At 72.1% G+C, this 42427-nt stretch carries 31 protein-coding genes (2 of these 31 only partly in view); 17 read left to right on the forward strand and 14 right to left on the reverse strand.

Translation table 11 applies throughout. The features are described 5' to 3' along the window. The 3 genes from OG538_RS30805 to fxsA all read left to right on the forward strand — a co-directional run. Window positions 1–1545: the 3' portion of an amidohydrolase gene (locus tag OG538_RS30805; RefSeq protein ID WP_406098706.1), read on the forward strand. It extends 96 nt beyond the left edge of the window; the window shows 1545 of its 1641 coding nt (coding positions 97–1641); the start codon falls outside the window, past its left edge; it ends in the stop codon at window positions 1543–1545. A gap of 527 nt (window positions 1546–2072) precedes the next feature. After that, entirely contained in the window at window positions 2073–2840 is a 768-nt protein-coding gene (locus OG538_RS30810; RefSeq protein ID WP_406098707.1) for a polyprenol monophosphomannose synthase, read from the forward strand. Between the two features lie 68 nt (window positions 2841–2908). Then, a complete protein-coding gene (gene fxsA, locus OG538_RS30815) occupies window positions 2909–3484 on the forward strand; it encodes an FxsA family membrane protein (RefSeq protein ID WP_406098708.1) in 576 nt (191 codons plus the stop codon). 361 nt (window positions 3485–3845) lie between these two features. Here fxsA and OG538_RS30820 read toward each other — a convergent pair whose 3' ends face one another. From OG538_RS30820 to OG538_RS30835, 4 genes are all read right to left on the reverse strand, one after another. After that, entirely contained in the window at window positions 3846–4220 is a 375-nt protein-coding gene (locus tag OG538_RS30820) for an RNA polymerase-binding protein RbpA (protein WP_003959706.1), read from the reverse strand. A gap of 274 nt (window positions 4221–4494) precedes the next feature. Then, complete coding sequence (locus OG538_RS30825) at window positions 4495–5862, reverse strand: MFS transporter (protein WP_406098709.1); 1368 nt, start codon at window positions 5860–5862, stop codon at window positions 4495–4497. Between the two features lie 47 nt (window positions 5863–5909). Continuing rightward, window positions 5910–6674 (reverse strand): glycerophosphodiester phosphodiesterase, encoded by a 765-nt coding sequence (locus OG538_RS30830; protein WP_406098710.1) that lies wholly within the window; start codon window positions 6672–6674, stop codon window positions 5910–5912. Next, window positions 6671–7333 (reverse strand): YitT family protein, encoded by a 663-nt coding sequence (locus OG538_RS30835; RefSeq protein ID WP_406098711.1) that lies wholly within the window; start codon window positions 7331–7333, stop codon window positions 6671–6673. The genes OG538_RS30830 and OG538_RS30835 overlap by 4 nt, the downstream gene beginning before the upstream one ends. A 102-nt stretch (window positions 7334–7435) precedes the next feature. Here OG538_RS30835 and OG538_RS30840 point away from each other — a divergent pair, with 102 nt between their 5' ends. Beyond that, window positions 7436–8935, forward strand: a complete 1500-nt coding sequence (locus tag OG538_RS30840) for a PLP-dependent aminotransferase family protein (RefSeq protein WP_406098712.1) — start codon at window positions 7436–7438, stop codon at window positions 8933–8935. 68 nt (window positions 8936–9003) lie between these two features. Here OG538_RS30840 and OG538_RS30845 read toward each other — a convergent pair whose 3' ends face one another. Beyond that, window positions 9004–10596 carry a hypothetical protein gene (locus OG538_RS30845; RefSeq protein ID WP_406098713.1) on the reverse strand — a complete coding sequence of 531 codons (1593 nt, stop codon included), beginning with the start codon at window positions 10594–10596 and terminating at the stop codon, window positions 9004–9006. Between the two features lie 37 nt (window positions 10597–10633). Beyond that, on the reverse strand, window positions 10634–10828 hold the full coding sequence (locus tag OG538_RS30850; RefSeq protein WP_018103962.1) for a hypothetical protein: 195 nt from the start codon (window positions 10826–10828) through the stop codon (window positions 10634–10636). Window positions 10829–11140: 312 nt separating this feature from the next. Between OG538_RS30850 and OG538_RS30855 the strand changes: the two genes are divergently transcribed. From OG538_RS30855 to OG538_RS30880, 6 genes are all read left to right on the forward strand, one after another. After that, window positions 11141–11533, forward strand: coding sequence for an ankyrin repeat domain-containing protein (locus OG538_RS30855; protein WP_406098714.1), 393 nt, complete (start codon window positions 11141–11143; stop codon window positions 11531–11533). Between the two features lie 382 nt (window positions 11534–11915). Then, complete coding sequence (locus OG538_RS30860; RefSeq protein WP_406098715.1) at window positions 11916–13337, forward strand: HEAT repeat domain-containing protein; 1422 nt, start codon at window positions 11916–11918, stop codon at window positions 13335–13337. Window positions 13338–13437: 100 nt separating this feature from the next. Continuing rightward, window positions 13438–17106, forward strand: coding sequence for a hydantoinase B/oxoprolinase family protein (locus OG538_RS30865; protein ID WP_406098716.1), 3669 nt, complete (start codon window positions 13438–13440; stop codon window positions 17104–17106). 72 nt (window positions 17107–17178) lie between these two features. Then, on the forward strand, window positions 17179–18705 hold the full coding sequence (locus OG538_RS30870) for a hypothetical protein (protein ID WP_406098717.1): 1527 nt from the start codon (window positions 17179–17181) through the stop codon (window positions 18703–18705). Window positions 18706–18880: 175 nt separating this feature from the next. After that, on the forward strand, window positions 18881–19786 hold the full coding sequence (locus OG538_RS30875) for a hypothetical protein (protein ID WP_406098718.1): 906 nt from the start codon (window positions 18881–18883) through the stop codon (window positions 19784–19786). An 83-nt stretch (window positions 19787–19869) separates the two neighbouring features. Next, window positions 19870–24687 (forward strand): hypothetical protein, encoded by a 4818-nt coding sequence (locus OG538_RS30880; protein ID WP_406098719.1) that lies wholly within the window; start codon window positions 19870–19872, stop codon window positions 24685–24687. A 27-nt stretch (window positions 24688–24714) separates the two neighbouring features. Here the strand turns inward: OG538_RS30880 and OG538_RS30885 are convergent, their stop codons facing one another. Further along, a complete protein-coding gene (locus OG538_RS30885) occupies window positions 24715–25158 on the reverse strand; it encodes a hypothetical protein (protein WP_406100374.1) in 444 nt (147 codons plus the stop codon). A gap of 456 nt (window positions 25159–25614) precedes the next feature. Here OG538_RS30885 and OG538_RS30890 point away from each other — a divergent pair, with 456 nt between their 5' ends. The 4 genes from OG538_RS30890 to OG538_RS30905 are packed head-to-tail and all read left to right on the forward strand — an operon-like array spanning window position 25615 to window position 29946. Continuing rightward, a complete protein-coding gene (locus tag OG538_RS30890) occupies window positions 25615–28488 on the forward strand; it encodes a nitrate- and nitrite sensing domain-containing protein (protein ID WP_406098720.1) in 2874 nt (957 codons plus the stop codon). After that, window positions 28485–28928 carry a roadblock/LC7 domain-containing protein gene (locus OG538_RS30895; protein WP_406098721.1) on the forward strand — a complete coding sequence of 148 codons (444 nt, stop codon included), beginning with the start codon at window positions 28485–28487 and terminating at the stop codon, window positions 28926–28928. The genes OG538_RS30890 and OG538_RS30895 overlap by 4 nt, the downstream gene beginning before the upstream one ends. Before the next feature lie 9 nt (window positions 28929–28937). Next, a complete protein-coding gene (locus tag OG538_RS30900) occupies window positions 28938–29360 on the forward strand; it encodes a DUF742 domain-containing protein (protein WP_406098722.1) in 423 nt (140 codons plus the stop codon). Beyond that, entirely contained in the window at window positions 29341–29946 is a 606-nt protein-coding gene (locus tag OG538_RS30905; RefSeq protein WP_406098723.1) for a GTP-binding protein, read from the forward strand. Before OG538_RS30900 ends, OG538_RS30905 begins: the two co-directional genes overlap by 20 nt. Window positions 29947–30035: 89 nt before the next feature. Here OG538_RS30905 and glpK read toward each other — a convergent pair whose 3' ends face one another. From glpK to OG538_RS30925, 4 genes are all read right to left on the reverse strand, one after another. After that, a complete protein-coding gene (gene glpK / locus OG538_RS30910) occupies window positions 30036–31556 on the reverse strand; it encodes a glycerol kinase GlpK (RefSeq protein WP_406098724.1) in 1521 nt (506 codons plus the stop codon). Between the two features lie 37 nt (window positions 31557–31593). Further along, window positions 31594–32355 (reverse strand): MIP/aquaporin family protein, encoded by a 762-nt coding sequence (locus tag OG538_RS30915; RefSeq protein ID WP_406098725.1) that lies wholly within the window; start codon window positions 32353–32355, stop codon window positions 31594–31596. A gap of 599 nt (window positions 32356–32954) precedes the next feature. Next, complete coding sequence (locus tag OG538_RS30920) at window positions 32955–33302, reverse strand: Mpo1-like protein (protein WP_406098726.1); 348 nt, start codon at window positions 33300–33302, stop codon at window positions 32955–32957. A 123-nt stretch (window positions 33303–33425) separates the two neighbouring features. Continuing rightward, window positions 33426–34232 carry a M15 family metallopeptidase gene (locus OG538_RS30925; RefSeq protein WP_406098727.1) on the reverse strand — a complete coding sequence of 269 codons (807 nt, stop codon included), beginning with the start codon at window positions 34230–34232 and terminating at the stop codon, window positions 33426–33428. Window positions 34233–34299: 67 nt separating this feature from the next. On the opposite strand from OG538_RS30925, the gene OG538_RS30930 reads away from it, so the two are divergent. Continuing rightward, complete coding sequence (locus tag OG538_RS30930) at window positions 34300–34866, forward strand: NUDIX domain-containing protein (protein WP_406098728.1); 567 nt, start codon at window positions 34300–34302, stop codon at window positions 34864–34866. Window positions 34867–34884: 18 nt separating this feature from the next. Here OG538_RS30930 and OG538_RS30935 read toward each other — a convergent pair whose 3' ends face one another. Next, complete coding sequence (locus tag OG538_RS30935) at window positions 34885–37236, reverse strand: glycoside hydrolase family 31 protein (protein ID WP_406098729.1); 2352 nt, start codon at window positions 37234–37236, stop codon at window positions 34885–34887. Window positions 37237–37476: 240 nt separating this feature from the next. On the opposite strand from OG538_RS30935, the gene OG538_RS30940 reads away from it, so the two are divergent. Both OG538_RS30940 and OG538_RS30945 read left to right on the forward strand, forming a co-directional pair. Then, window positions 37477–39453: an acetoacetate--CoA ligase gene (locus OG538_RS30940; protein WP_406098730.1), complete on the forward strand. Its 1977-nt coding sequence runs from the start codon at window positions 37477–37479 to the stop codon at window positions 39451–39453. A gap of 67 nt (window positions 39454–39520) precedes the next feature. Continuing rightward, window positions 39521–40438 carry a hypothetical protein gene (locus OG538_RS30945; RefSeq protein ID WP_406098731.1) on the forward strand — a complete coding sequence of 306 codons (918 nt, stop codon included), beginning with the start codon at window positions 39521–39523 and terminating at the stop codon, window positions 40436–40438. 78 nt (window positions 40439–40516) lie between these two features. On the opposite strand, the gene ptsP is transcribed toward OG538_RS30945, so the two are convergent. Both ptsP and OG538_RS30955 read right to left on the reverse strand, forming a co-directional pair. Beyond that, window positions 40517–42187 carry a phosphoenolpyruvate--protein phosphotransferase gene (ptsP, locus tag OG538_RS30950; RefSeq protein ID WP_406098732.1) on the reverse strand — a complete coding sequence of 557 codons (1671 nt, stop codon included), beginning with the start codon at window positions 42185–42187 and terminating at the stop codon, window positions 40517–40519. Between the two features lie 75 nt (window positions 42188–42262). Next, window positions 42263–42427 carry the final stretch of a PTS glucose transporter subunit IIA gene (locus tag OG538_RS30955; RefSeq protein ID WP_406098733.1) on the reverse strand. It continues 285 nt past the right edge of the window, so only the last 165 of its 450 coding nucleotides appear in the window; its start codon lies beyond the right edge, outside the window — the gene reads right to left on this strand; its stop codon occupies window positions 42263–42265.

Genomic DNA, 42427 nt, shown 5'->3' on the forward strand with positions numbered 1-42427 from the left:
GTGGTCGAACGGGGGCATGTCGCCTGGGTGGGCTCCGAAGGGGCGGCGGACGCCTTCGCGAGCGGCGTCGACGACGTGATCGACCTCGACGGAGCCCTGGTCACCCCCGCGTTCACCGACGCTCACGTCCACACCACATCCACCGGTCTGGCACTCACCGGCCTCGACCTCTCCGGCGCCCGCACCCTCGATGAGGCCCTCGGCCTCGTACGGACGTACGTGGCGGCGCACCCCGCCGACCGGGTGGTTCTGGGGCACGGCTGGGACGCCACTCGCTGGCCCGAGCAGCGCCCGCCCACGCGCGGCGAGCTCGATGAGGCGGCCGGCGGCCGGCCGGTCTATCTGCCCCGGATCGACGTTCACTCGGCGGTCGTCACCACGGCGCTGCTCGACCTCGTCCCCCAGGCCACCTCGATGGCCGGCTACCGGCCCGACGCGCCGCTCACGGGTGCCGCCCACCACGCGGTGCGCGCGGCCGCCCACGGTGCCGTCTCGCCGCGTCAGCGCGCCGACGCCCAGCGTGCCGCGCTGACCCACGCGGCGTCCCTCGGAATCGGTACCGTCCACGAATGCGGTGGCCCCGACATCTCCGACGAGGAGGACTTCACCTCGCTGCTGAAACTGGCGGCCGGGGAGCCGGGCCCGCGGGTCTTCGGCTACTGGGCACAACAGGTCCGTGACGAGAAGGACGCACGCCGTGTCCGGGAGCTCGGCGCGGTGGGGGCGGCGGGGGACCTCTTCGTCGACGGATCGCTCGGTTCGCACACCGCCTGTCTCCACGAGCCGTACACCGACGCGGCCGTCTCGGGCACCGCCCATCTGGACGCCGCGCAGATCGCCGCCCATGTCGCCGCCTGTACCGAGGCCGGGCTCCAGGCGGGCTTCCATGCCATCGGCGACGCGGCGCTGACCGCCGTCGTCGACGGCATCAGGGCGGCGGCCGAGAAGGTCGGCCTCGGCCGGGTGCGGGCCGCCAGGCACCGCGTCGAGCACGCGGAGATGCTCACGCCCGAGACGGTGGCCGCTTTCGCCGAACTCGGTCTCACCGCCTCGGTCCAGCCCGCCTTCGACGCCGCCTGGGGCGGTGAGGGGGGCATGTACGCCCGCAGGCTGGGAGCCGGGCGGGCGAGGACCCTCAACCCGTACGCGGCGCTTCTGCGGGCCGGTGTGCCCCTCGCGTTCGGCTCCGACAGCCCGGTGACCCCGCTGGACCCGTGGGGGACCGTGCGGGCCGCCGCGTTCCACCGGACGCCCGAGCACCGGATCTCGGTGCGGGCGGGCTTCACCGCCCACACCAGGGGCGGCTGGCGGGCCGTCGGCCGCGACGACGCGGGCACTCTGGTGCCCGGTGCCCCGGCCGACTACGCGGTCTGGCGCACCCGCGAACTGGTCGTCCAGGCCCCTGACGACCGGGTGGCGCGCTGGTCGACGGACCCCAGGTCGGGGACGCCCGGCCTGCCCGATCTCAGCCCTGGTGGTGAACTCCCGGTCTGCTTGCGCACGGTGGTCTTCGGACAAACTGTCTACGTGCGACCGAACGAGTGACGTGGGGAAATTTCGTACCGCCGATCGAAGCTGTCCTCTTTCTGCCGCGACCTGGGGATCTTCGGGACTGACCAGGCAAGTTCGGTAAACGATGCAGGTCAGGCGACTATTGACAGAATGCGCCCACCGGCCGGTAGGTTCGGCCGAGTCCACCACAGGACGTCCGACCGGTTAAACCTCCACGCAGTCGTCGAACGCCGCTGGGTCATGAGGTGGTGTGCCGCACCGGCGCACCACCACTGACAGCCAGGTTCAGCGCCCGCGCCTCGGGGGCGAGGGAAGGTTTCAGCCGGGCGGAGGGTGCGACCCGGGTGGGGCCCGGACGTTCAGTAGACAACGGCTCTAGGTCGATCCGCAGCCGGCGGGTCCCAGGTCGGCCCGAAGGGCGCCGGGCCCCGATCCGCAGTTCTGTCCGTACTTCCGCGCTTCTGTCCCTCGCCGCATCCCACGCCGCCCGACCGGGTCGGTCGGCGTTCCCGCCGCGCTCGATATGGTGTGCACCTGCGTACGGACTTAAGGGGCAGTAAGTGAACGACGGCGGTCAGAGGCGATACGGCCCGCTCGGCAGAGCACTGGTGATCATTCCGACCTACAACGAGGCCGAGAACATCAAGCCGATCGTCAACCGGGTGCGCGCCGCCGTGCCGGAGGCCGACATCCTGGTCGCCGACGACAACAGCCCGGACGGCACCGGCAAGCTCGCCGATGAACTCGCCGCGACCGACGACCAGGTCCACGTGCTGCACCGCAAGGGCAAGGAAGGGCTCGGCGCCGCCTACCTCGCCGGCTTCCGCTGGGGCATGGACCACGACTACGGCGTCCTGGTCGAGATGGACGCCGACGGCTCCCACCAGCCGGAGGAGCTTCCCCGCCTGCTCACTGCCCTCAAGGGTGCGGACCTGGTGCTCGGCTCCCGCTGGGTCCCGGGCGGACGGGTGGTCAACTGGCCCAAGTCCCGCGAAATGATCTCCCGTGGCGGCAGCACGTACTCCCGGCTGCTGCTCGGCCTGCAGACGAGGGACGTCACCGGCGGCTACCGGGCCTTCCGCACTGAGACGCTGCAGGGCATCGGCCTCGACAACGTCGCCTCGCAGGGGTACTGCTTCCAGGTCGACCTGGCCCGCCGCGCCATCGATGCGGGCTTCCACGTCGTCGAGGTCCCGATCACCTTCGTGGACCGGGAGGTCGGCGACTCCAAGATGAGCCGCGACATCCTGGTCGAGGCGCTCTGGCGCGTGACGGCCTGGGGTGTCACCACGCGTACGAACCGGGTGCTCGGCCGCCGGACGACCTGACCCGGAGCGGGACCGGCCACCGCCAGCCCCTTACCCCGTTCGGACGCCGGCCCAGGCACACTGGGGACATGACGACCGGCACACCGCCCCCGACCGCCCGCAAGCGCTCGCGCGCCCGGACCTTCGTACCTCTCGCCATCGCCGCCTGGGCGGTGCTGGAGATCTGGCTGCTCACCGTGGTGGCGGACGTGGCAGGCGGGTTCACCGTGCTGCTGCTCCTGGCCGCGGGGGTCGTCCTCGGTGCCGTGGTGATGAAGCGGGCCGGCCGTCGCGCCTTTCGCAATCTCACCGAGACGCTCCAGCAGATGCCGGGACAGCCGGGTGCCGGCGGGTCCTCGCCCGCCCCGCAGAGCACTCGGGGCAACGGCTTCCTGATGCTTGCCGGTCTCCTGATCATGATTCCGGGGATGATCTCGGACGTGGCGGGACTCCTGCTCCTGGTACCGCCGGTCCGGTCGGCCCTCAGCAGGTATGCGGAGCACTCCCTGGAGCGGCGGATGCGGGCGGCAGGCCCCGGCAGTCTGTCGGACGCCTTCCAGCAGGCCCGTATGCACCAGCCGGACGGAAAGGTCGTCCAGGGTGAGGTGATCCGGGAGCGGCCCGCCCGGCCCGACGACACCCCGCGCCCGCCCCTCACGCCGTAAGGCCCGGCCCATCAGGCCCGGCCCATCAGACCCGAAGCCCTTCCGGCCGAGCGCGCCGGACCTGCAAGGCCAGCACCGAGCGGCGTCTGCCACGCCGGACCTGGCAAGGCGAACCAGGACCGGCGTCTGTCGCGCCGGACCTGGCGAAGGCCAACACCGACCGGCGTCCGGGGGTCCTCGACCGTGCCCGGCTGCCGGGGGCCGAGCACGCCGGAGGGGCCGGCTCCAGCCCCCCGGCAGCCCACACCGAGCCCACGCCGCACCCCCGCAGTCGGCCGCCCGAGGCCCACGCACAGAGCCGCGGGCCGCGACACACAAGGTGTCGCGGCCCGCGGCTCTGTCTCAATGCGGTGCTACGCGGTCAGGCAGACTTCCTGCTGTCCCGCGGATGCACGGCGATATTCATGGCGCCGGAGCGCAGAACCGCCAGCCTCTCGGCCAGCACCTCTTCCAGCTCCTCGCGTGTGCGCCGCTCCATGAGCATGTCCCAGTGCGTGCGCGCAGGCTTGCCCTTCTTCTCCTCGGGGCCATCCCCGTCCACCAGGAGTGCCTGGGCGCCACACGCCTTGCACTCCCACTCCGGCGGAATTTCCGCCTCTACCGAGAACGGCATCTCAAATCGATGTCCGTTCTGGCATGCGTACTCCACCGCCTGGCGCGGGGCCAGATCGATGCCGCGGTCCGTCTCGTAGCTGGTAACCACGAGTCGCGTGCCGCGGAGAGCTCGCTCACTCATGAATCGTGCCTCCCGGGCTTGTCGCCCACAGGACAGGTGTCGCTGTCGTCGTCATCCGGTCAACGTCCGGTCGACGGCAAAGATTCCCGTTGCCGGTCATGCGTCGCCCGTCGCGCCCGTTGCTTTTCAGGTTTGCGAGTGTTCACGTACCCACCAATGCCCGGCTTGTCACATCTGGCGGAAGTTGTCACCCAACGGTTTGGATTCTTCCACTCGCAGTAACGGTCCTCCGGGCAGGCCAAAGGCGTACACTACCGGCCTTTTACTTCAACGTCTAAATCCGTTCGGGAACAGGATTCCCGGCCGCCGCCACCGCCTGCCGTACCGGCACCCTCGCGAGCAGCACGGAACCGACCACGAAGAAGACCACCAGCGAGATGATCGCATCCCGATAACTGCCGGTCAGCTGATACGCGAGCCCGAACACCAGGGGCCCCAGCCAGCTCAGCCCGCGGTCGCTCATCTCATAGGCGGAGAAGTACTCGGCCTCCTTTCCGCGGGGCACCAGGTGCGAGTAGAGCGAGCGGGAAAGCGCCTGGCTGCCGCCGAGGACGAGGCCGATCGCCGCGGCCAGCGCGTAGAAGAAGACCGGTGACCCGGACGGCAGGAAGTAGCCGGCGACGAGGATCAGCGTCCAGACCACGAGTGACCCGAGAATCGTGTGTTTCGCACCGTAGGCCCGGGCCATCCGTCCCATCCCGAGCGCCCCGGCGACCGCCAGCACCTGGACCAGCAGCACCGCCGTGATCAGCGTCGTCTGACTCAGGCCCAGTTCCTCGGAGCCGTACACGGACGCCTGGGAGATGACGGTCTGCACACCGTCATTGTAGACGAGGTACGCCAGCAGGAAGGAGAGGGTGAGAGGGTGGCGGCGCATGTCGCGCAGCGTGGCCCTCAGCTGCCGCCATCCGGAGCCGACCGGCTCGCCGCCGCCCGCCTTGATGCTGCGGTCGCGCAGCCGCCGCAACGGTATGACGGTGAAGGCGCCCCACCAGACGCCGGCCGAGGCGAGACAGATCCGTACGGCGTCCGACTCGGAGAGACCGAAGGAGTCGTGGCCGGTGTAGAGGATCAGGTTGAGGACGAGTACCAGCGCCCCCGACGTGTAGCCGAAGGCCCAGCCCCGGGACGAGACGGCGTCGCGTTCCTCGGGCCCAGCGATCTGCGGCAGGTAGGCGTTGTAGAGCACCATCGACACCGAGATCGAGGCGTTCGCCACGATGAGCAGGAACACGCCGAGCAGGTAGCGGTGCCCGTCCAGGAAGAACATCGCGGCCGTCGCGGTCGCGCCCGTGTAGGCCGCTGCCGCGAGAAGGGGCTTCTTGCGGCCCGTACGGTCGGCCGCCGCGCCCACGATCGGCATGAGGATCACCGCGACGACGAGTGAGGCCGAGACCGCGTACGCGAACAGGGACCCGGCGCGGACCGGGATGCCCAGCGGATGGACGTAGCCGTCGGAGTCGGCGGCGGCCTTGGCGACCGACGTCAGATACGGCCCGAGGAACACCGTGACGACGCTCGTCGAGTAGACGGAACAGGCGAAGTCGTAGAAGTACCAGCCGCGTTGCTCGCGGCGTCGCTCGGCGGGGTCTGCTGCCCCGGCAGCCGTAAGGTCCGCCGGCTCGGCGGTCTCGGCGCTCATGGCGCACCCCTCGTCTCTCCCCGTGGAGACGTCACCGGCAGCCGGCGTCAGGCCCAGGCCCCCCGCTCGCTCAGCACCGTGCGCAGCGTCTCGATGTGATCGGTCATGATGCCATCCACCCCGAGGTCCAGGAGCGCGGCCATCCGCTCCGGTTCGTTCACCGTCCAGACGTGCACCTGGAGTCCGCGCGCGTGAGCCTCGCGTACGAAGCGCCGGTCGACGACCCGGACGCCGCCCTGGCTCTCCGGGACCTGCGCGCAGACCGCGCCGGCGCGCAGCGCCGCCGGGATGCCGTACGAGCGCAGCCGCAGCCCGAGGACGCCGCGGACGCCGTAGGAAGTGGCGAGCCGCGGGCCCGCCAGGCGGTGCGCCCTGGCCACCCGCGCCTCGGAGAACGAGCCGACGCACACCCGGTCCCAGGAGTTCGTCCGGCGGATCAGCTCCACGAGTGGCACGAGCGCGCGCCCGGCCTTGATGTCCACGTTCCAGCGGGCGTCGGGGAACGACTCCAGCAACTCCTCGAACAGCGGCAGCGGCTCGCGCCCTGCCACCCGGGCCCGCCGTATGGCGCTCCACGGCAGCTCCGCTATCCGCCCGCGGGCGTCCGTGACCCGGTCCAGGGTGGAGTCGTGGAAGGCGACCAGCCGGCCGTCCGCCGAGGCGTGCACATCGGTCTCGAAGTAGCGGTAGCCCGCGTCGGCGGCGCGGCGGAACGCGGCTGCCGTGTTCTCGATCCCGTCCGCCGCACCACCGCGGTGGGCGAACGCGAGCGGTCCGGGGTGGTCCAGATAGGGGTGGTGTACAGAAGTCACTGCGGCAGTATGGCCTGCCCGGATGTCCGCACGGCGACCGTGGTGTCACCGCTGTCCGTGATCGCGAAGAAGCGCAGGAAGAACTGGGCGAGCGGGCCGATGGCCAGGGCGTAGAGGACCGTGCCGGCGCCGAGGGAGCCGCCGAGCAGGAACCCGGTGACCACGACCGCGACCTCGATCGCCGTGCGGACGAGGCGGATGGACCGGCCGGTGCGCCGGTGGAGCCCGGTCATCAGTCCGTCCCGGGGCCCGGGACCGAACCGGGCGGCTATGTAGAGCCCCGTCGCCACGCCGTTGAGCACGATCCCCGCGACCATCACTCCGGCCTGCGCGGCGAGCCCGTGCACGTCCGGGACGAGGGCGAGCGTGCCGTCCATCGCGAGACCGACGACGAAGACGTTCGAGACGGTGCCCAGGCCCGGCCGCTGCCGCAAGGGGATCCAGAGCAGCAGCACGATCGCACCGATGATGATCGAGACGACCCCGATGCTGATCCCGGTGCGCTCGGCGAGGCCCTGGTGCAGCACCCCCCAGGGCTCCAGGCCGAGGCCGGCGACGACCAGCAGCGCCGAACTCGCCCCGTACAGCGCCAGGCCCGCGTACAGCTGGATCAGGCGCCGGGTGAGGTGAGCCCCGCGCGGCGCGGCGGTGATGGACAAGTGGTGCCCCCTGGTGTGGTGGTCGTGGACTGCTGCATGTCACTCTGTGGCAGGGGATTGGCTGCCAACTATGGCCAATCCGAGGAAGGTGGACTGATTCTCATGGCGCAGTGGACTTCGGCCGTCGGTGCGGCGCAGCTCGCCCGGCAGCTCCACGCCCAGCAGCCCCGGCCCGCGGGCCCCGGCACCCGCAGGCCGCCCGCATACCGTGCGCTCGCCGACGGTATCCGGCTGCTCGTCCTCGAAGGCCGCGTCCCCGTCGCGGCCCGGCTGCCCGCCGAGCGGGAGCTGGCACTCGCCCTCTCCGTCAGCCGTACGACCGTCGCCGCGGCCTACGAGGCGCTGCGGGCCGAGGGCTTCCTGGAGTCCCGGCGCGGAGCCGGCAGCTGGACCGCGGTTCCGGCGGGCAACCCGCTGCCCGCCCGCGGACTGGAACCCCTGCCGCCCGAGGCGCTCGGATCGATGATCGACCTGGGCTGCGCCTCGCTGCCCGCCCCCGAGCCGTGGCTGACCCGGGCCGTCCAGGGCGCCCTGGAGGAGCTGGCCCCCTATGCGCACACCCACGGCGACTACCCGGCAGGCCTCCCCGCGCTGCGGCAGATGATCGCCGACCGGTACACCGCCGGCGGCATCCCGACGATGCCCGAACAGATCATGGTCACCACGGGGGCGATGGGTGCGATCGATGCGATCTGTCACCTCTTCGCCGGCCGCGGCGAACGGATCGCGGTGGAGTCCCCGAGCTACGCCAACATCCTCCAGCTGATGCGGGAGGCGGGGGCACGGCTCGTGCCGGTGGCCATGGAGGAGGGGCTCGGCGGCTGGGACATGAACCGGTGGCGCCAGGTGCTGAGGGACGCGGCCCCCCGGCTCGCGTACGTCGTCGCGGACTTCCACAACCCCACCGGCGCCCTCGCCGACGAGGACCGCCGCCGCGCGCTGGTGGACGCCGCCCGCTCGGCCGGCACGGTCCTGGTGGTCGACGAGACGATGAACGAGCTGTACCTGGACGGCGATGTGGACATGCCGCGCCGGGTCTGTGCCTTCGACCCGGCCGGCAGTACGGTCCTCACCGTCGGATCGGCCAGCAAGGCCTTCTGGGCCGGCATGCGCATCGGCTGGGTCCGGGCCGCGCCGGACGTGATCCGCAGCCTGGTGGCAGCCCGCGCCTACGCGGACATGGGGACCCCGGTCCTCGAACAGCTGGCCGTCAACTGGCTGATGCGCACCGGCGGCTGGGAGCAGGCCGTGCAGATCCGCCGGGAGCAGGCGCGGGACAACCGGGACGCTCTCGTCGCGGCGGTACGCCGGGAGCTGCCGGACTGGGAGTTCGCCGTGCCGCGGGGCGGACTGACCCTCTGGGTGCGCACCGGCGGGCTCTCCGGCTCGCGGCTCGCGGTGGCCGGGGAGCGGGTCGGGGTGCGGGTTCCTTCCGGACCCCGGTTCGGGGTCGACGGGGCCTTCGAGGGCTACGTACGGCTGCCGTTCACGGTCGGCGGGCCGGTGGCCGACGAGGCCGCCCAGCGGCTCGCGGCCGCCGCCCGGCTGGTCGGTTCGGGGGCGGGCGCGGGAGCGGAGACGCCCCGCACGTTCGTGGCCTGAGCGCCTGACGCACATGGCGCGGGGCCCGGGGACCCATGGGTCCCCGGGCCCCGCGCCACAGGTCCGGGTCAGTCGCTGAGAGCCAGGCCCTCGACGGCGACGGAAGCGGTCACGGTCTCCGCCATCACCGGATCGGGCATGCTCGCCTCGACCGCCGTCCGCCGCTCGGGCAGCAGGTCGAGCACGGCCCGGCGCTGCGCCTCGCTCGTCGCGTCGTCGTACGGATCGGGCGTGGCGGGCACCTGGATGCGCAGCACCTGGCCGGTCCCGAGCCGCGCGTACCCGCGGCCGGGCGGGACGTCCGGGGTGGGAGTGGTGTGCGGTTCCAGTCCGAGGACGGACTCGATCTGGCCGGGCGAGCAGGGCCCGAGTACGACCCGGGCCCTGGTGTGGGACCGGACGGTGTCGCTCAGGCCGTCCAGGCTGTCGAGCTGTTCGGTCATCACCACGGTGACGCCTGCGGCGCGGCCGTGGCGCAGGGGCACCTGGAGCAGCTCCTGCGGATCGCGTCCGCCGTCCGCGGCGGCGAGGTGGCCGAGGGCGCTCGGCCGGTCCAGCAGGATCCATAGGGGGCGACGGGAGTCCTCGGGGACGGTGTGACCGCCCTGGCGGGCCCGGTTGGCCTCGATCAGCCTTCGCTCCGTCTCGTTGGCCGCCCATTCGAGGGTGGACAGTGCCCCGTCCAGTCCGCATTCGACCGCCAGGACGCCTTCGCGGCCGGTGAAGCACGCGTACTCGCCGGTGCCGCTGCCTTCGATGATCAGGATGTCGCCCTGCTGGAGCGCCTGGAGAGCGACGGAGCGCAGCAGCGTGGTGGTGCCGCTGCCGGGCTGTCCGGCGATCAGCAGGTGCGGTTCGGTGGAGCGTGCGCCGGTCCGCCAGACGACCCCGGGGGCGTCCCGGGTCCCGTCGCCGTCGCTCACCGGCACCGTGCGCTGGACCGCGTCGTCGTCGGTGAACCCGAGGACGGTCTCGCCGGGAGCGGTGACGAAGCGCTGGGCGGTGAGAGAGGTGGGCAGGGGGGCGAGCACGTTCATGACGAGTTGGTTGCCCTCCTCGTCCCAGCTGAAGCGGTACTCCCGGCCGCGGCCCGACTTGGCGTGCAGCAGCTGCTCGATCCGGGCCCGGGACGCGGCCTCGCTGTCGGTGAAGTAGGCGGGGTACGTCACGCGGAGACTGCTGACGCGACCGTCGCCGTCGAACTCGTACCCGCTGAAGACCTTGTCCCAGTCGCCGCCGTGGGCGAACAGCGGGCTGGGGTCGTCGGCCGTCGAGAAGTACGGCACGAGCGCCTCGTACAGAGCCTGCAGGCGCCCCGCCTCCGCCTCGTCGGGGCCGGTTTTGACGGGTGTGCGTTCCCGCCCCTTCCATGCGGCGGCGCCCATCACCATGACGAGGGCCAGCAGGGGCCCGTAGGGGATGAGCGCGACCACGAGCACGCAGGCCGCGACGAGGAACAGCGTGGGACCACGCCGGTCCTTGGGCGTCGCGGCCCACTTCTGCCGTCCTGCACCGGCCAGCAGCCGCAGACCACGAGTGATCGTGATCAGCGGATGGAGCACGTCGGTGGCACTGTCGGCGGCCGTGCGCGCGAACTCGCGACTGCGAGTGATCGAAGCGCTGCCGCTGCTCAGAATGCGGGGGAGTGGTCGCCGGGCCACGTCGGTCTCCTGAAGGGGGTGGGAGCGGTAGCGGAGGTCAGAACTTGATCCCGCCCAAGAGACCGGCGAGGCTCGCTCCGCCCGCGGTGATGCTCGGTGCGATGGCGGTGCCGGCCAGGTAGAAGCCGAACAGGGCGGTGACGAGGGCGTGTGATGCCTTGAGGCCGTCCTTCCTGAAGAACAGGAAGACGATGATGCCGAGGATGACGACGCCTGACATGGAAAGGATCATGAGTGGTTCTCCTGGTTGGGGGGACAGTCACCATGAGTCCTTCCAAGCTCACCGGAAGTATCTATATGATAAAAGCTGCAATTGGGTGAAAAGTCGTTTTTTTCACTGAACTGGCGGACAAGCGGGCGTGGGCGGAAGGGGTTTGCGGAGTCGAACCCCGCCCGTCGTCACTCGACGTGATCATTTGCCATGGGCGGGCCGCCTCATGTGCACGCTCGGGCAGTACCCTGTCGATTCACTCGTACGGCCCACGCGGCGCACGCCGCGGCTGGCCGGCCTCAGCACCAACGGTTAAAGGAAGGCGGTCCCCCGATGAGCGAAACCCCTGATCCCGAGGTGGTCGAGCTGGCGACCAAGGTCTTCGACCTGGCCCGTCACGGCGACGCCGACGCCCTCGCGGCCTATGTCGACGCCGGCGTCCCGGTGAACCTGACCAACGACCGGGGTGACTCGCTGCTGATGCTCGCCGCCTACCACGGGCACGCCCCCTCGGTCATCGCCCTGGCCGGTCGTGGCGCCGACCCGGACCGCGCCAACGACCGTGGGCAGACACCCCTCGCCGGAGCCGTCTTCAAGGGGGAGGACGCGGTGATCAAGGCGCTGCTCGAAGCGGGGGCCGATCCGGCGGCCGGAACGCCGTCCGCGCTGGACACGGCGCGCATGTTCGGCAAGGCCGACCTGCTGGAACTCTTCGGAGCCCGTTGAAGGGGCTTCGCCGTAAATGTGGTCGCGGTGGCGAAATGGCTGGGTCATCATGACGTCGCGGGCCCGATTCGGGCCACCGACGAGAGGCGGGAAGATGGTCTGCACCAGGCAGAAGACGGCGGTCGGCCGATCATGTTGCTGCGCGGTCTAGGGGGCGTCTCGTCCCTCAGAGCCGGGGCTGCGACGCCTGGCACGGCGCCTCGCTGCGTTGCCGAACCGCCCGAATCGCTCCGCGATGAGGGCGTCCCGGCGCCTTGCGACGCACCGCACCGGACGCCGCGGCCTGTCCGGCCCTGATCGACGAGACGCCCCCGGTGCCCACCCGGCACGTGGAACTGCACAGTCCCCGGTTGCGTCGACAGCTTGATGTGAGGCTTTTCCCATGTTTGATCCGTTCATAGCGCCGAGCGGCACCCTGCTCGGCCTGCTGCAGAGGGGTCGCGGCGACGGCACGCTCCACGCGCTCGCCGCACCACGCCCCGAGGCCCTGGCGGCTCTCAACCACTGCGTCCTGAGCGACCCCCGTCACGACTGGCAGGTCGAGAACCGCTCCCTCTACTACGCCCGCCTCTACCTCGACCTCGACGGCGGGGTCGAGGAGATCGAGCGGCACCTGTACGACGCCGACGATCACCTCGACACGGACGATTCACGCACCGGCCTGGCCTTGGCGGTCCTCGGACACCTCGCCTCCTACGGCCGCGACGACGCCCTGGCCCTGCTGCGGAGCTACGCGGCGACCGGCTCCAACTGGGCCTGGGCCCTGGACGAACTGGCGCTGCGTGACGACGACGCCGGGCTCCGGTCCCTCGCCGTTCCCGTGCTCGCCCGGTTCCCGGAGAACGCCGAGGGCCGCGCCGAGCTGGCCTCCACCGTGCGGGACGCCTACGAGCCGCGCCCCTGGCGGCTCTGGGCCGACGATCCGCGTGAATCGGTCGGCGGCCGGGTGCGAGCCGCCTCCGAGCAGGGCTCGTTCGACCGCTGGCAGCGGCAGATGCGACCCGGCGGACCTCGCCCGGGATGGAGCGTCCAGGCGGTCTTCGACTGGGCCCAGGAAGGGCTCGACCGCGGCAGCGTCCTTCACGTGCCGGCCGCCCGTTGCCTCTCCGCGGTGGCGGGGCCCGAGGACCGGCCCATGATCGTCGAGGCCGCCCGCAACGGTTCCGAAGGCGCTCGCTGCGCTGCGTTGCACTACCTCGCCGCCGAGGTCCGCGACCCGGCCGTGCTCGACCTGATCGAGGCCGCGACGGTCGGCGCCTCGCGCACCGTCGCCGAAGCGGCCGTCGCCGCCTTCGAGCGGATGTGCGGCGAACCTGCCGTGGAACGTGCGCGCCGCTGGGCCCGGCGGCCCGACGCGCTGGGGACATCGGCGGCCGGTGTGCTGGCCGGTCGCGGTGGTGTGCAGGACGCTCCGCTGGTCCTCGGCGCCCTGCGTGACGCCGTACGGGGCGAGGGTCCGGACGCGCCTCGCCTGTGGTCCCTGGTCGACGGTGCCGGCCGGCTCGGCATCGCCTGCGCCGCACCCGTGCTGCGCCACGTCTACCGGGAGACGTCCTCCTCCCATCTGCGGGGCAGGGCCGCCCGGGCCCTCGCCGCCACCGACCCCTCCTTCGCCACCGGCTTCGCCGTCGAATGCCTGTGGGACTGCGAGGAGACGACCCGCGAGGTCGCCGCACGCCACGCCGAGACCGGAGACATCAGGGTGGCCGAGCGCCTGCGCCGGCTGGCCGCCGATCCGGCCGAGGAGGCCGAGGTGCAGTCGGCCGTACGCAGCAGGATCGGACCGGACGCACCGGCGGTCTGACGGCGCGGGAGCACGGCGTCCCGGCCGCGCCGGGGCACTGCCCCACCGGATCCCTCGCGTTCCGCACCCCTCACGACGGGCCGCGCGCCACTATGGAGGGATGAGTGGACGCTGGGAGTTCTGGATCGACCGAGGCGGTACGTTCACGGATGTGGTGGGCCGCGCCCCCGATGGACGGCTGGTCACCCGCAAGCTCCTCTCGCACGACCCGGACCGCTACCGGGACGCGGCCGTGGCCGGGATCCGGCTGCTGCTGGGGCTCGGCCCGGACGAACCGGTGCCCGCCGAGCGGGTCTCCGTAGTCAAGATGGGCACCACCGTCGCCACCAACGCCCTGCTGGAGCGGCGCGGCGAACCCACCGTCCTCGTCATCACCGAAGGCTTCCGGGACGCCCTGCGCATCGCGTACCAGAACAGGCCCCGGCTCTTCGACCGCCGCATCCTGCTTCCGGAGGCCGTGTACGAGCGGGTGATCGAGGTTCCCGAGCGGATCGACGCCCGGGGGCGGACCGTCAGGCCCCTGGACCGGGCCGCGGTCGCGGAGCGGCTGCGAGCCGCGCGCGAGGACGGCCTGAGCAGCGCGGCCGTCGTCCTCATGCACGGCTACCGCCACCCGGACCACGAGAAGGCGGTCGCAGCCGAGGCCCGGGCGGCAGGTTTCACCCAGATCAGCTGTTCCCACGAGGTCAGTCCCCTGATCAAACTGGTGCCGCGGGGCGACACCACCGTCGTCGACGCCTACCTCTCGCCGATCCTGCGCCGGTACGTCGACACGATCGCCGCCGAGCTCGACGGCATCCGGCTGATGTTCATGCAGTCCAACGGGGGCCTGCGCGAGGCCGCCCACTTCCGCGGCAAGGACGCCGTGCTGTCCGGGCCGGCCGGCGGTGTCGTCGGCATGGCCCGCACCTCCGCGCAGGCCGGATACGACCGGGTGATCGGCTTCGACATGGGAGGCACCTCCACCGACGTCTCGCACTACGCGGGCGAGTTCGAACGCGAACTCGGCACCGAGGTGGCTGGCGTGCGGATGCGCGCTCCCATGATGAACATCCACACCGTCGCTGCCGGAGGCGGCTCGGTCCTGCACTTCGACGGCCGGCGCTACCGGGTCGGCCCCGACTCGGCCGGAGCGGTACCGGGCCCGGCCTGCTACCGCAGAGGCGGGCCGCTGACCGTCACCGACGCCCAGGTGATGCTCGGGCGGATCCGGCCGGCCCACTTCCCCGCCGTCTTCGGCCCGGACGGCGACCTGCCCCTGGACGCGGACATCGTGCAAACCCGCTTCGAGGCCCTCGCCGACGAGGTCGCACGGGCCACCGGAACAAGGCACACGGCTGCCGCGACGGCAGCCGGGTTCCTGGAGATCGCCGTCCTCGGCATGGCGAACGCGGTCAAGAAGATCTCCGTGCAGCGCGGGCACGACATCACCCGCTACGCCCTCACCGGCTTCGGCGGCGCCGGCGGGCAGCACGTCTGCGCCGTCGCCGACGCCCTCGGCATCGACACGGTCCTCGTACCCCCGCTGGCCGGTGTGCTGTCCGCCTACGGCATCGGGCTGGCCGACGCGACCGCCATGCGCGAACAGTCCGTCGAGGCGCCCCTCGGCGCCTCCTCCCGGGAACGCCTGGGCGAGGTCTGCGACGCGCTGGCCGACCGTACCCGGGCCGAACTGCGAGCCGACGGCGTCCCGGACCGGGCGATCAGCACCCGGGCGCGCGTGCTCCTGCGGTACGAGGGAACCGACGCGAGCCTCTCCGCGGACCTCGGCACGGTGGCCGCCATGACCGAGGCGTTCACGGACGGGCACCGTGCGCGCTACGGCTTCACGATGGAACGGCCCCTCGTCGTCGAGGCCGTCTCGGTCGAGGCAACCGGCACGGCGGGGGAGCAGGCGGCAGCGCCGCCTCCCCGGGCGGAGCGGGGCGAGGCCACCTCGCCGCAACCCCATGACACGGCACGTATGTTCGCGGAGGACCGCTGGCAGGACGCCGCCCTCCACCGCAGGGCGGACCTGCGGCCGACGGACACCGTGCCCGGTCCGGCCGTCATCGCCGAGGACAGTGCGACCACCGTCGTCGACCCCGGCTGGCAGGCCGCCCTCACCGCCACCGGCCATCTGCTCCTGACCCGCGCACGCCCGCGCCCCGCGAGGCAGGCCGTCGGCACCCGGGTCGACCCCGTCATGCTGGAGGTCTTCAACAACCTCTTCATGTCCATCGCCGAACAGATGGGCGTGCGCCTGGAGAACACCGCCCATTCCGTCAACATCAAGGAGCGGCTCGACTTCTCCTGCGCTCTCTTCGACGCGGACGGCAACCTGATCGCCAACGCACCGCACATCCCGGTGCACCTGGGCTCGATGGGGGAGTCGATCAAGGAAGTGCTGCGCCGCGACGACGGCACGATGCGGCCCGGCGACGTGTACGCCATCAACGATCCGTACCACGGAGGGACGCACCTGCCCGACGTGACCGTCGTGACACCGGTGTTCGACCAGGCGGCCGGAGTTCCCCCCACCCTGAGGTTCCTGGTGGCCTCGCGCGGACACCACGCCGAGATCGGCGGCATCACGCCCGGCTCGATGCCGGCCTTCAGCCGGACCGTCGACGAGGAGGGGGTGCTCTTCGACAACTGGCTCCTGGTGCGGGACGGCACCTTCCGCGAGGCCGCGACCCGCGAACTGCTCGAATCCGCCGCGTACCCCTCCCGGGATCCGGACACCAACCTCGCCGACCTGCGCGCCCAGATCGCCGCCAACGAGAAGGGCATCGCCGAACTGCGCCGCATGGTCGAGCAGTTCGGCCCCGACGTCGTCGACGCCTACATGGGCCACGTGCAGGACAACGCCGAGGAGTCCGTGCGCCGCATCATCGCCGGGCTCCACGACGGTCACTGCCGGTACGAGACCGACAACGGAGCCGTGATCGAGGTGACGCTGACCGTGGACCGGGACGCCCGCAGCGCTGTCGTCGACTTCACCGGAACCTCACCGCAGCAGCCGGGCAACTTCAACGCCCCGAAGTCGGTCGTCATGGCCGCCGTTCTGTACGTCTTCCGGACCCTGGTGGCCGACGACATCCCGCTCAACAGCGGCTGCCTCACCCCGTTGGAGATCAGGGTCCCGGAGGGCTCGATGCTGGCACCCGTCCACCCCGCGGCCACGGTCGCCGGGAACGTGGAGACGTCGCAGGCCGTCACGGGAGCGCTGTACGCCGCCCTGGGCGTCCAGGCCGAGGGCTCGGGCACCATGAACAACCTCACCTTCGGCAACGAACGGGTGCAGTACTACGAGACCGTGGCGAGCGGCTCGGGCGCGGGCGAGGACTTCGACGGCACGGACGCCGTACAGACCCACATGACCAACTCGCGGCTCACCGATCCCGAGATCCTCGAATGGCGCTACCCGGTGCTGCTGGAGAGTTTCCGGGTGCGTGAAGGGAGCGGGGGGACGGGCCGCCGTCACGGCGGGCGTGGAGTGGAACGCCGGATCCGTTTCCTCGAACCCGTCACGGTCGCCCTCCTCACAGGGCACCGCCGCGTTCCGCCGTACGGCATGGCGGGCGGCGGCCCGGGCGCCCTGGGCAGCCAGCACATCGAGCGCGCCGACGGGGGGCGCATCCTGCTCAAGGGCTGCGACACAGCGGATCTCGGCGCCGAGGACGTATTGGTCATGCGCACGCCGGGCGGCGGGGGGTACGGAACCCCGCCCGCAGAGCCCGGGATCGGCTCGCGGCAGGGCCGTCCGGACCCGCACGGCGGGGCATGACCGACTCCGGGGCAAGCGGCCGCTTCTGCGCCGTTTCGACCGTTGTCAGTCCGAGGACCTAATCTGTGCAGCGTGACTTCGCCTGCCTACACGGAAAACGCTGCGCCCCAGCTCAGCGCGGGGCCGCGGCCCGCACCGGGCCCGGCCGCCGACGAGGGGCTCTCGCGGCGGCTGCGCGCGCTCGCGTGCACGGCGCCGCTGCACGACCTCGACGTGCGCAAGGCGAACCTGGCCGGGGAGTACACGGTGTACGCGATGGCGGAGGTCGCGCTGGCGGCCATCGACCATGTCACCCTCAACATGGACTTCGACACCGGAGCCGACCACGACCAGATAGTGGCCAGGCTGCTCCCGCGCGTCGCCGCGCAGGCCCCGCGCCGCCCCGTCGCCGAGCACGAACGGGTCGCCCGCTGGGTCCTGGAGAACCTGATCAACGTCGGGAGTGTGGACCGAGGCTTCCGGGCGGTCTACGGCACCTTCGGACCCGACGGCGTCTACGTCCGCCGGGACTACGACTTCAAGCTGATCGAGGAAGTCCCGGGATACGGCGGCAGCGTCTACCTGCGGGCCACCGACGAAGCGGTCAACGTCCTGGTGGGTGCGCTCGACACGGACGTCACCAGCGCCCAGATCGCCGCCGAGGTGAAACTGGAGGTCCTGATCAGCCGGGGCCGCCTCGCCGACGCCCAGCTCGCCGCGGAGCAGGCCCGCTACCGGACCGTGCAGTACGCGGAGACGCTCCGCAAGACGCTCGACGCGACCCGGCGCAACGTCCGCGCGGTCGACTGGCTCAACGCCGTGCCCGACATGATCGCCGAGGCACTCGACCACGTCGCCGACCGCTACCGCCACGAGAACGCGATCCTCACCAACATCCGCAAGGCCAGGGACGAGGCCGAGGAGCCCGAGCACAAGAGGCGCGCCGCCGAGCTCGTCGACATCGTCAAGGACTGCATCCGCCGCCACACGCAGCTGCAGTCCCGACTCCTGGAGGCCGGACCGCTGTTCCGCGCCGAGCAGGACCGCCAGGCCTTCGCCGCACCGGCCGCCCGCACGGGACTCGACCTGTACGGACAGCTCCTGGCCCCGCTGCTGCCGCTCCCCGTCGAACAGGCCATCCGGGCCACCGACGCGTTCTTCGCCCACGGCACAGGGCTGCGCACCCCCACCTCGGTCCGGGTGGGCGACCTGGTCGACATGCTGCTCACCCCGCCGGTCGAACGGGAGCACCTGGGCGCCGAGATGCCCGAACCGGACCTGATCGCCACCCCGGACGACAGCCGGTTCAGCGAGGAGCAGCTGGCGTCCGCGATGGAACTGCTCGACCTGGAGCACGACGCTCCGCGCCGCCTCTCCGGACTGCTGGCCGAGGCCCGTCGGCGCGACGGGGAACTGCCCTACCTGGTCGCCCTGCTCGCGGTGCACGCCGCCAGTCCTCCGGTCGGCACCGCCTACCGCCAGGGTGAGCGCCGGCTGCTGTTCTCGGTGGACGACGGCACCCAGCTCGACGACCCGGAGTTCGGCGGCGCCGACCTGATCGTGGGCACGGCCCTGCTGGACGCCGTCGGCATGGCGGCGGACCGCTCGGAGGCGACATGAGGACGCTCCGCCGCGCGCCCGTGCACCGGACTCCCGAGAGATCGGGCGCCGCCCCGCACGGCGCAGCCACCGGGAGCCGGACCGGTCACCCCGCGGCCGCCCCGCACGGCGCGACCACAGGTACCCGGACCGGACACCCCGTACCGAAGACTTACCGCAATGAGGAGCAACCGTCGTGAGCGACCACCGCGCAGAGCACACCGACGCGTGGAGCGACCCGGCCGCCGCGCACCCCGCCGAGCGCCCGGCGGCCCCCGCCACGATCACCCCGGCCGATGCGGCGGACGCCTCCCGGCTCGTCGCCTTCGGGCTCCAGCCCAAACTGCTGCCCGCCCGCGACGCCGAGTACGCCGAGCTGCTCCGCCGCTACCGGGAGGAGCCGGCCTTCGCCCGGCTCGCCGACGCCGTGGCCACCGGGCTCGGTCTCGTCGTGCTGGAGGTCTCCACCCGGGCCGGCATGGCCGTCACGGCGGGCGAGGACTCGGTCTTCGCCGTACGCATGGGCGACTACGCCCGACGGGCCTCCTCGGACGCCGCAGACCGCTTCCTCCACGGACTCGCGCACCTGGCCGTCGCCGCGATGGCCTTCCCGCGCCCCGAGGACCTCGCCGACGACGCGTACATCGGCCGGATCACGGTCAACGGCGTCGACGCCTTCGTACGCCAGGCCTGCCACCGCCTGGAGGAGCGCGCGGAGGAACACGGCGACAACACCGACCCTGCCAGCGAGGCCCCCGGCCTGGAGGCGGGCTGGCGGATCTACGCCCGCCGCAGCGCCACCGGCGCGACGAAGGACGCCAGGCGGCTGGCCGGATCCACCACCGGCATCGTCGGCAAGGCCGTGGCCTTCCTCACCGACTCCGGCTTTCTCCAGCGCACCGGGGACGACGCCGGAGGCGCCTTCCGCACCACCGCCCGCTACCAGCTCCAGGTCCGCGACATGGCAGGAAGCGCCGCCATGGCCGAACTGCTGGAACTGGGCGTGGTGCCGGTCACCGACGGATCGGCCACGCTGCTGCCGCCGCCCGACCCCGACGACCTGGAGCTGGCGGCCGACGCCGGCCTGCCGTTCCACAGCTGACCGGCCCCACGACCGGGGCCGCCACCGACCGCCCCGCCACCGACGTCTCCCTCCCGCTGCCTGAACGACGAGAGTCCGCCGCCATGTACGAGCTGTCCCGGGTCCGCCTCTATTCCATCGGACCTGCCGGCGCGCGCTACGCCGACACCGTGCTCGACCTGCGCGGGGTCGGCGAGCCCGTGCCCCACCCCGCCCCGGCCCAGGCGGAGTTCTTCGAGGAGGAACCGGTCGGGCCGCCGCGCCGGCCTGCCCCGGCGGGGGTGCTCTTCCTGGAGAACGGCGGCGGCAAGTCCGTACTGCTCAAGCTGATCTTCTCGGTGATGCTCCCCGGTCATCGCAACACCCTGGGCGGCGCCAGCTCCGGCGTCCTGCGCAAGTTCCTGCTCGCGGAGGACTGCGGTCACGTCGCGCTGGAGTGGCAGCACACGCTGACCGGCGAGTGCGTGGTCGTCGGCAAGGTCAGCGAGTGGCGCGGCCGCCAGGTCTCCAACGACCCCAGGAAGTTCGCCGAGGCCTGGTACTCCTTCCGCCCCGGCCCCGGACTCAGTCTCGACTCGCTGCCCGTCGCCGAGGCCACGTCGGTCGGCCGCCCCGCCGAAGGCGTCTCCGGCGCCCGCGGCAGGCGTCGCACCATGAAGGGCTTCCGTGACGCGCTCACCGAGGCGGGCAAGTTCTACCAGCACCTCGACGTGCACTGGGAGGAGATCCACGACCGCTGGAACGAGCACCTCGGCGAGGTGGGTCTTGACCCCGAACTCTTCCGCTACCAGCGCGAGATGAACGCCGACGAGGGCGAGGCGGCCGGACTCTTCGCGGTGAAGAAGGACTCCGACTTCACCGACCTGCTGCTGCGCGCCGTCACCGACACCCGCGACACCGACGGACTCGCCGACCTGGTCAGCGGTTTCGGCAACAAGCTCGGCCGCCGCGCCGAACTCACCGCCGAGCGCGACTTCACCGCCGGCTCCGTGGACCTCCTCGGCCGCATCGTGGAAGCCGCCGAGGCGCGTTCCAGGACCCGCGACATCCACGCCGGTGCCGAGCGTCGCACCCGTACCCTGGCCCGCCGGCTCTCCACCCGCGCCGGCCTGGAACGCGGCCGGACCGCGGAGCTCGCCCAGGAGGTCACCGGCGCCGCCCACACCGTCACCGGCGCCGAGGAGACCCGCAGCCGCCGTGCCCTGATCGCCGCCGAACTCGCCTACCGGCACGCCTCCCTGGCTCTCACCGCCGCCGAGAAGGGTGCAGCCGCCCAGCGCCGCGAACTCGGCGACGCCCGCACCCTGCACTCCGCCTGGCAGGCCGCCGAGGCCGTGCTCCGCCACCGTGCCGCAGCCGACCGCTCCGCGCGCGTCGCCGTCGCCATCCGTGAGGCCGAGCGCGATGCCGCCCCCGCCCTGGCCGCACGCGCCACCGCCGCGGCCGATCTCGTACGGGCCCTGCACACCGCCGCCGAAGCGGGCGAGCGTGTGGCCAACGAGGAGGAGGAACGCTCCGACACCCTCCAGACCGCGGGTGAGGCCGCCCACCGGGACGCCACCACCGCAGCCACCGAGGCCCAGCGCGCCCGCAGCGAGGCGGGCCACCTGCGTCAGCGCCTGGCCGAGGTGGAGCAGGAGACCGCCGAGGCCGTCCGGGCGGGCTGGCTCGACGACACCGCGCCCAACGCGGACCCGGCCCGCGCCGCCCTTGCTGCGAACGATGCCGAGCACTCCGCGGTCGCCGCCTGGGACACCGCTCGCGAGGCTGCCGGGGCCGCGGCGGACCGGTCCCGGCAGGCCGCCGCCGCCGAGAGCCGGGCCGAACTCGCCGCGGCGCGGGCCGCCGACGGCGCACGCGCCGCGGAAGGGGCCTACGAGGCCGAGCTGAGGGCCGCCGAGTCCATCGCCGCCGAGCACCGCCTCGCCGACCTCCTGGGCCTGCCCACCGCCGGAGGCGTTCCCCGGCCGCGGCAGGGCGCGCCGGGCGCACAGGACGGTGCCCAGGACCAGCAGCAGTACGACGAGGGCGCGGCTCCGGAGCACGGCGACGCCGCGGACGGGACCGAACCCTCCGTCCACGGAGCCCTCACCGCCACTGCCGCACAGCCCAGGTCCGTCGAGCAGCCCCTCACCGCCGACGAGTTCGACCGCACGGCCGAGGAGCTGCGGGACCTCCTGGACCAGGGGGTGGCGGCAGCCGAGCGGCGTCTCTTCGAGCTGCGCACCGCGGCCGCCGACGACTCCCGCATCCTGGGCGCGCTCGGCGACGGCGGACTGCTGCCGCCGGGACCCGACGTGCTCGCCACCGTGGAGTATCTCGGCGAACACGGCATTCCGGCGCTGCCCGGATGGCGCTACCTCGCCCAGGCCGTCGACCCCGCTGACCACGCGGCCGTCCTGGCGGCCCGCCCCGAGCTCGTCGACGGCGTCGTCATCACCGACCCGGACGCGCACGCGCGCGCCCGTGAGGTGCTCGGCGCCGCCGCCCTGCTGCCGCGCTCCGCCGTGGCCGTGGGCACCGCCGCCGCGCTCCTGGCCCCCGTGCCGGACCCTGCCGCGGGCTCCGCCGCGAGCAACGACGGGGTGTTCCTCGTCCCGCCGAACCCGGCGATGCACGACGAGCACGCCGCCGACGAGGAACGGCAGGCGCTCAGGAGCCGGGCCGCGGCACGCGACGAGGACATCCGCACGCTCGCGGCCCGCCTCGCCGGGGACCGTTCCCTCGCCGCCCGGATCGGCTCCTGGCGCGCGGACTGCCCGCCCGGCATGCTCACCGAGCTCGCCGAAGCCGCCCGCACCGCCCGCGCGGCCGCCGGGACGGCCGAGGCCGTCCTCGCCGAGGCCCGCACCGTGCGGGCCGAGGCCGACGAGGCGGCTGCGGACACCGCCCGCGTCCGCGACGAACGCCAGGAGGCCGCCCAGCGTGCCCGCCGCGCCGCCGACGCACTCGCGGGACTCGCCTTCCGGCTCCGCGAACGCGCGGGCTGGCAGGTGAAGCTGCGCGAACTGGTCGACGAGGCAGCCGAGTCCGAGGCCCGGGCCACCGTCTGTCTCGAACGTGCCCGCGCCGCCGACGAGGACCGCAGGGCCGCCCAGCGCGCCGCCGACGACGCCCGCCGCACCGCCCGCGCCCTGCGCGCCGAGCGGGCCGAGATCGCGGGCGCTCCCGAACACCTCCCGGAGCCCGAAGCGGGAGCCACGCGGCACACGCTGCCCGCCCTGCGCGAGGCCTACCGGGCGGCTTCCCAGCTGTACGAGAAGGTCGGAGTCGGCGCCGACCTACGTGCCGAGCAGGCGCGCGCGGAGAGCGACGAGAGCGCCGCCCTGGCCGAACTGGACCGGCTCACCAACAAGGTCCGCACCCGGGCCGCCCAGCTCCTGGAAGGCACGGACGGCGCCGACGGGCCCTCCCGGCAGGCCGCCGCCGCCCGCGCCGAGTCCCTGGTCCAGCTCCTGGAGACGCGCGCATCGGCCGCCAGCGAGCAGCTGGGCCGGCTGCGCGGCGAGGCCGAGCGGCTCGCCCCTGCCGACGGGGAGAGCCTGCACACCGAGCTCCCCGACGACCAGGTTCCCGCCGACGCCGAACAGGCCCAGGCGTTGCTGCGCACCGCGACGTCCGAGCTCGCCGCGGCGACCGCCGCACTGGACACCGCCCGCGCCGCCCACGCCGAGCTCCTCCATGCCCACCGCACCGCCGAGGACTCGGCAGGCGGCTTCGACGAGACCGCCGCCCTGCTGCGCGACCTGCTGCGAGACCACGGCGCCGAGGACGACCCGGAGACCCCCGAGCCCTATCCCGGCAGCCTGGAGGAGGCCAGGCAGTCCGCAGCCGAGGCCCGTCGTTCGCTGCGAGGCTGCGCCGCCGACCTCTCCGCCGCGGAAGCGGCCGTCCGGGAGGCGAGCGACGTACTGGTCCGCCACGCCAACTCCACCCGCTACGAACAGGTCCGCACGCCGGCCCGCCAGCAGATCCGCGAACTCCCGGCCGCGGCGCTGCCCGAGCACGCGCAGAAGTGGGCGACGGCCTTCGCGCCCCGGCTGCGGGTCCTCACCGACGAACTCGCCCAGCTGGAGCGCAACCGCGACTCCATCGTCGACCGGCTGCGCGGCCTGGTGGACTCCGCGCTCACCACGCTCCGCTCCGCCCAGCGGCTCTCCCGGCTCCCCGAGGGCCTGGGGGAGTGGTCCGGCCAGGAATTCCTCCGGATCCGCTTCGAGGAGCCCGACCAGGCCACTCTCACCGAACGCCTCGGCGACGTCGTCGACGAGGCGACCAAGGCGGCCCTGAAGAAGAACTCCGACCTGCGCCGGGACGGGATGTCCCTGCTCCTGCGCGGCGTGCAGGCCGCGCTGGAGCCCCGTGGCATCGCCGTGGAGATCCTCAAGCCGGACGCGGTGCTGCGCGCGGAGCGGGTGCCGGTCGGGCAGATGGGCGACGTCTTCTCCGGCGGTCAGCTGCTCACGGCCGCCATCGCCCTGTACTGCACCATGGCCGCCCTGCGCAGCAACGACCGCGGCCGCGACCGGCACCAGCACCGCCATGCGGGGACGCTGTTCCTCGACAACCCCATCGGCCGCGCCAACGCCACCTATCTGCTGGAGCTCCAGCGCGCGGTCGCGAATGCGCTGGGCGTCCAGCTGCTCTACACCACGGGTCTTTTCGACACGACCGCGCTTGCCGAATTCCCGCTGGTGATCAGGCTGCGCAATGACGCCGACCTGAGGGCCGGGCTGAAGTACATCAGTGTCGAGGAGCATCTGCGTCCGGGCCTGCCCCAGCAGGACCCTGGTGGCGAGACGGTGCACGGAGAGATCACCGCCACCCGCATGTTCAAGCGGTCCGTGCCGACGCCGGATGTCCCCGCGGCCCGGACCGGGGGCGAACCCCGCAGCACGCCGGAACGCGGCACCGCCCCGTAGGCCGAGGGGCGGGGGCAGGGGCGCGGGTCAGGCCCGGGAGAGGCGGCGGCCCGCGTCCCGCCGCCGTATCCGCGCTCCGTCCCGCTCGGCGGTCCGCGCCGCCCGCCTGGCCCTGCGCCGCTCGCGGCGCAGTTGCCGGGCCGAACTGCTGGGCACCGACACCACGCCGTTGCGCTGGTTCCACACCTGCCGGGTCACCCATACGTCCAGTACCGACCACGTGGCGACGACCGTGCTGCCGACACTGCTCAGCACCATCGGGAAGGCCAGCCAGGAACCCGCCAGCGAGGCCAGGAACGCGACCGTGGCCTGGATGAGTGTCAGCGACATGATCAGTACGGCCCGCACGGCGGCCGTGCGTACGGGATCCGGCATCCGCCGGCGCGTGGCCGGCTCCTCGACCCAGAGCGGCTGCCGAGGCAACTCCTGCCGTTCTCCGCCCCCCTTGACCGGGGTGCTCTTCTCCTCCATCGCCGTCCGGGCCGGTGGTACCTCCACCGCGCCATAACGCTCCTGCGTGTCCAACGACCTTCAACTCCCCACCGCTGTCCGACTTCAGGGTTGCTGCCCCGGATGCACCCTTTCTACGCGGACGGGTCGCCCCGTCCTGCCCAGTGCACTCCTCAAGCTCTCCTGCCCCCGTACGGACAGACGAGTGCCGGACGGCGAAGATTCCCCCGGATCGGCACGGAAGGGAGAGTTCCAGCCAACCGGCAAGGGGAGGAATATGCCGCTCTGATAGGCGCCTTCTGTCGCATTCGCGAATTTCATCTCCCGAAATACCTGGACAACTCATGGTCAACTCTCGGTAGGGCGGCCGAAAATCGTCCGGACGCGCCTTCGAGTTGTCTGTGTGTCGGTAGTAGGCTCGCGCCGTTTGTTGACGGAACACCATCCCCGCCCCGCGGGGCCGAGCTGGGGGAGGCCATGCGCTTTCGCGGGAAGTCCATCCGCAGGAAGATCGTGGCGTTGCTTCTGGTGCCGCTCGTCTCCCTGACCGCACTCTGGGGCTTCGCCACCTACCTGACAGGGCGCGAGGCCGGCCAGCTGCTGAGTGCGAGCACCGTCGTGGAGAAGGTCGGCCACCCCCTGGAGGAGACCGTCAGGGCCGTCCAGAACGAGCGCCGCCAGACCCTCGTCTTCCTCGCCGACCCGAGGGCCTCCGATGCCCTGCCGATCCTGCGCACGCAGCGCGCGGTCACCGACCGGGTCGTGGCGCGCGTGACATCGAGTGCGCAGCAGAAGGACATCCGCGACGCACTGCGCCCCGACGCCGAGACCCAGCTCGGCGCGATCCTCGGGGCGGTCGACGAACTCGACGCCCTCCGTGACTCCGTCGACCGGCGCACCATCGGCCGCGCCAAGGCGATGGACTACTACAACCGCCTCATCGACCCCTGCTACCGGTTCCTGAACGGACTCCACACGATGGAGAACGTGTCCATGGACAAGCAGGTCCGCGCACTGACCGGCGTCTCGCGCGCCCGCGAGATGCTCTCCAGGGAAGACGCCCTGGTCGCCTCCGGACTCCTGGCCGGGCGGTTCACCGCCCCCGAACTCCGGCAGGTCTCCGACCTCGTGGCCAACCGGAAACTGCTCTACGAGATCAACCTCCAGGTGCTCCCCGCGTCCGAGCGCCGCCGCGTGGAGCAGTACTGGTCGGGTCCCGACAGCGAACCGCTGCGCACCGCCGAGGACAAGCTCATCGCCCAGGGGCCCACCCGCGACTCCCGGTCCGTGGACACCGCCCGGTGGCAGGAGGTGGCGCCGCCGGTCCTGGACCGGCTGGCCAACGACTCGACCGAGATGAACAACCGCTTCCAGGACCGCGGCAGGCCTGCCGGTTACGGCGTCCTGATCAAGGCGGGCGTCGCCGGCGTGCTCGGGTTCCTGGCCCTGCTCGTCTCCGTCTTCGTGTCCGTACGCATCGGCCGCGAACTCGTCCGCGACCTCTCCCGGCTGCGCAAGGACGCCCACGAGGTCTCCGGAGTGCGGCTGCCGAGCGTGATGCGCCGCCTCGCAGCGGGCGAACACGTCGACGTCGAGACCGAGTCCCCGCACCTCCAGTACGAACGGGACGAGATCGGCCAGGTCGGGCAGGCGCTCAACACACTGCAACGGGCAGCGGTCGAGGCCGCCGTCAAGCAGGCCGACATGCGCCGCGGCGTCTCCGAGGTCTTCGTCAACCTCGCCCGCCGCAACCAGGTCCTGCTGCACCGCCAGCTGACGCTCCTCGACACGATGGAGCGCCGCACCGAGAACACCGACGAACTCGCCGACCTGTTCCGCCTCGACCACCTCACCACCCGAATGCGCCGCCACGCCGAAGGGCTGGTGATCCTCTCCGGAGCCGCCCCCTCCCGGCAGTGGCGCAAGCCCATCCAGCTCATGGACGTGGTGCGCGCGGCCGTCGCCGAGGTGGAGGACTACGAACGGATCGAGGTCCGCCGGCTCCCGCGTATCGGCGTGGGCGGCCCCGCCGTCGCCGACCTCACCCATCTCATCGCCGAACTCCTGGAGAACGCCTCGGTGTTCTCACCCCCGCACACCGCGGTTCAGGTGCACGGCGAACAGGTGGCCAACGGCTTCACCCTCGAAATCCACGACCGAGGCCTCGGGATGCCCCCCGAAGTACTCCTGGACGCCAACCTCCGGCTTGCCGAGACCCCCGAGTTCGAACTGTCCGACACCGACCGGCTCGGCCTCTTCGTCGTCAGCCGGCTGGCCCAGCGCCAGAACGTCCGCGTGTCCCTCCAGACCTCTCCGTACGGAGGCACCACAGCCGTCGTCTTCATCCCGGCGGCCCTGCTCACTGACGCCCCCGACTCGCACGGCACCGGATTCCGCCTCGACCGCAGGTCGGAGAAGGCGATCGCCAGCAGCAGGCCGGGCAGCGACCAGGGGCAGGACCGGGGACACGGCACGCCGGACCGCGGCCTCGGCGCCGGCCGCACGCAGGACCGGGGCAGCCTGTCGCCGGTCCCCAGCGGGCTGGTGGACCCGGCCCTGCTGGACGGTCCGGTCGAGCTCGAAGGGCCGGTCCCGGCCGTGGACTTCGACCGTGACCCGCTCCTGGAAGCCGTCGCCGGCCGGGGGGCGGACCCCGTGCTCGACCCCATCGCCGACCTGGACGACACCGAGAGCGAACGCGGCGGCATCTTCCGCTCCCGCGAGCTCCGGCGCGACGGCGACCGCGAGCAGCACCAGCAGGCCGCCGACCGGGCGGCGGAGCCGAACGGCGTACGAGCCCTGCGCCCGGACGGAACGCGCCCGCTGCCCCGCCGCAATCCGCCCACCCTCGTCACCGACCGCGGCCGCCGCGTCGACGAAAGCGGCCGCGCGCACCCCACGACCGCCGAGCCGGAGCCCGCCTCCTCCTCGGCCCGGCCCCGCGCGACCGGCCCCGTTCCGCATGAGGACCGGCGTCTGCCCACCGGGCCCCGGCAGCCCTCCGGCTTCAGGAGGCCCACCGGGCCCGCCGAAGGCACGCCGTCGGTGCCGGCGCCCCGGTCGTCCGCATCCGCCGCCCCGTCCCCGTCGGCCGCTCCCGACACCGTGGGCGGACTGCCGCGCCGGGTCCGTCAGGCCAGCCTCGCCCCGCAGCTCCGCGAAGGGTCGCGTGCGGCCGGGCCGGAACCGGTGGAGAGCGTCGAGGACATCGAGCGGGACGCCGACGAGGTACGCAACCGTATGGCCTCGCTCCAGCGCGGCTGGCAGCGTGGACGTCTGCAGAACGCCGAGGACGTGACCGGCCCCGGCGATACAGCACAAGGAACCACTCCGGGAGGGGACGGTCCATGACCGCACCGCACGCCTCAGCACTCAACTCCGCACGTCAGGGGTCGGGTGAACTCAACTGGCTCCTCGACGAACTCGTCGAGCGCGTCGCCAGCATCCGCAAGGCGCTGGTCCTCTCCAGCGACGGCCTCGCCACCGGCGCGTCCAAGGACCTGACCAGGGAGGACGGCGAGCACCTGGCGGCCGTTGCCTCGGGTTTCCACAGCCTCGCCAAGGGCGTCGGCCGTCATTTCGACGCGGGGCGGGTCCGTCAGACCGTCGTCGAACTCGACGAGGCCTTCCTGTTCGTCACGGCGGCCGGTGACGGCAGCTGTCTCGCGGTACTGGCCGACTCCGACTCGGACGTCGGGCAGGTGGCGTACGAGATGACGCTGATGGTCAAACGCGTGGGAGCCCACCTGGCCAACGCGCCCCGGACGACCGGTCTGTCCTCCGGAGGGTGAGTGGATGGGATGAGCGCCGACACCTCCCGTACTCCTCGGAGCCCCGGCGACCCGCAGTCCTCGCGCTGGTACGACGCCGACGCGGGGCCGGTGGTCCGCCCGTACGCCATGACCAGGGGACGCACCAGCAGCGCGTCCCGTCACCGCCTCGACCTGATCGCGATCGTCATGCCGGAACCCGCGGCCGACGACCCCGGCAGGGACCAGATGCTCTCCCCGGAACACGTGGAGATCGTCGAACTCTGCAGTGACATGCCCCAGTCGATCGCCGAGCTCGCGGCCGGTCTGGACCTCCCCGTCGGGGTGGTCCGGGTCCTGGTCGGTGACCTCGTCGAGGACGAGCTCGTGCACGTAACCCGTCCCGTTCCGCCGGCCGAGCTGCCGGACGTGAACATTCTTCGCGAGGTGATCAATGGCCTTCGGGCGCTCTAGCCGCAACAGGCGGCCCGTTGAGCCCGTTACCCTGAAAATCCTGGTGGCGGGCGGCTTCGGAGTGGGCAAGACGACCTTGGTGGGCGCGGTCAGCGAGATCAGACCTCTGCGCACGGAGGAGAGACTGAGCGAAGCGGGACGTCCGGTGGACGACCTGAACGGTGTCGAGGCGAAGACCACGACGACCGTGGCGATGGACTTCGGGCGGATCACCCTGCGCGAGGACCTGGTGCTGTACCTGTTCGGAACCCCGGGGCAGGACCGCTTCTGGTTCCTCTGGGACGAACTCGCCCAGGGCGCGCTGGGGGCCGTCGTCCTCGCGGACACCCGCCGGCTGGAGGACTGCTTCGCGGCGGTCGACTACTTCGAGCGCCGGGAGATCCCGTTCGCCGTGGCCGTCAACTGCTTCGAGGGGGCCGACCGGTTCCCCACCGAAACCGTGCAGGCGGCACTGGACCTGGATCCGCAGGTGCCGGTGCTCATGTGCGACGCGCGTGACCGTTCGTCGGTACGCGACGTCCTGGTGGCGGTCGTCGAACACGCGGTGGCCAGGGTGGACCGGCTCCGCGAGCCCGCCACGACATAGGGGGACGCCGCAGCGGGACGCGGCCCGTACCCCCGCCGACAGGGGTACGGGCCGCGCGTCGATGGGCAGCAGGGATGCGGGGCTCCCCGCTACGCCTCCCCGCCGGCGCCCTGGTCCTGCCAGCCGAAACTCCGCTCCACCGCCTTGCGCCAGCGGCCGTACTCACGCTCGCGGTGCTCCGCTTCCATCCGGGGCTGCCACTCCACGTCGCGCTGCCAGTGCGTCTTGAGCTCGTCGAGCCCCGACCACACCCCGGTCGCCAGCCCCGCCGCGTACGCCGCGCCCAGGCAGGTGGTCTCCGAGATCCGCGGCCGGATCACCGGCACCCCCAGCACGTCCGCCTGATGCTGCATCAACAGCTGGTTGGCCGTCATGCCGCCGTCCACCTTGAGGGTCGTGATCGGCACCCCGGAGTCCTGGTACATCGCGTCGACGACCTCCCGCGTCTGCCAGCTGGTCGCCTCCAGAACGGCGCGTGCCAGATGCGCCTTGGTGACGTAGCCGGTCAGCCCGGTGATCACACCCCGGGCGTCGGAGCGCCAGTAGGGGGCGAAGAGCCCGGAGAACGCGGGCACGATGTACGCCCCGCCGTTGTCCTCGACGCTCGCCGCCAGGGTCTCGATCTCCGAGGCGCTCCCGATGAGCCCGAGCTGGTCCCGGAACCACTGCACGAGTGCTCCGGTGATCGCGATCGATCCCTCCAGACAGTAGACGGGCGGCTCGTCGCCGATCCGGTAGCCGACGGTGGTGATCAGCCCGTTCTTGGACGGCACGGGCCGGCTCCCGGTGTTGAGCAGCAGGAAACTGCCGGTGCCGTACGTGTTCTTGGCCGTGCCCGGTTCGTAGCAGGCCTGCCCGAACACCGCCGCCTGCTGGTCGCCCAGGGCGGAGGCCACCGGTACCCCGGCGAGTGCGCCCACGGCCGTTCCGTACACCTCGGACGACGACCTGATCGCCGGAAGCACCGCCTCCGGGATGTTCATCGCGGCCAGGACGGAACGGTCCCACTGGAGCGTCTCCAGGTCCATCAGCATCGTTCGTGACGCGTTGGTCACGTCCGTGACGTGGACGCCGCCCGCCGTGCCGCCGGTGAGGTTCCAGATCAGCCAGGAGTCCATCGTGCCGAAGGCGATCTCGCCCCGCTCGGCCCGTTCGCGCAACCCGGGAACGTGGTCCAGCAGCCAGGCCGCCTTGGGGCCGGCGAAGTAGCTGGCCAGCGGAAGGCCGGTGGTGGCACGGAACCGGTCCTGCCCGTCGGTGCCGCCGAGCTCGTGGCAGAGGGCGGCGGTACGGGTGTCCTGCCAGACGATGGCGTGGTGGACGGGGACCCCGGTGGCCCGGTCCCAGAGGACGGTCGTCTCGCGCTGGTTGGTGATGCCGAGCGCGCTGAGCCGGTCGGCCCGCAGACCGGCCCGGTCCAGGGCACCGGCGACGACGGCCTGCACGGTGGCCCAGATCTCCGAGGCATCGTGCTCCACCCAGCCGGGCCGGGGGAAGATCTGCCGGTGTTCGCGCTGGTCGACGGCGACGACCGCACCGTCCTGGTCGAAGATGATGCAGCGGCTGGAGGTGGTGCCCTGGTCGATGGCGGCGACATACCTGCTCGTCATGACTCCCCTTGTCCCTCGGGTACCTGTGGCCGAGGCCTCAGAACGCGGCGTTGAACACGACACCGCCCAGCAGCCCGCCCACGAGCGGCCCCACGACCGGTATCCAGGCGTAACTCCAGTCGGACGTACCCTTGTTCGGTATCGGAAGCAGCGAATGCACCAGCCGGGGGCCGAGGTCCCGGGCCGGGTTGATGGCGTATCCGGTGGGCCCGCCGAGCGAGAGTCCGATGCCCACCACGAGGAGGGACACCAGGAGTACGGAGATCCCGGAGCCGTAGATGCCGGCGCCGGCCCCCGCGACCGGGCCGATCCCGATCCCGGCGTTCTTCCCGAAGGCCAGGATCGGCAGCACCAGAGCGGTCGTGGCGATGATCTCGGTGACGAGGTTGGCCACCGGGTTGCGGATCTCCGGAGCGGTCGCGAAGATGCCGAGCGTGGGCCCGGACGTGTCCTTGTCGGCGTTGGCGCGGAACTGCGCGTAGTACGTCAGCCAGGCCAGCACCGCACCGATCATGGCGCCGGTCAGCTGGCCGGCGATGTAGAGCGGAACCTTGTCCCACTCACCGGTGTCGACGGCGATGCCGACGGTCACCGCCGGATTGAGATGTCCGCCCGACAGCGGGGCGGACGTGTAGGCCCCGGCCAGCACTCCGAAACCCCATCCGAAGGCGATGACGACCCAGCCCGCGGCCCTGGCCTTCGAGTGGTGGAGTGTGACGGCGGCGCAGACGCCCGCGCCGAAGAGGATGAGGATGGCCGTGCCGAGGACTTCCCCGGTGAAGATGTCTCCATTGCTCATGACGCTCCCGGTGGTTGTCCGGCGGGTTTCGCCGGGCGCTTCCATGGCATCGGAGGCCGGGGGGCGGGGAGGATCCGTTTCCCCGGCGACCGTGACGAGCGTGGGACGATCAGCCGGCCGCCGCGGTGTGGAGGACGGCATCGGCTGGGAATGGAGTGTTCACCGGGCTTGATGGCTCGTCAAGGAGCCTGACAACAAACGCTGTTGGCGGCATGTGAGGGGGGCGGAGTCGCTGTTTCGGTGCGCCGCCACGACTGCGGGGGCCGTGACCGGACAGCTCCTGGTCCGCCGTGAATCCGGCCCCTGCCCCGGAATCCGGCGTCCCCCGCCGTGCCGCGCAGCTGCCCGGCCGGCCCGCGGGCCTTGCGCGATCCGGGCCGGTACCACCTCGGCGGAGGAGGCGAGCCCGCCGCCCCGGTTCACCGGAGCGCGCCTGCCGAGCGTCGTCGCGGCGCCGGGGCGGGGTCCAGCACTCCCGGCCATGGACTCGACCGCCATCCCGACCATGCGCTCCCGATGCCGGTCCCGCGCGCCGTCCGTCCCGCTACGACCATCCTCTCGGCCGCCGACGCCAGACGGACGTCAGAACCCTGCCACCGTCAGCTGTGATCGGCGAGCCACTCGGCAGCGGTATCGGCGAGCTCGCGGTCACGGCCGGCCAGCATCATCCCGATCATCTGCGCGTCACCGCGCAGCGACCACGCAGGATGGCCGAAGGTGGCCGGGTTGTTCTTCTCGATCAGGAAATGGGCGGGCCAGGCGGTGCCGTACCCGATCAGCGGCAGCGCCGCCACGTATCGCTTCCGGCCGCGCGCCAGTCCGTAGGCGGTGATCGCGAGACCGGTCAGGGTGCCGGTCAGATGGACCCAGCGGGTCGCGGCCCGGGAGTGCATGGCGACGTAGTAGGGCCAGAACTCTTCGTACGAATCGAACGTCTGCTGAGACATACGGGCACCGTAATGGCTGGATCGGCAACCGGATACGCCCGGCCGGCGTCCGAGAAGAAGGAGCGGGTGGCCGGAACCCACGGGGGTGGTCCCGGTCGCCCGCTCAGTGTTCGCCGACGGGCTTCAGTGGCCGGCTACGGACCTGCGGGCGACCGGGAAGTCGAAGTAGGTGTCCGGGAACAGTTCCGGCTTGAAGGTGTAGTGCCACCACTCCTCGGCCAGATTCACGAATCCGGCATCGGTGAGGGTCTTCTTGAGGAACTGGCGGTTGGCGCGCTGCACGCCCTTGATCCGTGGGTCGTCGGTGTGCGAGAGCGTGTCGAAGCAGTCGAAGCCGGTTCCCATGTCGATCGAGTTGTCCGGGAAGCGGTCGGCCTGAGGGGCGTAGCACGGCACCAGCTTCTCGCCCGGGACGTAGGGCCTGGTCGGCAGAGCGGGCAGCCGCACCAGGGTCAGGTCCACCGTGCTGCCCCGGCTGTGCCCGGACTTCTCGGCGATGTAACCGTCCGCGAACAGGCGCGTCTTGTCGACCTTCGGATAGAACTCGCCCTTCATCGTCTCGTCGTCGAGATCCTTCGCCCAGCGCACGAAGTGGTCGACGGCCCGCTGGGGGCGGTAGCAGTCGTACACCTTCAGGGAGTACCCCTGAGCCAGCAGCCGGACCTGGGCCCGGTGCAGGGCCTCGGCCGCGGGCCGGGTCAGGATGCACAGCGACTGACGGTATCCGTCCACCGGAACACCCATGAAGTCGTGCCCGGTGGGGTAGCGCATTTCCTGGATGATCGTGGGATCGACCGTGCGCAGTGCGACGAACTCCCCGGGAGCCTTCGGCTCGGGCTTCGCCTGCGCGGCCGGAGCGGCGACGGTGACGGTGAGCAGGGTGGCGGCTGTCGCTGCCAGGACACGGAAAACGGAACCAATACCTGTCATGAGCACATCCTTCACCAGTCCGGCTGTCCCGGGAGGACGATCGGATACAGTCCGCACGTGTCCGCACGTGTCCGCACGGGCGAGCCGGCCTGCCGGCGCACGACCACGAGGAACGGAGGAGGCCGTGAAGGACTCCCACTGCGGCAGTTGCGGAACGCCGTACCTCGCACTGCCGACCCCGGACACCTGGCCGCGCACCTGCACCGCCTGCGGCGCCACCGCCTACCGCAACCCGCTGCCCGTCGCCGTCGCCCTGCTCCCCGTCACCGGCGACGAGGGCACCGGGCTCGTCGTCATCACCCGCACCATCGAACCCTGCCTCGGCGGCACCGCCCTCCCCGGCGGGTTCATCGACCACGCCGAGGACTGGAAACACGCGGTCGTACGCGAACTCCACGAGGAGACCGGCATCGAGGCGGACCGCGACGACGTCCGCCTCGCCGACGCCCTCAGCGACCCCGACGGGCACCTGCTCCTCTTCGGGCTGCTCCCCGCACGGCCGGTCGCGACGCTCCCGCCGACCGTGCCGACCGACGAGACCTCCGGATACGACGTACTGCACGCCCCCCGAGCGCTCGCCTTCCCCCTCCACACCGAGGCGGTCCGCTCCTATTTCACCGGCCGCTACGCCTGACCGCGCACCACCCCGCGCTCAGAGCCCCCGCACCCGGACCGGACAGTCCACCAACCCCTCCTCGCCGTCCCGCTCCACCACGACCCGGCCGCCCGCGAGCCGCGTCGTGTACCGCTCGACCACCGCGGGGTCCCAGCCCTCACCCACGTCACGCACCACCGGGCCGGCCCCGCTGCGCCCCGCCGCCGGAGCCCACACCTCCAGTTCCAGCCCGCCGTCCGCACCCCGCACCGGAATCACCGAACCGGCCCGCGCCAGCACCGGCACCCGTGACAGCGGCGCGTCGACCACCACCTGCCCCGGCCCCTCGTACACCGCACCGCTCACCGTGTCGTACCAGCGCCCCGCAGGCAGCCGGACCGCCCGCTCCTCGACGCCCGGTTCGAGCACCGGCGCCACCAGCAACGCATCCCCCAGCAGGAACGCGTCCTCGCACGCACGCAGAGCCCGGTCACCGGGCGCCGCCCACCACAGCGGACGCACGTACGGGGCCCCGGTCAGCCGGGCCAGCTGCGCCAGCGTCACCCAGTACGGACGCAGCCGTTCCCGCTCCACCAGCACATCCCGCGCAGCGTCGAGCACCTGCGGCCCGAACTCCCACGGCTCCCGCCGCCCCGCGTCGACCGCCGCATGCGTACGGAACAGGGGAAGATACGCCCCCAGCTGGAACCACCGCAGATAGAGCTCCGGCGACGGCGAACCGCCGAATCCGCCCACATCCGGCCCCGAATACGGCACTCCGCACAGCCCGAGACCCAGCACCAGCGCCAACGAGGCCCGCAGCCCGGGCCAGCCGGTCGTCACGTCACCCGACCAGGTGCCCCCGTACCGCTGCATCCCCGCCCAGCCGGACCGCGAGAACAGGAACGGCCGCTCCCGGGGTCGCAGCCGGCGCAGCCCCTCATACCCGGCACGCGCCATCGCCAGGCCGTACACGTTGTGGGCCTCCCGGTGATCGCCGCCGCGTCCCTCCAGCGAATGCCGGGACGAGCGGGGAAGGGTCGGCTCACCGAACGCCGTGAACGACACCGGCTCGTTCATGTCGTGCCAGACACCGGAGAAGCCCTGCGCCAGCCGTTCCTCGTACAGTCCGCCCCACCACTCGCGCACCTGCGGATCGGTGAAGTCCGGATACACGCACTCACCCGGCCACACCTCGCCGCGCACCGTCCGCCCCCGGGCGTCCCGGACGAACGCGCCCGCATCACCCAATGCCGCGCCACTGTCGAAGACCGCGTTCCCCGGCGCCGCCGCCACCGCCGGGTCCACGATCGACACCAGCCGCACCCCGTCCTCGCGCAACTCCTCCGCCAGCCCCGGCAGATCGGGGAACCGCTCGCGATCCACCGTGAACACCCGGTGCGCGTCGAAGTGGTCGATGTCCAGATGCAGCCCGGACAACGGCAGCCCCCGCTCCCGGTACCCCGCGACGACCCGCCGCACCTCGCGCTCGCTCCCGAACCCCCACCGCGCATGCTGCGGACCCAGAGCCCACGACGGAGGCAGCGCCGGCGCGCCGGTCAGAGCCGACCAGCCCTGGAGCACCCGGGCCGGTGTGCCCACGACCACCCAGCAACGCAGCGGCCCCCCGTCCATCCGCACCTCGCACGTCCCCGGCCGGTCATGACCGGAGCCCGCACCCTCCTCGCCCTCGCACAGCGCCACCCGCCCCGGCCAGGAGTTGTCGTGGAACACCAGATGCGTTCCCGCGTCCGAGACCACCACCTGCACCGGCATCGTCAGATACAGCGGATCGTCCTGGGGCCCGAACCGCCCGCCCGGATCGGTGTTCCACAGCCCGTACACGCCGTCCCTGAGCCGGGGACCCGCGGCACGCCCGCCCAGCCCGAAGAACCGCGCGTCCGCGGGGACCTCGGACCGTTGCACCCACCGCGCCGGACCACCCGCCACCGGCTCCCACCACCGGGGCGGCAGCTCCCGCCTCAGCACCACCCCGCCCGGGGTCCGCAGCTCCACCGCACCGTGGCGCGACACCACCACCGTCAGCCGCTCCGACACCACCTGCCACCCACCGTCCTTGTCCGGCTCCAGCACGGCCCGTTGATCGGCGTCGGGTGCAGCATCCGCCAGCGCGTACGACGGCAGCGGCTCGGCGCCGTCCCACCCCCAGAAGACCGCCCCGCCCACCGCCACCCGGATACGCAGTTCCGAACGGGCGAACCTCACCGTCCCGCCCCCCGGCTCCGGCTCCGCACCCACCACGGCCCCCGGCACCCGCGCCCGTTCCGGACCGCGCGCCGGCAGCGCCCGCGCATCCGCCCGCGCCCGCCGCCACGCCGAGCGCACCGTACGCAGCCCCTGCTTCGAACCCACCAGTTTCACCGAGCGCACCAGGTCACGACCGTCCATGCGGCTCACCCTGCCACCCGGTGATCCGGTAGCGGGTTCTGTTCAACTTCCGTTCACCCGGGGCCGGCCGGGACGGGGCGTGGCCGCACCACATATCAGGACACGCGACCATGGGGGGCCAACCCTGGTGCGAAAGACGATCACATGGCATCGTCCGTGGAGCCGCCTCACGCGCACACCCCAGCCCGTGCGCGCGACACACGCACACACCGCGTACCCGTACAGCCAGGGAGCCGCCCCATGACCTCAGCAGCCGACGAAGCCCCCCTGTGGCAGCCCGGCCCCGACCGCATCGCGGCCGCAGCCGTCACCCGCTTCCAGAGCTGGGCGGCCGAGCACCACGGAGCACCGGCCGAGGGCGGCTACGCGAGCCTGCACCGCTGGTCCGTCGACGAGCTCGACACCTTCTGGAAGGCCGTCGCCGAATGGTTCGACGTCCGGTTCTCCACCCCGTACGAGACCGTCATCGGTGACCGCGCCATGCCGGGCGCGCAGTGGTTCCCCGGCGCCACCCTCAACTACGCCGAACACGCGCTGCGCACAGCGGAGGACCCCCTTCGCGCCGATGCCCCGGCGCTGCTCCACGTCGACGAGACCCATGCCCAGACCGCCGTCTCCTGGTCCGCACTGCGCCGCCAGGTCGGCTCCCTCGCCGCCGAACTCCGCGCCCTCGGCGTCACCCCGGGCGACCGCGTCAGCGGCTACCTCCCCAACATCCCGCAGGCGGTCGTCGCCTTCCTCGCCACCGCGGCCGTCGGCGGCGTCTGGACCTCCTGCGCCCCCGACTTCGGCGCCCGCAGCGTCCTCGACCGCTTCCAGCAGGTCGAACCCGTCGTCCTGTTCACCGTCGACGGCTACCGCTACGGCGGCAAGGAGCACCACCGCGCGGACACCGTCGCCGAACTGCGCCGTGAACTGCCCACCCTGCGCGCAGTCGTCCACATCCCGCTGCTCGGCACCGACGCCCCCGAAGGCGCCGTCGAATGGTCCGCCCTCACCGAAGCCGACACCGAACCCGTCTTCGAGCAGGTCCCCTTCGACCACCCGCTGTGGGTGCTCTACTCCTCCGGCACGACCGGCCTCCCCAAAGCCATCGTCCAGTCCCAGGGCGGCATCCTGCTCGAACACTTCAAGCAGATCGGCCTGCACTGCGACCTCGGCCCCGAGGACCGCTTCTTCTGGTACACCTCCACCGGCTGGATGATGTGGAACTTCCTCGTCTCCGGCCTCCTCACCGGCACCACCCTCGTGCTGTACGACGGAAGCCCCGGCTACCCGGACATCAGCGCACAGTGGCGCGTCGCCGAACAGACGGGCGCCACGCTGTTCGGCACCTCCGCCGCCTACGTCATGGCCTGCCGCAAGGCCGGCATCCACCCGGGGCGGGACTTCGACCTCTCCCGCATCCAGTGCGTCGCCACCACCGGCTCCCCCCTCCCGCCCGACGGCTTCCGGTGGCTCCACGACGAAGTGGCCGACGAGCTGTGGATCGCCTCCGTCAGCGGCGGCACCGACGTCTGCAGCTGCTTCGCCGGAGCGGTCCCCACCCTCCCCGTCCATATCGGCGAACTCCAGGCCGCCTGCCTCGGCACGGACCTCCAGTCCTGGGACCCGGCGGGTGCCCCTCTCACCGGAGAGGTCGGCGAACTCGTCGTCACCAAGCCCATGCCGTCCATGCCGATCCGCTTCTGGAACGACCCGGACGGCAGCCGCTACCGGGACAGCTACTTCGAGACGTACCCGGGCATCTGGCGGCACGGCGACTGGATCACCATCACGGACCGGGGCTCCGTCGTCATCCACGGCCGATCCGACTCCACCCTCAACCGGCAGGGCGTCCGCATGGGTTCAGCGGACATCTACGAAGCCGTCGAGCGCCTGCCCGAAATCCGGGAGTCCCTCGTCATCGGCCTGGAGGAACCCGACGGCGGCTACTGGATGCCGCTGTTCGTCCACCTGGCCGAAGGCGCAGCACTGGACGAGGCCCTTCGCGACAGCATCAAGCGCACCATCCGCGAGAACCTCTCGCCGCGCCACGTCCCGGACGAGGTCATCGAGGTCCCCGGCATCCCCCACACCCTCACCGGCAAGCGCATCGAGGTTCCGGTCAAGCGCCTGCTCCAGGGAACCGCACTGGCCAAGGCCGTCAACCCCGGCTCGATCGACAACTTGGAACTTCTCCACTTCTACGAGGAACTGGCCCGCAAGCGCCGCTGACCGAGGTGACTGTCAGTGCTCGTGATTACCCTGAGTGAGCAATGTTCGACAGCGCACTGGGGGAATCATGGCGCAGACCAGGAACAAGCGGTCCACCGTCCGCGGCCGGGCCGGCACCACCATGCGACGCATGCTGCGCCGCGAAGCACCGAGCACCATCGGCCTCCTCACCGATGAACAGGACTTCGCGGCGATGCGCCGTTACCGCACCTTCGTCTTCGACGACCACTCCGTCTATCTGCAGCAGGTGGAAGGCCTGCTCAGGGCTCTCGCCGTACAGGGCATGCACACGACGGTCGCCCTCTTCGACCCCGAGGAGTACGCGGAGTTCTGCGCGGAGTCGGGAGTCGCACCCGACACCCCGGCGGGCCGCAGCCGCTTCACCGCGGAGGTCGCGGCCAGCGGCGCCACCGTCGCCTACACCGGACAACCCATCGACACCCTGATCCCGCTGCTGGTCGCCCGAGCGGTCCGGCAGGCGACCTGGGAATACGCCACGATGCTCCTGGCAGGGCTCGGGGACTGCGCGGACTGCGGACAGGACATCGGCCGGGCCGCGTTCGACCGCGCATCCCACCTCCTGCTGCGCACCCTGGAGGCTGCCGGCCCCGGCACGCACCATCTGGTCTGCAGCACTCCCACGGAGAACGAGCAGCTCCTTGCCGCGCTGCACACGGAGCGCGACATCGCCGGCCCCGCGCACCTCGACTCGGCGGAAGGGGCCGAATTCGTGACCGTGCTGGCGGTCGGCATCGCGCTCGAACGTCATGGGGGCGTGGTCCTGCGGACCACTGCCCCCGGGGTCGCGGAGCGTGTCCACGGCTGGCGCCTGACCGGCGGCAGCCTCGTCCCGCTCACCGCAGGGGAGGTGTTCAGCGCCTATTGCACCGACGCCGACACCGGTGAGCCCGTCTCTCCCGAATCCGGCGTGGAGTACTGCGCAGGCTTCGACATCGGCGCCGACGAACCGGAGGCGCACCGCTGACGCAGGGAGGGGCTCCCTGCCGGCCACGGCGGGGAGCCCCTCTTCACACGCACGGACCGGGTGGCCCCGCGTGATGCCCTACTCGCCCGACAGCACCGCCTGCGCGGCGACGCGGGCTTCCTCGGCGGAGTCCGCCGCACGTGCGGCCGACGCGGCACGCTCGCACTGGGCGAGCGTGTACTTCGCCAGCGTGCTGCGTACGTAGGGGATGGACGCCGCACCCATCGACAGCGACGTCACACCCAGACCGGTGAGGACGCAGGCGAGCAGCGGATCAGCGGCGGCCTCCCCGCACACACCGCAGCTCTTGCCCTCGGCCCTGGCGGCATCGGCCGACATCGCGACCAGATCCAGCAGCGCGGGCTGCCACGGGTCCTGAAGCCGGGACACCGCACCCACCTGACGGTCCGCGGCGAAGGTGTACTGCGCCAGGTCGTTGGTGCCCAATGACAGGAACTCCACCTCCTGCAGCACCGAGCGGGCCCGCAGCGCGGCCGACGGGATCTCGACCATCGCGCCGAACTTCGCCTGCAGGCCGGCCGCCCGGCACGCGTCGGCGAACGCCTTGGCATCCGCACGGTCCGCGACCATGGGCGCCATGACCTCGAGGTAGACAGGGAGTCCCTCGGACGCCTTCGCGAGGGCGGTCAGCTGGGTCTGCAGCACATCGGGGTGATCCAGCAGACTGCGCAGCCCACGCACGCCCAGTGCTGGGTTCGGCTCATCGGCCGGAGTCAGGAAGTCCAGGGGCTTGTCCGCCCCGGCATCCAGCACCCGCACCACGACACGGCCTTCGGGGAACGCCTCGAGCACCGCGCGGTACGCGGTGATCTGCTTCTCCTCGGAGGGCGCCTGCTTGCTGTCGTCGAGGAACAAGAACTCGGTGCGGAACAGGCCGACACCCTCCGCGCCCGCCGCTACGGCAGCCGGCACGTCGCTGGGCCCGCCGACATTCGCGAGGAGCGGCACCTTGTGCCCGTCGGACGTCGCGCCCGGACCGGTGGAGGCCGACAGGGCCGCCTTGCGTGCGGCGGCAGAGCTCTCCAGCTCCGCCCGCTTCTCGGCGCTCGGCTCGACGAAGATCTCGCCGGTGCTGCCGTCCACGGCGATGACCGTGCCCTCCGCCAGCTCGCCGGCGCCGGGGAGTGCCACGACAGCGGGCACGCCGAGCGCCCGCGCAAGAATCGCGCTGTGGCTCGTCGGGCCGCCCTCTTCGGTGACGAAGCCGAGGACCAGCGTCGGGTCGAGCAGTGCCGTGTCGGCCGGAGCCAGGTCGCGTGCGATCAGCACGTACGGCTCATCGCTGTCCGGCACACCCGGCATCGGCACGCCGAGCAGGCGGGCCACGATCCGGTTGCGCACATCGTCGAGGTCGGCGACACGGCCGGCCAAGTACTCACCGGCACCGGCGAGCAGGGCGCGGTATGAGGCGAACGCGTCGTACACACCGCGCTCGGCGGTGCTGCCGACAGCGATGCGCCGGTCGACATCGGCCATGAGCTCGGGGTCCTGGGCCATCATCGCCTGGGCTTCCAGCACGTGCTGGGCCTCGCCGCCGGCCAGGTTGCCGCGCGCGACGAGGTCGGCCGCCACGGCTTCCACGGCCTGCCGGGCCCGCCCCTGCTCGCGCTCGGCCTCCTCAGCCGGAATCTGCTTGGCCGGCGGTTCGAGCACTGCCGTGCCCATGTGCCGTACCTCGCCGATCGCCACACCGTGGCTCACGCCTACGCCTCGCAGCGTTGTCTGCATTTCACCGTCTCCGGTTGTGCGGCGGCAGGTGCCCCCGCGATGGATATCCAGTCGGCTGGGACTGAGCCGTACGCGTTACTGCCAAGCGAACAGTGTGTCGCCGACCTTCACGTCGCCGTCCTCGATGACCTCGGAGAGCGAATCGGCCGTCGCTTCCAGCGCGACGACGGGGCACACGGGCGACTTGCCGGCCGCCTCGACGGCAACGGGGTCCCACCGGACGATGCCCTGGCCGCGCGT

The sequence above is a fragment of the Streptomyces sp. NBC_01013 genome (assembly GCF_045162765.1).
GTDB lineage: Bacteria > Actinomycetota > Actinomycetes > Streptomycetales > Streptomycetaceae > Streptomyces.

Coding starts and splice junctions, on each gene's coding strand:
- OG538_RS30890 (WP_406098720.1), top strand. CDS start 25,615: ATGCGCTTTCGCGGGAAGTCCATCCGCAGGAAGATCGTGGCGTTGCTT.
- OG538_RS30945 (WP_406098731.1), top strand. CDS start 39,521: ATGGCGCAGACCAGGAACAAGCGGTCCACCGTCCGCGGCCGGGCCGGC.
- OG538_RS30880 (WP_406098719.1), top strand. CDS start 19,870: ATGTACGAGCTGTCCCGGGTCCGCCTCTATTCCATCGGACCTGCCGGC.
- OG538_RS30895 (WP_406098721.1), top strand. CDS start 28,485: ATGACCGCACCGCACGCCTCAGCACTCAACTCCGCACGTCAGGGGTCG.
- OG538_RS30920 (WP_406098726.1), bottom strand. CDS start 33,302: ATGTCTCAGCAGACGTTCGATTCGTACGAAGAGTTCTGGCCCTACTAC.
- OG538_RS30915 (WP_406098725.1), bottom strand. CDS start 32,355: ATGAGCAATGGAGACATCTTCACCGGGGAAGTCCTCGGCACGGCCATC.
- OG538_RS30865 (WP_406098716.1), top strand. CDS start 13,438: ATGAGTGGACGCTGGGAGTTCTGGATCGACCGAGGCGGTACGTTCACG.
- OG538_RS30825 (WP_406098709.1), bottom strand. CDS start 5,862: ATGAGCGCCGAGACCGCCGAGCCGGCGGACCTTACGGCTGCCGGGGCA.
- OG538_RS30900 (WP_406098722.1), top strand. CDS start 28,938: ATGAGCGCCGACACCTCCCGTACTCCTCGGAGCCCCGGCGACCCGCAG.
- OG538_RS30905 (WP_406098723.1), top strand. CDS start 29,341: ATGGCCTTCGGGCGCTCTAGCCGCAACAGGCGGCCCGTTGAGCCCGTT.
- OG538_RS30940 (WP_406098730.1), top strand. CDS start 37,477: ATGACCTCAGCAGCCGACGAAGCCCCCCTGTGGCAGCCCGGCCCCGAC.
- glpK (WP_406098724.1), bottom strand. CDS start 31,556: ATGACGAGCAGGTATGTCGCCGCCATCGACCAGGGCACCACCTCCAGC.
- OG538_RS30820 (WP_003959706.1), bottom strand. CDS start 4,220: ATGAGTGAGCGAGCTCTCCGCGGCACGCGACTCGTGGTTACCAGCTAC.
- OG538_RS30850 (WP_018103962.1), bottom strand. CDS start 10,828: ATGATCCTTTCCATGTCAGGCGTCGTCATCCTCGGCATCATCGTCTTC.
- fxsA (WP_406098708.1), top strand. CDS start 2,909: ATGACGACCGGCACACCGCCCCCGACCGCCCGCAAGCGCTCGCGCGCC.
- OG538_RS30860 (WP_406098715.1), top strand. CDS start 11,916: ATGTTTGATCCGTTCATAGCGCCGAGCGGCACCCTGCTCGGCCTGCTG.
- OG538_RS30925 (WP_406098727.1), bottom strand. CDS start 34,232: ATGACAGGTATTGGTTCCGTTTTCCGTGTCCTGGCAGCGACAGCCGCC.
- OG538_RS30885 (WP_406100374.1), bottom strand. CDS start 25,158: ATGGAGGAGAAGAGCACCCCGGTCAAGGGGGGCGGAGAACGGCAGGAG.
- OG538_RS30855 (WP_406098714.1), top strand. CDS start 11,141: ATGAGCGAAACCCCTGATCCCGAGGTGGTCGAGCTGGCGACCAAGGTC.
- OG538_RS30935 (WP_406098729.1), bottom strand. CDS start 37,236: ATGGACGGTCGTGACCTGGTGCGCTCGGTGAAACTGGTGGGTTCGAAG.
- ptsP (WP_406098732.1), bottom strand. CDS start 42,187: ATGCAGACAACGCTGCGAGGCGTAGGCGTGAGCCACGGTGTGGCGATC.
- OG538_RS30840 (WP_406098712.1), top strand. CDS start 7,436: ATGGCGCAGTGGACTTCGGCCGTCGGTGCGGCGCAGCTCGCCCGGCAG.